Origin of the sequence: Pseudomonas pharyngis, assembly GCF_021602345.1 — a bacterium.
Taxonomy (GTDB): domain Bacteria; phylum Pseudomonadota; class Gammaproteobacteria; order Pseudomonadales; family Pseudomonadaceae; genus Aquipseudomonas; species Aquipseudomonas pharyngis.
Genome location: NZ_BQID01000015.1, coordinates 57,672 through 114,652, shown reverse-complemented (window position 1 = coordinate 114,652; position 56,981 = coordinate 57,672). Strand labels below are relative to the sequence as shown.

Below are 56,981 nucleotides of genomic sequence, written 5' to 3'. Positions count from 1 at the left end.
GGTCCCATTTTTGAGTCTGGCGCAGACGATTGCCTTGATGACGAACGACCTCACGATGTAGGTCATCTCGCTCATAACCGACCAGCTCGTGATCATCCAGTTTCAACGCAAGCAAATGCCCACTGCCGTACGTCAGCCAGCTCACCCGGTGACCATCCGGGCGGGTCGTAGCTACGCACTGATTGAGGGGGTCGTACTCGTGCCTCCAGATTGCAACGAGCGGTGCATCCAGGCTCTGATAATGCTGATGCTCTCTGATCAGATTACCGGCCAAATCATAGAACCACAGCAGCCGGCTTTGGTCATTCGTGGCCAAAACCATATTGCCATTACCGTCATACGCAAAGGATTCACTCTGAGACGTATTGCCCAAGCTGGCATGGCGTTCTACAAGCCGTCCCATGGGGTCAAACGACATCGAAATGACGCGCTCACCGCTAATGGCTCTCGCCAAACGCCCGCTCTCGGAATCGTACTGATAGCGCGTAGCAACGCCATCGAATCCTTTTTCCTCAAGCAACCTTCCGACAGGGTCATAGTGAAATTGGGTGCGCTGCTCGTTTTCGTTTTCCAGCGCTACAAGACGACCCAGCCGGTCCCAACGGTAGCGAAGCGTTTGCTCGCAGGCGTCTACGCGCTCGGCAATCAACCCGGCAGCGTTATAGCTCCATGTCGTGCAGCGATCCAGACCGTCAATATGGGCAAGAAGACGCCCTTCGGCATCACGCTCGAATCGCTCCTGGGTTTTATCTGGATGAGTAATCAGGGCGATATGTCCAGCCTTGTACTCATACTCGGTGCTTTGTCCTGCTGCATCGGTAAAACAGATCATCTGACCGCGATCGTTGTATTCCCATTCGCTGGTCTTGCCAGAGCAATCGGTATATTTCAGAAGCTGACCAGCATCGTTGTACTCAAGCGCTTTCTCGTTGCCGATTGCGTCCTTGATAGCGATCAACTGACCTGCTTTGTCGTAGGCATACTCCGTCTTGTTTCCAAGCGGATCGACCGACTCCACCAAATTGCCGGCATCATCGTAAGCTCGCTGCCATTGCCCACCTTCTGCATCACTAACCTTGATCAGTTGATTGAGATCATCGTAGGCGTAGTGAGCGACACTACCGTCGGGACTGATGTGCTCGAGCAAATTACCGCGCTCGTCATAGCTGTATCGATCGGAGGTCCCGTCTGCATGAACGTGACGAATGATGTTTTTTGCGTCATCGCGAAAGAACCACTCTGAACGTTCATCGGGATACCGAATCCGGTAGGTGTAGCCCTTGATGTCGTAGTAGTGCCAAGTCTCGTTGCCATGGGCATCGGTGACATATGTCAGGCGGATGTTTTCGTCCCATTCAAGACGAGTATCGAAACTGCCGTCATCCGCCCACTCGCGCACGGCCTTGGCGTGTGAGGTGTGGCCGTCCCACTCCAGATTCAACCCGCGGCCGGTGCGATCGGTGTATCGAGTCAGCAGATGATGCTGATAGTGATAGCTCCAGGCAGCACCGTTTTCATCCTGTGCCTGGATCAGATCGCCGTGGATGTTGTATTGATAATTACACAGTTGTCGTACAGGCGCGCCGTCACGGATTTCCCAAAGACCGGCCAACCGCCCATGATCATCAAGCAGGGTTCCGACGTGCAAATGGACCTGCGTTATATCCCCTTGATAGGTGATCAGGTCAGACAATACTAGGGCGTCTCCATGCCGATGCTCATAGTGCAGCATTAGCCCCGCGCCACTGCGCATTTTGACATCCGTCAGCCAGAAGGAACGACCACGACGGACATAGGTTTCTTTGCGCTCGAAACCGAAGCAAACCAGCAGTTGATCCTCACCGGAGCGAACCAGCGTGAGATTCTCAACGGGGTCATAGTGATAGAGGCCTACCTTGGGCAGAGGAAAATCGATACTACGACCGTCGGCTCCAAAGAAAACCAGACCATCGCCCTTGCAGTCGAATCGGGTGGTGAACTCTGTCACCCACCGAGCACCTAGTTCGCCATTGTCAAAGGCATCAAACCGGGAGCTGTAGGTACGCACCCATTCAATAGGAAATGGACCTGGGAGGCTGAAATCGGTATGGCTTAGCGACTCGGAGCCCAACGCGAAGCTAATACTGTTGCAAGTACCCGCGCATGCACCATTTTTCTGGCCATTGGCGTTAGCATTCGCAGGAGCCTGACGGCTGCTGGCTTCGAGCCGGCCTTCACCTGCTTTGCTCTGCGCCTTACTGGTGGCATTAGGTTTAACACTAGCGCTCTGTCCATGTCCTCGGCGTTTACGCCAAGTCACCACAGCACCGCTGAGCATTTGCAACAACCAACCGATGGAGTGCCGCGTTCCCGGGTCACCCAACTTACTCAGTTGGTTTTTGATTTCTGGCCCCATCGCTCTCAATGTGCCGGTGTGCGTCATCACCAGTTTTTTAGCCTGGTCCGGCAGAAGGTTTTTCGCTGCGCTATTGGCAACTCCTTTACCTACGGCTTTGTAGGCACTGAATGCAGCCCCAAAGATATTGCTGATGGCCGCCTTGGGATCGCTAAGCAATTGATTGCCGGCAGCAGTGATTTTCTGACCCGCGGCGCGCGCATCGCCTTTTGCGTCGAGCTTGCCGTTGACGACGGCTTCAAGCCCTTTCGCAATTTCGTTTACCGCGCTTGCCCCCAAGTTCCCGGCATCGGCAAGAATGCCCGAAAGTTTACCTTGGGCCTGTTTTACGAAGTCATCGATCGTGCCGACGATGGTGGCGTTCAAGTGCCCGACCAGCACTTCGATCATAGAATCGCCCAACAACATCTTGGCACTGTTACGCAGTTCCTGACGTACCAAAAACAAGGTCGGGCGCAAACTCATACGAGCAGCAGCCATGGTCGGAGGGGCTGGTAAAACACCGATCAGGTTGATACCCAGGCTGACCCAATCAAGTAACTCCCGCTGCTTGCTTTTGGTAAGCGTGACGATGTCGCCAAGCGCGTCGACCAGCGCCATGATGTTGCCTACAACCGGCAATGACCCGGCGACCCCTTTGATTCGATCGAGCGTGACCACATCACCGCTAATGGATCGCAGCCAGGCATCAAACCGAGCGGCACCACGCCCCACGTCCTGCACATCCAACGTGTTGAGCGGAACGACGGCTACCTGAGGCTCGCGCTTCTTGGCAACGGCAGCTTCAGTCATGACAGCACCTCCCCATTTAACAGGTCAGCTGCCTTAAGCGCTGGTTTGGGCAAGGACGGGGCCGGAAGGCTAGGCAGCTTGCCCGCCTTGCTTGCTGCACTAAGAATGCTCGACGCGCTCGGTGTCGCCGCACTCGCCAGTTTTGGCAAGCCAGCCACTCCGCCTTGTACAGCACCTTTAACCTGTTGCGCCGTTTCCAATGCACCTTGTGCCGTCTGTACAGCACTCATCCCTGTCTGGGCCATATCCTTGCCCTTCTCCAGCACATCCCAGCTCTTGCTCGGCAACACTTGGGCAACCATTGCTTGCACTTGGCTTGGAGCTTCGTCCGCGCCCGGCGGATTCAATGGCCACTCCGGTTTGCCGATATAGCTGCCTTCACTCCAGGTATCGGCCGGATCCTTGCCGAACAGCACGCGCGCCGGTCCCGGTGCAGCACCAGAAACGCTCGCAAAGCCCTTACCGTCGAGTTTGCCCTTGATGCTTTTGCCCAACGCATCGATGACTTCGTAATCACCTTCCTTGATGCCTTGGCGTCCGGCGTACTGGTTGAACAATTCGAGGTTGCCCTTGCCCGGTTTCGGCGGTTCCGGAAACACGCCCGCCAGGGACTTCGCCCCGGTGTAGGCGAAGTTCGCCGCATGCGCGGTGTACGGACCGCTGGTGGCGTGGGTGATGCCGCCGGCGTTGTAGGTCGTGGCGCTGCCGCCGCCCTGGATCACCAGTTCGGTCTTGGCGGTGATGGTGATGCGGTCGGCATTGGCGGTGATGTTGAGTTTGGCCAACAAGTTGATGCTGTCCTTCAGTGCCTTGACATCGATGTCGCCGGAGGCCGCCACCAGCCGCCAGCCCATGCTCTGCACGAACAGGCGCATGCCGCGACTGGCGCTGGCCAGCAGGCGTTTGCCGATGGAGAAACTGGTGTGACCGGTGCTGCTCAGCGCCAGGTGTTCGCCGGTGGCGATGTGGCTGGAGCGCGGTGTGGTCAGGGCGATGCCGGCAGGACTGGCGAGCACCAGATGCGGCTCGGTGAACTCGGGAAATTCATTGGCGGTGAGGTTCGCCGGGCCGCTGCCGAGCACGCCTTGGTGCTGCGCGTGCAAGGCCTTGGCCACGTCGTCCTGATCGCCGGCCTCTTGAGCCTGAAGCTCTTTGGCTTGTGTGGCGAAACCGTCCTGTTGATCGCTGGCCGTGGCCAGACGCTCGGCGGTTTCCGGCAGGTCCTTGTGGTGTTTCGATTCGTTCGGGCGCGGCTCGGTGGTGATCAGCAGACCGGCACCGGCACGCACGGCGCCGTGACGATCAGTTCTTAACTCAAAACCTTCACCCCGAGGCTGACCGCCGCTTGGGCGCGGGTGGGTCAGGTAACCAAGGTTGATCGCACTCGCACCGTGATCACTGCGCAGCGCGATGCTGATCTCGCTGGTGGTGTCGTCGATGCGCAGTTCGTTGGCGCGGCTGCCCTTGTATTCCTTGCTCTTGACCGTAGCGAGGGTCTTGAAGTCCGGCAGCTTGTAAGGCGGCAGATTCGCACCGTGGTACAGGCAACCGGTGATCAAGGGCTGATCGGGATCGCCTTCGAGGAAGGTGATCAAAACCTCCATGCCGACCCGCGGAATGTTGATCGCGCCAAAGGTTTCGGCGGCCCAGTTCGAGGCCACGCGCATCCAGCAACTGGTTTTGTCGTCGTGTTCGCCTTCGCGGTCCCAGAAGAACTGCACCTTCACCCGACCGTACTGGTCGCAGTAGATCTCTTCGCCCTCGGGGCCGCAGACCACGGCGCTTTGGGTGCCGAGCACTTTCGGTTTCGGGTGATCGAGCGGCGGCCGGTACGGCACGTCCCACGGAATCGCATTGAAGCGGTTGCGGTAGCCCTGGTGGAAATCGTCTTTGTTGTCGGTGGTGTCGCTGGTCACCGACTCTTCGAGCACTTGTGGCTGCTTGCCTTCGTGGAAGATTTCGGTGAGCAGCCACAGGTCGTTCCACGTCGGGTTGGCGTGGTCGGTCAGGGCCAGAAAATGCCCGGTGACCAGAATCGGCTGGTCGCTGTTGCCCTCGGCCAGGCGATAGTCGCTGCGGTGGCGTTCGAGGTTGCGGTTGGCCAGGTGCTTGCCGCGCTCACGATCCACGAAACGGCCCGGGTAGTCGTAATCTTCCAGATCCGGCTGAGCGCTGCTCTTGGCGTCGCTTTCCAGCTCGATCTTCGGTTTGACGAAGTCGTAATCACGCCGCGTGGTGCGGCTGGTGCGGGTCGCCAGACGCAGGCCGAAACGCTTGACCACCGGTTGATCGGCGACCAGCCCGGAGTCCTGTTGATAGGCCACCGGCGCCAGTTTCGGGAACACCGTCTGGTCATCGCCGAACATCAGTTTGTGGCCGCTGGAGGTGTGCTGGAAATGGTAGTGAATCCCCTCCTCCTCACACAGGCGCTGGACGAAATGCAGGTCGCTTTCGTCGTACTGCACGCAGTAGATGCGCTCCGGGTAAATCGCGCTCAACTGAAAGTGATAGTCGCTGGCGAGAATGCCGTGTTCTTCCAGCACCTTGCTGATGATCTGCTGCACGGTCATCTGCTGGAAGATGCGCTGATTGACCCGATGCGCGAGGTACGACAGCTGCGGGCGCAGGGAGATTTTGTAGCGCGTCAGGCGCTTGCCGGCCTCGCCCTGGGCGATGCTGTAGATCAGCCCGTGAATCCCCGTGCCGCTGGGCGACAGCTGCAGGAACGCGAGTTTGTGCAGCAGGCTTTCAAGGTTGATCGAGGCCTTCTCACTGACCAGTTCCAGTTCGAACTCGAAGGGGGTGTTGAGCGCCTCTTTCCCGGTGAACGACAGCACCTGGAAATCGCTGTCCGCGCCATCGATGGTCAGATTGAAATGAGGCTGATTGGCCGGTGAGAACATCCCTTGTTCCTCGCGCAATTCTGCGACGCGCAACAGCCCTCAAGGGGCTATAGGCAAAAAAATTTTTAGAGGTGAGTGCGCCCCGACCGGTCTTGCCGGCCGGAGCGGTACAACGATCAGCCGAAATTAAACGACTGGAGCACGCCAGTCATCGGAACCCGAAGTACCGGATACTTCGTGGGTCCAGGTGATTTTGCGGTAGGTGAACTGCACTTCTTCCAGGTGGGTGAAGTGGGCGTTCGATGGATCCTGGCAGTTGTGCATCTTGTTGTTGATGGCGACGATGATCGCGTCTTCCAGTTTGGTGGTGTAGTAGTGCTCTTGGGTACCTTGAGCCGAAGTGCGGTACCACTGGATAACGATTTCGCTCATGCGCTCGCCGGAGGTCAGAGCGGCTTGCAGCAGTGGCGAAGCCTTGTCGTAGACCTTGGTGATGATCACTGGCTTGTGAACGCGCTGACCGGTTGGCTGACCGGATTGCGGGTCACGCGGGATGATCACGTCGTGGCTGAACGCCTGAACCATGACCTGGTCTTCGTGACCTTCCTGGTAGGTGTTGCCAACGGAGTCGGCGGTGAAGGCGCCGGCAGTGATCAGGCCTTGTTTTTCGCCGGTAACCGACATGTACGCTGGTGTTGCCATGGGAGGTGCTCCTTGCGGATAAAGTTAGGGTGCCCGGGAGGCGAAATCGCCCGGTGGGTGCCTGACTGTTATCAAAGAGCGTGCCAGTTTTTCAGAAGCCTTGTAGATCAGGGATATGGCACGGAGAGAGCTGTTTCTTGGGCGAAAAACGCTACATTTCAGGCAAAAAGTGCGCAAGAAGTTGCGCAGTACTGCGCAACTTCTTGCGCACTTGGCTGCAGGCGTTGTGGCGTGTGGGCTGTAGCGATTTTAAAGGCAAAATATTATGACCATGTGCGCAACTTCTTGCGCACTTTCAAAAAAGGATCACTCAACACATCAATGACTGATTTTTTTCATAGCACGAAGTCAGAACAGCATTTAGATGGACAAACATTAGAAGCACACCTTTGCACAAACCATAACAAACCGTAAGCCAATGGCTATTCTCAACACTCCTCCAATTCAACGCCAAAATCATCACTTGAGACTTGGGCAATTTCATTAAGCCGCTGGCGCAATGCAGCGGTCAGCTGCCGCTCCACTTCCCATGGATCCGACAAGGCAGCGAGTTGCGGTGCCAATTGAGGCGACATACCCATCAGCGAATGATTGAGCGAACGTGCCGTTTCAAAAGCGGCCTTCTGCACGAAGCTGATCTCGACCAATTCACCCTGCGCCTTGCGAAACTCTATCTCAGCCATCCGCGCCAGGTAGTGCTCTCGATGCGCTCGTGCTTTCTGAAAGTCCGGAGTCTGCCCTTGCGCAGGGTCAACGGGCGGCGGCGCAGCCATTTTGGTCGGCTCGGATTGAGCTGCGACGTGGCTGTACACATCACGCTGAAGCCGATCCTGTTGGTGGCGAGCAGCGACGGCAGCCTTGCTCGGATCAGCGGTATCGCGGATCAATGCTTCGGTGGCCAGCACATCGACCTGCTTGCCATTGGGCGACAGCACCAACCGGCCATTCTCTTTCAGCCAGGTGATGTAGCTCGGTGATCGGCCGATGTGCGCAGCGAAGGCGCTCTTTGACAGGTACGTGACTGCGTTCATAAGCCCTCCTTTTCAGCGGCTTTTCAATGAATCCTTTCAAGATTTCAGTGGATTGAAATTTCAGTAAGCTGGCGGGCCTCCCACTAACAAGATCCCGCGGGTTTCCGACCCCGTGTCCTTCGAAAGTCCTCAGGGTCCCCGGCGACTTTTCGGTGGCCTGGGCTGCAGATCCGCTTCGCTCGACTAGCATCAGTGGACGATCCGTCAGAGGGAGAGATGTCATGGAAATGATTGCCGTGCGTTCCAGTGCGATGACCGCCGTTGGCTACGACCCAGCAACAAGACGAATGAGGATCCGCTTTGAACAGGGTCACTCTTACGATTTCTGCGGCGTCCCATCAGCCATCCACAATGGCTTGATGGCCGCGGTGTCCAAAGGCGCCTATTACAACCAGCACATCCGTGATCGTTATCAGTGCTGAGCCCCGTCTTCTACTTGGAAAGACGGACATCCCTGCGAAGGTTTCAGCTAGAGAGATTCCGCGAGTTCGATAACCCGTGTAGGGGGCGGCCCTCAGGGAGGCCCCGTTAAATCTTCGCCCCGTCCGGCTTCCCCGGCACATGCCTTCGGTTCCGCCTCGCTCAGATCGAGCCGCTTGGCTACCCAGCGTTCGTACAAGCCGATCGCGACATCCGCGCCGGCCATCGCGGTCAGGCAACCCAAGGCGCCCGCCGTCCAGATCGACAAGCCCGCGCCGAACAGCAACATCATCGCTGATACGCCGCACACGATGCAGGCACCGGACCGAAGTGCGAGGCGGCGCAACAATGCCCAGCCTCTCGCCCCGTCCTTGTCGGCGCGCCACATCTCGCCGGACACACCGCCAACCAATGACAGGGCAATCACCAACCAGATCGGCATCTCTGCCAGTGCCTGTTGCTCGTTCGTCATTGCCCTGCCCCTTAAACAAAAAGACCCGGCGCAATGGCCGGGTCAGGTGGTGGGTGGCCTGCCGCGCTTTGCGGTCGTACCCATCGAAGATGGCCCCTTTTTACAGGTCGATTCTGGTGGCAGCAAGGCCGTTTTAATGCCATCCGGTGAATGTGTGGGTGACGCCCGGTGAACGGCTGGCGAATGTCGGTGAATATCTATCCCGGCTTTCTTTTGCTGTTATGGCGTCCCATGCGTCCCACCTTCTTAAAATAAGGTGGGACGTCTGAAAGCCCCGCAGATTGGGGCTTTGCCCCACCGTCCTACTTTTATCTCTCTTTTCTCGTATATAGAGAGAATATTTAAAAACACGCGTGCGCGTGAACACGCGCATTGATGCCCGCTACGCATACACGGGCGGGAGGGATGAAAAAGGTGGGACGGTGGGACAGCCCAACAACGACGGGGCCTGCGCCCGTCCCACCACCGCAAAAAGCAGCGGGACGGAGCCAGGCCAGTGGGACGGCGTGAGTCAGAGTAATGCCCACGATCAAGCCGCTTCCCCCAGGAGGAAGTGCTCGACCACGATGTGAGCGTCATGCAGGCGCTGGTAGTAAAGGTTGCGTGTGCAGCCACTCTCAGCCAGACGCGCAGTCAGAGGCGCATCAGGCTGGAAGTAATGCACCTGCACCACCGCCATCAACTCGGGATCAAGGCGTTTCTTGACGATCCGCTCGATGTCCAGTGAGGCTTCCAGCGGTACCCTGCTCCCGCGCCTGCCGCGCACAAGCTGACCACCGCTCTCCATCATCATTGCGACCATATTGCCGCCCGAATAACCGGCAGCCACTTCATCGCTGTGCAGCTCCTGCGCCCATTGCTTGAGGGCCATATCGATTGCCTTAATCATCGAAGCAAGGCTCCTCAAACTCAGGTTGTCCCAGCGCAGGCGCCCTGCCCCAACCCTCCGGTTTCTTGTACGCCCATGGCCGCTGGCCGCTCTTGCTCAAGGCGCCCAAACGGAAACGTCGCCAGCCCAGTCGATGCAGGATTGCACCCACGCGCATCTGCTCCGGTTTGCCCCAATGACCGGGATCGAGCTTGAGCGCCTGACTCATCACCTCACTGCCGGTGGTGGTCTCGCCGATCTGCGACTCTTCGAGCCAGTTCAGAATGGGCGTTTCCCACTCGTCCACCACAAAGCGTTCGTCCTGTTCCTCGCTGAACATCAGCGCTTCCTCTCGCGTTACCCACCAGAGATCGCCGGCCTCAAAACAGAACATCGCTTCAGCCCACAGCTGGTCGCGGATCTCGCGCAGCAACGCCACGTCGACCTTGGTACAGGCCACCGGCCAATAGCGACGGTTGCCGGTAGCGTCTTTGAGGTACTCGTCCTGGTTGGTGGTACCGACGAAGACACACTGGCGTGGCACGTCCAGCGTTCTGCGGCCATAGCTTTCGCGGTAGGTGTCGGTGGACGCGGAGAAAAACTGTTTGGCCTTGGTACTCTCGGCCTTGTTGAAGCTGTCCAGTTCACCCAGCTCGACGATCCACTTACCGCGAATCGCCTGAAAGCCGTCCTTGTCGCCGAGGGCAAACGGCGTGTCCATAAACCACTCACCGCCGAGCACGCTCATGGCGGTCGACTTACCAGCGCCTTGTACGCCTTCGAGGATCATCACCGAGTCCGCCTTGCAGCCGGGTTTCATCACTCGTGCCACGGCGGAGATCATCCAGCGCTTGCCGACCTTGGACGTGTAATCGGTTGCCTTTACACCCATCACATCGGTCAACCAACGCTCCAGGCGCGGCACGCGATCCCATTCCAGCTTTTTCAGGTACTCGCGCACCGGGTGAAACGCGTGGTCGTGGGCCACGACGCTGACGGCCTCAATCACGTGCGAGGACTTCACGCGCAGGTTGTACTGCTGCGCGAGCCACTTCATAACGCGCACATCATCGATGTCGGCCCACTCGCCGGTACCACCGCCATAAGGCGCCGCACGCAGCTTGACGATCTTCGAACTGAAGGCGCAGTAACTGATCACGCCGGCCCAGCGCTCGTCGTTAGCCAGGATCAGTTCGACGTTCTGCATGTGCGCGATCAAGGCGCCGCTCTCACTGCGAGCCAGCTGATCTTTCCAGCCACCGGCAGCGGGTGGGCGGACCACAGCGAGCACTTGGCGGCGAACCGCGTCGAGGCCTTCGGCGACGTGCAGGTCGTTGAAGTCGGTCCACTTGTCGTGACGTTCAATCGAAAAGATCGGCGCGACCACCTGGGCGCCGACGATCAGGGCCGCATTACTCGCTTTCTCCTCGCCCGTGTTCCACGCATCGCCATTAGGCTTGGTGGTCTTCCAGTCGTCGTCGCGGCAGATGATCAGCGGGCAACCGGCAAAACGCTCGCGCATGACCTTGCACACGGCCAGCAGGTTGCCCGCATCGAAGGCCACCGCTACGGCAAGCGAAGTCGCCATGTGCAGGCTGGCGCCGGTGGCGTAACCCTCACACACCAGCACCGGTTCGCCCGGTACCGGATGCGGGCCAAGCAGGTGAAAAGTGCCCTCCTTCGCCATGCCGTAAGGCCAGTAGGATTTGTCGCGGCCGGTGTCTTCTTGCTTGTTGGGGAAGATCACCTGCAAGCCCATGATCTGATCACGGGCATTGTTCATCGGGACCAGCACCGCGCCGGTACGCGGCGCGTAACGCACCTTGATACCAACGATCTGCTTGCGGTCCAGGTAGTCGCTACGCCCGGTGGTCGGCATGCGCTCGAACATACCCTGCGCCCTCTTCGCGGCCCGCCGCGCAGCGTTGTTCGCGATTTCGGCGGCGCGACGCTTGGCTTCTTCCTGGCGGGCACGCATCACTTCGCGCTCTTCCGGCGACATGCGACCGGCCTTGACCTTGATCTTCTGTGTCTCCCCCGAACGCCAGTCACCGAAGGCGCCGAAGATCAGGATGTCGCCCTTCTCCGTGCGCTGCTCGTGGACCACGTACCAGCCGTTCTTTTCCTTACCCTTGTCCTGCGATGTCTTGCAGCGGGTCAGCTTGCCGAACACCAGCGGTTGCGCTGGCTCCAGACCATAATCGGCGAATTGGCCCAATACCTCATCGAGCATGCTGAATCCCCCGCTCGGACAGGGATTGGCAGCTGATGCACTGCGAGCAACCCGGTGAGGCCAGGCGACGGGCTTCCGGAATCGGATCGTCACAGGCTTCACAGAACAGCAAGGAATGGGCAGCGCTTTCGGCCTTGGCAGCGCTGCGCGCAGCCATGGCCTGATCGATGCGTTCCTGCACCAGGTCGTTGGCGAAATCGGCGATGTCAGCCACGCTCAGCACCTCGCGTCGTCTGGTTGACATAGGTGGCTCGGTTGAACAACCCGAGCAGCCCTTGGATGCCCCGGAACACTTGCAGACGAATCGCCGCGAGCTCCTGATCAGTCACCACACCGTCGCCGATGCTCTTGGCCCAGGTCTCGGCGAGATCCGCGACCTGACGGAAGTATTCGGCGATGCCGGTGGTCAGGGTCTCGGGCATGTCGTTGGTGTAGGTGTCGGCCAGCTCCTGCCAGATCGTGTCACCGACCAGCGCATGCACCGCATCGAGAATGCGGCGATCCTTGGTCAGTTCGAGGATCTCACCGAACTCCTGAACGTTGATGGAGTGGGTAGGATGGGTTGGCGACAGCTTGTGCTGCAACGTGGTCGGGTTGCGACCGGTCGTGGCAGCGATAGCAGCAGCGCCGCCTGGGTAATCGCGAGCGGCGTGGTACAGCGCTAAATCGAGCGGCAGGATTTCCCGCTGCGCCCGTTCCAGAGAACTGAGAGCAATTCGGCTCATGGCATTAATCCTAAAAGTTGCCAGTGCCGCGCGACAGAAGTTGGTGATACATTTGCCGCGTGGCTTGGTATGGCCCAAACGCCGGGAACCCTTGCAGGGGATAACCGGCACCGTGCCGGGGCGAACAATCCGTTGTTCACCCCTGGCGCAACAGCTGCCAGCTCTGTGGTAAGAACGGCAGCAACACCAAGGCTTCCGAGCCTTGGAAACGCGATGAAAGTCGGCGGCATGTGGTGTGCGCACCTACTGACATCGCGACCCGATAGCATTGTGGTGATGCTGTCGGGAGAAACTGGGCGACCCTAGGGTCGCCTTTTTTCTATGCGGCTTGGGACTCTTCCATTTCCGGAGGAAATACGTCATCAAGACTGCATGGCGCTCCTAACTTATTGAGCGCTCTGACAATGGCTCTGCACTCCGTAAGCCCTGCGATTCGACGTCCTGCTTCGTAATTGCTTATACGTGCCTGAGTCCATCCAAGAGCTACAACGAGTTCCTTTTGCTTGATCCCAGCTTTCTCTCGATGTTCAGCGATCAGATTCATGATGCCCTCCAATTAGCCGGAGCCATCTTAATCACGAATCGTAGATATTTCAACACGCAAAGTGATGATAAATAATTTCATAGCGTGGTAAAAAAAGCACATGAACACACTCGGCGAACGTATTAAGCAATACCGCAAAGCCAAGGGCATGAGCCAACAAGCCCTTGCTTTCGCTTGCGGTTGGGAATCCCAGTCTCGGATAGGCAATTACGAGAAAGGGGCTCGTCAGCCCAACCTCCACGACTTGCAAAAGATAGCGAAAGCATTGGGAGTATCTTTTCCAGACTTGGTAGCAGGAAAAAATCGCTCCGACGTTGAGTCGTACTCAGACGCCATTCAAGGTCGGATTCGGTCGGAAGACCGTCTTGTGAGGGACTACGGAAGATCGAAAGATAAAGACCAACCTGTTAGCAGCCTTGTAGGCTGGGCTAAGGATGGAAAGGTACCTGTGCTATCGAACGCGCAGCTTGGGAATGAGGGCTTCTTCGACACGGTAGAACCGCCACCAGGGCAAGGTGAAGGCTACCTAAACATACATAGCGATGACCCAGATGCCTATGGCATAAGAGTCATGGGCGATAGCCTGATGCCCCGCATAAAAAATGGCGAGTTCGTTCTTATAGAGCCGAACAAACGCTTCAGTAGCGGTGACGAGGTCATAGTTCGAACGTCCTCCGGCAAAGCGATGATCAAAGAGTTTATTTATCTCCGAGACGGAATGTACCGGCTGGATAGCGTCAATACCGATCACGAAACTCTTCACATTGCAGAACAAGAGGTGGAAGAAATTCATCTCGTAGGCGGAATATTGAAGTCATCACGATTTCTACACAGTGCCGCGCTATTTTAATCACATAATGTGTTGACACAAACAAGCACAGTGCGTGATATTTGCCTCACTCTTTACCACAGAGCGAGGCAATACCAATGCGTACCACCGCAACCTTGCATGTCCATCCGGCATGCGTCAGCAATCGCAAACTGATCGAACAGCTGCAGCTCGCCACGGGCTGTCTGGTCGTCATTCATAACAGTAAACCCAAGCTTGTTGCCAGGTCCTGCCAGTCCTCTCCTATCGATCCGAACGGTGGAGGGCACGCGGCATGACCAAGTACAAGATCGACAACCGCACCCTGCAGTTGCTCAATGCCCAGGTCAATCTGACCGAGACCTTCAACCACATCCTGCGCACAGCACCGAAGCGTGATTGCCTGGCGTTTCGCCTAAAGGCTGAGCGCGGCACAGTGGAAAGCACTTTTGTCGTCGAACTGGGTTGCGAACGCCACACGCTGACCCTGCAAAACGACAAGAAGATGCACCTCAAACTCGCCGACTTCATCGAAGAGATTGCCAACGGTCCGTTCGACGCGAGCAACTCCAGCGACCTGGTGCATCTCCCGCATGCCGATCGTCAATACGGCCGTTTTGAAGTCCAGGACAAACAGCGCGTGTTCGAACTGGTGCACACCGGCGGTGTGCTGAGTCTCGACATGGGTTTCGAGCTTCCCCTGCACGTGGCGCTGCATCGCACCCGTTCGCGCCGCGGCGCCACCGCCATCTTGAGCATCGGCAACAAGAGCCCGCATACATGTTGCTTCACCCTGTACGACCCCGATGCCGAGATCTACGCAAAGCTCATTGAGTCCATCAACCACCTTGCTGCAGCGGCCACTCCTGCTGCGCATGCTGCTTGAGGAACCGTTTATGGAACGCACCCTCGCCCAAGCAGCCGCTCAACTCGGCCTCACTCGCCCCAAACTGATCGCACTCATGCGGGAAAAAGGTTTGCTCAAGGGAAACCTGCCGGCGCACCCGAAGCGCGACAAAGCGTACCTGCGGGTCAAGGACAGTCCCTGGTATGACGAGAAACACGGAATGCAGTACAGCCAGTCAACTCGGGTGAAGCAGGCCGGTATCCGTTGGCTGGCCGAGCAGTTGGACATTGATCTTCCTGCCATCCCGGCAGATCGCCGTGACGTGGCCTAGGGAGTACGCCCGCCAGATCGTTGCTATGCGCACACGCGAGGAGCGTAACGCCGCGCTCCTCGAAGTGCCCGAACATCTGCGCGAGCTGACCAGACGCCATTGCCTGAACGCCTGGAACCACCCGGCACGACAACAACGCAAGGAGGCTCGACAAGGCCATGAGTAACGCTGCACAGAATCCGCTTCGCCTGCATCCGGCGCCCGAATCGGCCACCGTTGAACTGCTGTATCGCATCTTCGGTGATGTCCTGATCCCGCTGGAAAAAGTCCGCGAGCAGTACTTTCGCAATCTCAACGAGCAGTCGTTCGTGACGGAGATCAACAGCGGCCGAATCCAGCTTCCGATCACCACGCTGGACACCAGCCGCAAGGCGTTGAAGTACGCGCACATCCGCCACGTAGCCTCGCTGATCGACATCCGCGCCTACAAAGCGGATGAAGACATGCAACGACAGCACGACGGCCAACGCCCTGTTCCCCCCACACCACTGACGGCCGTCACCACCGGCCAACGACAATCCCAGGAGCACACCACATGATGACCCCAATACAAATCGGTGCACTCGTCACCCTGATAGTTCTGGCCGCCCTTCTGCTCTGGGGCGGTTACACCATGGGCCGCAGCGATGGCCTGGAGACAGGCCTGCGCGAGGGTGAAGACATCCAGCGCGCCGCAAGCGCCAAAACCATCCGCGAGCTCCAGGCCTCCCTGCAGTTTATCCGGGCCGATCACACTCGCTTGGCACAAACCTGCAAACGACTTGAAGCAGCCCCCCTCTTCGGCCCGGCCGACCACCATACGCTGGTCGCCATCGGCGAGCTGCTGCGGATCGCCGCCGAGACCTTCAGCGCCTTTCGTACCGGCAAGAAGCTTGAGCGTGATGCCCGCTCCCTGCGCGAACAGGTGCTAGCGATGGCTGCGCAGCTGCAGCAACCAGGAACTGAGGACAACAAGGTTGGACAACCGCTCTCCGGCGCCGCGCAAGTCACTGTGGAGGCTGCGTGAATGAGTTGGCTTTTTTCGCAGGCGCTGGTGGTGGAATACTCGGCGGAAACCTCCTCGGCTGGCGCACCGTCTGCGCCGTTGAGCGTGATGCCTACGCCGCACAAATACTGGCGCAACGACAAACCGATGGACTGCTCCCGCCTTTCCCGATTTGGTCTGACGTGTGTAGTTTTGACGGACGCCCTTGGCGAGACCTTGTTGACGTGGTTTCGGGAGGATTTCCTTGCCAAGACATCTCGGTTGCAGGCAACGGCCTGGGTATCGCCGGCTCCCGCTCCGGACTGTGGCGGCAGATGGCACGAATTATCGATGAGGTACGACCGCGCTACGTCGAACTGGAGAACTCACCACTGCTTGTGGGAAGAGGACTTGCCGTGGTGCTCGGTGACCCTGCCGAAATGGGGTATGACGCGCGATGGGGTGTTATCGGAGCGGCTGACCTCGGCGCACCTCACCAGCGGGACCGGATCTGGCTCATCGCAGAAAATACCCGTCAAACGCTGGCCAACACCGGTGGCAAGCATGGCAAAGGGATCCTCCCCTGCCGCACTGACTCGCCGATCCGGAGCCGATCGCTCGAACGATCGCCTGGATCACGCCGTGATGGCACTGGATGGTGTTCATCTGAACCCGGAATGGGCCGAGTGGCTGATGGGGTGGCCCATCGGGTGGACCGTCTTAAGGCCATTGGCAATGGACAGGTTCCACTCGTGGCAGCAAGCGTATTCGAATCGCTTTCCCGCAATCATTGATCAGGAGGTTGCATGAACACCCTTTTTCTTTTGATGGCCCAGTACAACGGGCAAGCAGTCATCCCTCTAGACCGCGTGTGTGCGGACTACATGAACCTCACGGTTGAAAAGTTTAAAAATAAACGGCTTACTGGTGAGATCGATATCCCGGTAGTTCGCCTTGGCCCAGAAAGCCAGAAGGCTGGGCTTGGCGTTCACCTGAAGGATCTTGCGGCTTATATTGATCGGCAGCACGTTAAAGCCACAACTGAACAAAATCGATTAATGGGGAGATATTAAAACCCAATAAGCCAAGAGATCGATTCAAAAAAAACATAAAAGGGCACTGTTCAGTGCCCTTTTTCAGTACGGCATCTCCCACTCAACCTTAAGCCCCTCAACACTCTCCAGAGGTGAAAGATCCTCTACACTGGAACCCGCCAAACAGAGTTTATGAAGCTTTGGCAGCTTTTTCAAAGGCGATACGTCCACAACATCCTTACAGGACAAAGTCAAAATCTCTAGATTCTTGCAACGACTCAATGGCGATACGTTTGAAACAGGCAATTCAAACAGTTGAAGATTCGTAAGATTCTTCAATGATGCAAGCGGAGTCAAATCCTCAACATTCACCTGTGACAAATAAAGTGTCTGCAGTTCTTTTAGACCCGATACAAAGTCAAGATCGGTAATAGGCAAATCAAGAACACCCAACCCCTTTAATTTTGACAAACCACTCAAGCAGGATAAAGATTCAAGCTTGCACGCAATAATGTAAATATATTCCAAACCATTCATCTTACCTACAACCTTTACATCATCTACCACTAAACTTCTTAAATCCAAGGTTTTAAGACGCTTCAACCCAATAAGAAAAGACAAGTCTTTAACTGGACAATCCGCCAACTTGAGATATTCTAAATTTTTTAAACTAGCAATCGAAGAAACATTAAGCTCAGACAACCCTTGCAATTGAAGAGTAGTCAACTGTTTAAGTTTAGCCAAAAATCCTAGATCAGTCACATTGACATTCTTAACGCTCAAGTAAAGCAGGTTCCGAAGGTTTTGGAGAGACGACAAATTCGTCACTGCAATATCGTGCAGTTCTAAAGTCTGCATCATTACAAGCCTAGAAAGCACCTCAACATCTGAGATAGCCATATCATGCAGCTCCACATGATATAAATTTCTAAACGACGACAGCGGCTTTATTTCTGTGAGAGGAAGCGAACCAAGCTGTAAAAGCCTAAGCCCCGTAAAACCTTTCAAAAAAGACGAGTCCCTTATATCGGCACCTTTGATCCTCAAATATTTCAAATTGGTAAATTTTTTGAGAATCGCAACATCAATACGCTTAGCAGTTTCAATAATCAATACGCGCACCAAGGTTGGGTCTAATACTTCACTCAGCTCGCCAACAAGCTTACTACTAATAACTTTATTAGCATCATCAATTTTTTCAGATAATACGTCATCAATTGCAACTGCATAACCGGTGTCCAGCAGAGACAACAAAACGCCAGAGTCACTATTAAACCGCTTACCTTCCCAGTCGCTCAACGCAGAAGCCCCGAGAGAAACTGCCAACTCATTCCGAATAGTGCTGCTTATCTTTATGTGCTTATTTTTTAAAAGCCTAGCCGCCAGCTCTGAAGGCTGATCAAATAGTGCTACACTATTAATTTCATCGCCAAATATTATTCCAGCTAAATTATCAACCCATTCGGAGTCGCGCTCAGCCGACAAAAGCTCAAATAAAAACACTAGAGTCTCAAGCCAATGAGACTCCTCGCTCCACCAAGCTAAACTTTCTTTTGTTACCAACGCTTTTTTTGGCAGCTTCCCCATAACAAAAGCAGGTCGAACAATACACGAATCCAAATAACACGCGCAGAAGTACTCCTGAAAACTCAAGTGCACGAATGCATAACGAGCCTCCCCTCTTGGCAGTAACAACCCGCTTCGGCGAGCAACCCAATTGAGAAAGGTTGAAGCTGCGACCTCAGGATTTTCGACCCCCGAAATTTCCATTGCATCTTTCAGCCACTGCTTGACATCATGCTCATCCACCAATATTCCAGCATCACGACTATCTCCTGCCGAACTACTCCTCATTGCTTGCATCTTAAAGCCAACATAAGCTAACCAAGCTTTACGATCTTTCCAACCATATTGTGCAAGTGTATCCCCAGGCGCGATTTTTCGCTGCTTATCGATTGTATTTATGTAAGCATTGACAATCTCCTCATATAAAAGCGCTTTACCATCTGGGAGATGCGCGCGTTCACGATGAACTATTGCCATTAAGCTCAGCAGATTAGGCGTCCTAGCTAACTTCTGTGTAACTTCAGATTTGCTCAGCGCTATTAGAAGGTCTGTTGTTTTTTGAGAGGCCTCCTGCTGTGTAGCGCAACGCTGACGGTACCAATTTTCCGCGAATACAGAAATCCGCTCTTGATCAAAAGGCATTAAATATCTTATATGCGCCCACCTTAAAGGCCCCCTAACTTCACTTCGACGAGCGCTATATGTAAAACTATTCTTATACTCCTTCAACATCGCTTCATCAACGACGCTCCCGAAGTCTACATATTTTTTTGCAGAGTAAGTCTTGGGAACAGAATGAGTGATGTTTGTTTCTAAACGATCTACGGGGCCATCCTCATAGCCAACTATTCGAGAAGTAGCTAAGACTAGGCCGCCAAACTGATATGCTTCTCTGATCCAGTTCGAAACTGCCACTCGATTATCTAGAGGAATTTCATCAATACCATCTAGAATAAGAACATATGCCCCTTGATTTACCCGCCTTACTAAAGCTTCTTTTACCGCTGGCTTTGCCGCGCCGCCCAATAATTTGTCTGCTACGGAGCAAGTTAGGTCAGCGAGTTTTACATCAATATTGAATAAGTCCGCAGGCATGTCGCGTAATACACACGGAATAGGGACTCGATTTTTAAGAGCTTCAGGCAATGGTGAGTTTAACCCTGCGGCCAACCTCCACGCGAGCCAGTTACTCAACGTCGTTTTACCTCCCCCAGGGTCGCCTAACACAACAAGCTGACGAGTATCCTGGAGCTCAAATAATAAGTTGTTTCCAACTGGCCATCCTTCCGGATCGCTATCGGCAGCTACTGGAACACTTGCAAGCAATGGAGATACAAATAGAGTTTCGATCTGAACCGGCGGCAAATCTCGCATCGAAGGTAGAGCAAGTGTCTCTACAATACCATGTCGCCGCTTGACTTCTCCTAAGTAAGGCCGTAATTCAACCTCACTCCAAAGATCTGGCAGATCGAACATAAAATAACTCATATTAATTTTCCTTTGCCAGTTGCTTACCCATAAGCAATGGCTTGAAATCTACAGGCTTTAAATAATCACCGTAAACCCGTATAAGCTCATCGATCCATAATACATCAATATCACCAGGGTTAGGGTATTGAAGTGACCAATTTGGAAGTACACCCGTATGTGGATTCAATATTCTCGTACTCAATTTTAGAGCCGACGCCCAAGGAGGAGAAATTGACTCGCCGTCAGGGCTAAAACTCCGCTCCCCATTACACCAAGCAAGAAATTCAATCCAAAAATCATGATCAAAATGCCATCGCTCCCATAGATCGCGATGAAACTGATGAATATATGCTGCAACAGTAACTCTCGCTGCCCAAATCCCCTGCTCAGTAGCAGTATCAGGAAATTTTATGCAGCCTGAGAATCTCGCCCACTGATTTGCCAATGCTTTAAGTCGTCGTGGATTTGGTGGCAAACAAATTTTGTCGCCCACGCACAAATTAAATGCATTAACATAATCCGTGCATACGGAAGCTGACAACAGCAAACTAAATAAAGCACTTGAGTCTGGGGGGAGAGGCAGCCTATAAATATCAGTACATATTTTTTCCAAGTAATGACTTGCTCGCAAGCTTAACTCGCCAAGGCTGGCATTTCCAGGGGCGGAAATCTCCTCTCTAATAGCATCAGTCAGAACACTTTCATTCATACCTAAAACAAACACACAGCTTGGGATATTGAGATAAATCTTCAACCCCTCCAACAATCTGAACGCTGCCTTGGGATTACAACGATCAAGATCATCGATAAACACTACAATTCGAGAGTTATTACCTTTGGGCAAGAGGCTTAGAATCGTCTCGTGAAGATGTTTACGTATAGAATCTGAGTTTAATATTTGTGCGTGATGCTGAAGCTCCCACTGCTCTCCAATTTTCTGTATCTTTTCTCCGCTTGGGACAGCTTCAACTCCAATGGCTTTACCTACATCACTCAAACCATCTAATGTATAACGTAACGCAATCTCTCCCAGCTTCAGAAACTTCGCTTTCACAATAGGCATAACCGATAGTTGGCGACGAATTTCTTGCAGCAGCGCCACCACAGGCGTCAATTCATTCTGATAACGCCAAGCATCAAACCAAACAGTTACTACACCTTTATTGGCTTGATGTTTTTTGAAATATTTACCTTTACACACAGAGCCATCTTCATCGAAATTCCCGCCTAATCGATGCTGCATTTGTCTCATAAAACTAGTTTTACCGCTCCCCCAGTTTCCATGAATCCCAAGCACATGCGGCGCAGAGCAATTAGCCACCCTATTGGAAATTCTTTCAAGCTCGCAATCCCAGGCCAGCTTATCATCCAAAGTAGGCAGGTCATCTAGCAGAACAGATAACTCCATGTGAAGAATAACTCCCAATCCATTAAAGCTTAAATAGAATCTTACTATATAAGTCTAGAGCAACCACTTCCAACCCAAATACTTATCCCCTAGCTTATGAAGGTGAGTGTAACGCCTCAATGAGTTCCAGTCTCTATGCCCAGAGACACTTGACACCCTAGGAATGTCCCAGTCCATCTCAAACAGACGACTCACACCTTCGTGCCTCAGATCATGGAAGTGCAGATCCTCAATCCCCAAGAGCGGGCACGCCCGCGTAAACGATGCAGATACGGACCTGGAGTTGTACGGAAAGATCTCCCGCTCGATCCTGGGCATGCTCTGCAGGATCGTCCAAGCCTCATCCGGCAAATGGCACCACACATCGTTGCCAATCTTCTGTCCGGGGTTTTTCATATCACGCACCAGGACGGCCTGCCGGGACTCGTCGAGATCATCCCAGCGGATCCGCGTGATCTCCTCCTGCCGGCGCGTCGAGAAGAGTGCAAATGCAATCATTTTCGGCATGTTGATAGACTCAGGTCGACGAACCTGCATTTCAAAAAAGTGCCCCATCAACTTGTCCAACTCGTCGAGCGTCGGCCGACGGTTACGCTCCTTGCTCTTGCTCACCATTCCCAGCTTTCGCAGCACCTTGCGCGCGTCGGGCATGGCCAGCGGATCTACCTCGTAGCCCCACGCCGGTCGCGCCACGGACAGAACCGCACCCAGATGCGAGAGATCATTACCGACCGTCTGCGCCTGAACTGCGCCACCCTCCTTACTCATCCGCCACTGAGCAAATTCCACGAGTTTCTGACTGGTCAGAGCCGAGTCGTCGAGATCCCCCAACCAGGTATCCTTGATCGCCTTCAAAGTCGCATTCTTGGTCTTGCCCAGTGGCCGGATCTTCTCGTACTCGTCGAGGTACTGCTCAATCATCTTCCTGATCGTCACACCCTTACGGTTTGCACGCTCAATTGCACCCGGCTCTGCCAGCTCCGTCTCACGCCGTTTGATCCAAGCCTGCGCAACCTGCTTTCGGTCGAAGGTTTGGCTTTCCTGATAAACTGTGCGCCCGTCCCGATTGATCCGTATCTGCGCCGTGTAGGCCGTCGAGTTGTCCTTGCGCTTGCGTGATGTGATCGTGCCCATTTCCAGTTGCTACATTGCCGAATTCGCTTGCTACATTGTAGCAAGCGACCTCAGAAAACAAGGAAAAATGGGTAAAAACCGCTGTATAAAAGATCAGTATCAATGAATTTCGAAAAACCTGAAGCGCCCGTAAACATTAGCCATACCCGTTCCGAGCCATCTCGCCGCTTCAGTGTGGCGCCGATGATGGATTGGACTGACCGTCACTGCCGGTACTTCCTACGCATCCTGTCGAAAAACGCTCTGCTCTACACCGAAATGGTCACCACCGGCGCTCTGCTCAACGGCGATCACGAGCGTTTCCTCCGTCACAACGAAGCCGAGCATCCGCTGGCGTTGCAGTTGGGCGGTAGTGTCCCGCTGGACCTGGCCGCTTGCGCGCGCATGGCGCAGGAGCATGGTTACGACGAGGTGAATCTGAACGTTGGCTGCCCGAGTGATCGGGTGCAGAACAATATGATCGGTGCGTGCCTGATGGGGCATCCGCAGTTGGTGGCGGATTGTGTGAAGGCGATGCGGGATGCGGTGTCGATTCCAGTGACGGTGAAGCATCGGATCGGGATCAATGGGCGGGACAGTTATGAGGAGCTGTGCGATTTCGTCGGCACGGTGCGCGATGCCGGGTGCACCAGTTTTACGGTGCATGCGCGGATTGCGATTCTGGAGGGGTTGTCGCCGAAGGAGAACCGTGACATTCCGCCGTTGCGTTATGACGTGGCGGCGCGGTTGAAGGCGGATTTTCCTGAGCTGGAGTTCATTCTGAACGGCGGGATCAAGACGATGGAGGCCTGCCATGAGCATTTGCAGACCTTTGACGGGGTGATGCTGGGGCGCGAGGCCTATCACAATCCTTATCTGCTGGCCGAGGTGGATCAGCAGTTGTTCGGCAGTACCGCGCCGGTGATCAGCCGGGCCGAGGCGCTGGCGCAGTTGCGGCCTTATATAGCCGAGCATTTGCTGGCCGGCGGCGCGATGCATCACATCACTAGGCATGTGCTGGGCCTGGGCACCGGGTTCCCGGGGGCGCGCAAGTTTCGTCAGTTGTTGTCGGTGGATATCCACAAGGCCAAGGATCCGCTGGCGTTGCTGGATCAGGCGGCGGAGTTGCTGGCCGGGCGTTGAGGCCCGGCCTGCGCGGCTGAGGGTCAGGCGGCTGCGGCCGCCGTCCAGTTGACCCAACCAAATTGCCAGGTGGCAAGGATCAGCAAGCCGAAGCCGATCCGATACCAGGCGAAAGTGGCGTAGCTGTGGTTCGCAATGAACTTCAGCAGGCCGCGCACGGCGATCATCGCGAAGATGAACGCTACGACGAAGCCCAGGGCGAAGACCGGCAGGTCGCTGCTCTGGAACAGTTCGCGGTACTTGTAGCCGGAATACACCGCAGCGCCGACCATGGTCGGCATCGCCAGGAAGAACGAGAACTCCGTGGCGGCCTTGCGTGACAGGCCGAACAGCAGACCGCCGATGATGGTGGAACCGGAGCGCGACGTGCCCGGAATCATCGCCAGGCACTGTACGCAACCGATCTTCAGCGCGTCGGCCCACTTCATGTCGTCCACATGGTCGACGCTCACTACATGATCGCGCTGCTCGGCCCACAACATCACGATGCCCCCCACGACCAATGCGACCGCTACGGTGATCGGGTTGAACAGGTATTCATGAATCGTGTCGGCGAATAACACGCCGAGAATGACTGCCGGGAAAAAGGCGATCAGCAGATTGCGGGTAAAACGCTGGGCATTGCTTTGGGTCGGCAGGCCTTTGACGATCTCGATGATCTTCGGGCGAAACTCCCAGACCACGGCCAGAATGGCGCCCAGTTGAATAATGATGTTGAACGCCATGGCGCGTTCACCGCCGAACTCCAGCAAGTCGGCAACGATAATCTGGTGGCCCGTACTGGAAATGGGCAGGAACTCGGTCAGGCCTTCTACCGCCCCAAGAATCAGCACCTTGAACAAGGTCAGTAAATCCATTAATCCTCCGTCAGAGCGCTCTTTGCGGGCGCCCTGTTAAATGCATTCAGGCATTGAGTATCTGAAGTAAAACAATTGGCAGATGCGCACCCATTGCCCGACTCGGGGACGGAGAATATGTCTTATCAAAAGCCACACTCAAGGCATGTTAATAAACGTCCGTGTGTGAACTTGTCGACGTTATAGCCAAAAGACAGGCCTCCCCATAAAATGTGACCCACCTCACACTGCTCTGATACGTATGCAGTTGAGTGATGGCCAAGGGACATAAAAACAGCTCGCGATAATTACAAAATAGTGGCACCATTCCATATTGCCACCATCTAACGGCCTCAATTCCGTTAGTTCACAGCCTCGAAAAAATCAACTAAAAGCTTGAATCGCTTAATTATTGTTAGAAAACTCGGGAGCCACGTCTAAAATTCGTCCAAATGTTACCAATTGTCAGTCACAGATGAGAACCGGTGCTTTAACATCCCGATGTCAGCACCTTTTCGAGTCAATGCATGATGCTCACAGGTAACTTAGCGACTAGAAGCCCGCGCCGCACAAGCGACGAACCAGGTGTTCTCACCCTGGGTCGTACCCGTGGCGTGGCTGAACACTTTAGCGCGCTAATCGCAAAGCATGTGCAGAGCGGTGTGGCTGTTGAAGCCGACGCCTACATTAGTTCATATCAGCACAACGAATATCACGGCCTGTATCGGGCGATCTTCATTATCATCGACAGCCCTCAGGCACTCGAAGATAACCTTGCGCTGGTGGAAAACCTGCGCAACGACAACTTGAAGCCGATTATTTGTGCAGTGATCACGGGTCGCGGCGCCCACAACAAGATCAAGTACTTTCTGGCCGGTGCCGACTTCTGTATCAAACTCAATACCTTGTCCGATGAAAGCGCGGAACTGCTGGGTGAGTTCTTCGACAGCGAAGAATGGCAGCGGGATATCAGCCTGGTGCTGGACCCCACCCGCATCTGCCTCTCGGACACCAGCAAGAAACTGGATATCTCCTTTGCCGAAATGAAGATCCTGCAAGCCTTTGCGCAGACCGGCAATCACATTCTCAGCCACGATGAAATCGCCAGCATCATGGGGCTGAACACCCAATTCTACGACCCTCGAGCGCTGGAAAAATCCATCAGCCGCTTGCGTGGGAAAATCAAGGACGTGTACGGTACGAACGCCATACAGAGCATTCGCGGGTATGGCTATCGTCTGATGAGGGGGTTGATCTCAACTCCTTGATTCAGGGAAAACACTCTTTTGCAGCATACGAGGGAACGTCTGATGCAACGCTTCAAACATCCGCTTTCTCATAGTTTTAACCGCGTCACATATCTAATAAAAAGCTGTCAATTGCATGAGCGCTGCAACACTTAAACATAACAATAAACCATTACTCTAACGCAGACCGAGTGGAACTTATCGAGGCCATCTTTGGGCCCAGACCCTGCCTGATCGATTAATTCCGAGGAAAACATTGCTCGCCTGCCATTATTTTTCGCCAAATTTGGTGTGTACTTTAGGAGAGAGACATGGAAACCAGCACGACCCTCCCAAGAAAATACTTTGTTGTCGTGACTAACAGCTCAGCGTCGCAACGCGAACTCGAGAGCATTCTCTCCAGTGAGCGTTTCAATTCGTTTGGCACGTCTCAGGCACAAATGTTTATTGAAGGTGTTGCTTCGCCCTCTTCCACTCCGATGCTGATGGAGTTCACTTACCCACGCGGCACAAGGAAGCATGTCGCACGTAGCATCGAACATGATACCCAGCGCATATTGGCCACCCTCGAATCGGAATGGCTGGCAGCACAATCGGCGCATTCATTCCACAATTCCACGGCCATGTCCGAAAACCCCGCTGATACTTCCCGAACGATCGAATCCGACGCGCCCTGCACCCAAGCCTGGCATCTGGACAATGATCAGGGTGCATTGACGAAAGAAGGCGTCGAAATCAGTCTCACCGGGCTTGAAACCGCACTGGTCCGCAAGATGCTGCACCATGAAGATCGCGTTGTCAGTCGCGACGATCTGATCCTCAGCATCGGCCGCGAGCCGGAGCAATACCGGGGACTGGAAATGTGCCTGAGCCGTCTTCAAGACAAATTCAAGAACGCCAGCAACGGTGAACGATTGTTTCGTGCCGTGCGCAATCGCGGTTATTGCCTGATCCAGGAAGTTGTTGCCTAAACAACATCCCTCACTACAAGACAAACAGATACAAGTGCGATTACAAAAATAAAAAAGCACTCTGTTTGGTTTCTCCCCTCCCTGGTTATACCCGCCTCCTGACCCCACCTACGATAGCAAACACAATATTGGTTATTCACCCCCTGCCTTTCGACCTTTTCTAACGTTTGCATATTGGAAATTTAAATAAGTTGGCACTGTGCCATCTTGTTAGAACTCGTCAGACAGCATCCCCGGCAATAACTTAGTCTATTGACTGACGACAGTTCCGCATTCCGGCGTTGTTACCTCAGGACACTGGCTCAAACAACAATAACAAGTCTCTTAACAACTCGGTTTTCTACTGTCGAAACCTGAATGGACGTCTTTTGGGGATATCGTATGGATCTTTCTCTTCGTATCAATCGAAACACCGGCCTCAAGGGACTGACCTTTTGGGGCCAATGGGCGCTGGCACAGAGTTTCATTGTTTCCCTGTTGTTCATATTGGCCGAACAGCACACGGGCACCGTCGAGTTCTACTATCGGATGTGCACGATCCTGGCCGTACTGGCCTCGGTGCCGGCTTATACCTTCAGCGGCGCGTATCGAAAGCGAGACAATTACCTGACCGGGCTGGGTCGACTGTTCATGGGCTGGTTCATGACCATGGCCGGGCTGGCGTTCATCGCCTTCATCTGCAAGGCCGATGCGCTGTTCTCCCGCCAGGTCATTCTTGAATGGGCGGTGTACGGTTTCCTCGGTCAGGCGCTGTTGTACGCACCGCTGCATGCGTTCTCGAAGTTCTACCAGCGGTCGCGCAAAAGCGAACACAAGACCCTGATCGTCGGCACCGGCGAACTGGCGCTGGGCCTGGCGAAGAAGTTGAGCCAGCACGAAAACCTGCCGCTGGTCGGCCTGGTCAGCAACGGCGATACCCCGTCGCTGGAAGCGGACGCCCCGCGCGTTGTCGGCGCCCAGGACGAACTGCTTGAGCTGATCCAGAACCACGACATCCGCCGGCTGTACATCACGCTGCCGCTGTCGGAAGCCGCCAAGATCGAGGCGATGTATGTGGACTTGCTGGATGCCAACGTTGACGTGGTCTGGGTGCCGGATCTGAACAGCCTGACACTGCTCAATCACTCGGTGAAAGTCGTGGACGGTCTGCCGGCGATCTACCTCAACGAAAGCCCGCTGACCAGCCGCCCGACCGCTGCGCTGAGCAAGAGCCTGGTGGAGAAAGCCGTCGCCCTGCTGGCCATCATCCTGTTGAGCCCGGTGCTGCTGGCCGTGGCCCTGGCGGTGAAACTCAACTCGCCGGGCCCGGTGTTCTTCAAACAGGATCGCCACGGCTGGAACGGCAAGGTGATCAAGGTCTGGAAATTTCGCTCGATGCGCGTTCACGATGACCGTGACGTCAAGCAGGCCAGCCGCAACGATTCGCGCATTACCGCGGTCGGTCGCTTCATCCGTCGCACTTCGCTGGATGAGCTGCCGCAACTGTTCAACGTGCTGCAAGGGCACATGGCACTGGTCGGCCCACGTCCGCACGCGGTGGCGCACAACAACTACTACTCGGGCAAGATCCTCGCCTACATGGCCCGCCACCGAATCAAACCGGGTATCACTGGCCTGGCACAGATCAGCGGTTGCCGGGGCGAGACAGACACTCTCGACAAGATGGAAAAGCGTGTTGAGATCGACCTGAAGTACATCAACAACTGGTCGCTGTGGCTGGATCTGAAAATTCTGGTGAAGACGCCGTTTACGCTGCTTTCGAAGGATATTTACTGAGACGCAGCGTTTGAGAAGGCAACACCGCAAGGGGACGAAAGTCCCCTTTTTTGTGGGCGGGATTTGGGGGTTGGCGGAGGGCTCTGCGGCCGAGGAAAGTCTGATGATTTGATGTCGGCTGAGCGGACGCCTTCGCGGGCAAGCCCGCTCCCACAGGTTTTTGGGTGATGCCGTAATCTTCAGCATTCCCCGATCCTTGTGGGAGTGGGCTTGGTCCGGGCGGCGATCCGACGAAAGCGCCGGATCATTCAACACCAGGTTTGAACCTGCCAACCACCCGCAACACACCAGCTCCCACAGCAATCACGGCTGCATCAAGATCCCCCTTCACCACAAACCAAAACGGGAGCCATCAGGCTCCCGCTTTAACTTCCCGCTCTCCCGAACCTACTCGGTAATCTTCCCGAAGTTGCGGTAGAACATGTCCCCTTCCCGACTGTCGGTCATCGAATGCAGCTGGAAGCTGCGGTTGAGCCGCGCGCCACCGTCACGGGTCAGCGGTGCCCACACCAGGTTGGCGCGGCGCATGGTCGACATGCTCATCATTTCGTCGAACGGGATCGACAGGTACAGCCCCTTGTCGAAACTACCCTCGCCATACTCGGCGCTGCCGGCGGTGGTGATGGTCGCCCAGGCGCCAAAGCGCACGCCGTTGAAGAACTCGCGGGAGATGTCCACCGTGCCGCCGAAGTCGCCGGCCAGGTAACGCCCGACACTGACCGCGGCCAGCGTGTCGAACGGCAGGTCGGTGTAGCCGGTGATGTGGCCGGTCCAGACCGAGTAATCCTGCAGGCCGAAACCCTGGTCGAACTCACGCTGACGCACGTAGTTCAGGTCCGCACCGATCGACCAGCGCTTGCCGGTCGGACGAAACAGCACCTCGCCCCCGACCCCGGCGAACATCGATTCCAGATAACCGCCGTAGACCATGCCGTACAAATCCTTGTCCAGTTGCTCGGCATGACTGACCTGGAACAGCGGCATGGTGGTGTCCGACGTGGTCAGGTACTGACGCAAGTCGGTGCGCACACGCGGCAGGCCGCTGGGCGCGTCGTAGGTGAACTTGTCGAAGTTGTTGATCAGGTTCTGACTCAGCAGACCGTTCCACCAGGTGTTGCGGTTGAAGCGGTACTCGGCGTCCAGATCCGCCGTGAACTGATAGAGCAAACCATCGGGGCCGCCGACGTTCTGTTTGAAGCCCAGGCCGACGCCGTAATTGAAGTGCTGCGGCGCTTCGGTGTAGAGGGTTTTCTCGTTGCGCGGCATTGCCGGGTTGATCTCGGTGGTGCGGTGCAGCGATTCCAGCGGCTCTTCGTTGTTGATCACTTCGCGGAAGGTCTGCCGCGGCACGCTGGTTTCTTCCAGCGGCAGGTCGTAGCGTTTGTTGACCACGGTGAACCAGTCGATGTCGTCGTTGACGCTGTTGTCGAGAATCCGGCTCGCACGGCCAACCGCCTTGGGCGAATGGAAATAGCGCTGCTGCTCGCCGTACACGATCAGTTCGGAATCGCGCTGGGTGATGCGCTCGACCTTGTAGCCGGCGTTCTGCTGCAAACGGCGCGACACGTCGGCCCAGTTGACCTCTTCCATGGTCGCGGTTGGCGCCTTCGCCGGCAGCGGTTCGGCCGGTGGGTCGAAGGTCTTGGCCGGGGCCTTGCGACTGACGAAATTGGTGTGGAACGTGACGCCGAACATCGCCGTGTTGCCGCGCTCCCAGGCCGCACTCAGATCGACGGAATCGGTCACCTTGAACACCGCACCGAGGTTGATCGGCGAGTCCTGCTTGATGATGTTGTCCTTGGGCTCGTGCTTGTAGTCGTTGCCTTCGTATTCGAGTTTCAGGCTGAGGCGGTCCCAGGGCGTCTGGTAACTCACGCCGCCGAAAAACGACGGCTTGCCGCGAAAGTACGAGCCGGCGTTGACGTCACCGGTGCCTTCCAGATCAGGGCGGGTGTTGAAGCGGTCACTGATCGAACCCAACGGGTTGTCGACATCGCCGCGATTACCGATGTAACCCCAGGCGATGCCGGCGCTGAAATCGAAATTGTCATAGCGCTTGTTGGCGACGAAGAATTCACTGGCAAACAAACCGGTACCGCCGATGTCTCGAAAGCCCAGCGCCACTTCCGGCGCCCAGTGGCTTTCCTGCCACAGCCGGACCTTGGCGTCGACCGCCTTGTCCTTATAGCTCTGGCTGCCGCTCAGCGCTTCTGAACCGTACGGACGGTTGGTGATGGCGGTGTAGCGAAACGAACCTTCCAGCCAGTCGAGCGGCTGCAACGAAACGCTGTATCGGCTGTACGGCTCGGTACGGTTGGCGTTGACGCTCAACTCACCGGCGGGCGACATGCGCGCGGTCGGGGTCTGCAACAGACCGACGCCGCCAAAATCATTCTGGGTAATCCGAGGCTCGGCATGCACCAGGCCACACGGCAATAACAACACAGCTGCAAAACGCAAATTCAACGAACCACCTCAGCCAACTGCGTGGCAATCAATTCGGCCAACTGCTGATTCAGTTCAGGGACAGGCGGATCCAGATCATCGTTTTTCACCGGCACCAGAATCTTGCTGCCGGCCACGGGCATCTGCCCGCTCTCGCGGTTCCAGTGGGCGATGCCGACCCGCCGCGATTCGCCGTTGGGCTGGATCAGCCACAGGTAATCGGCATCGGCGTCGGCCTCCAGCAACGTGCAGCCCTGCAGGTATTCGCGGGCCTCCTGCAACGGCTGATAAGGCAAGCGGCACGGCTCGGCGACCGCGCCCAGCACTTCGACCTCATCGACCCGTTTCGGGTAGATCAGTTGATCGCCATCGTCGAGGCGGATGTTGCGGGCGAAGCCGACTTCCACCGCCACCGGATCGAGATCGGCGATCTGCCGCCCGGTCACCGGCATCTGCCGGACCTGCTCGGCCAGGCGCTGGGCGAGCGCCGCACGACTCGGCTTGTCAAACAGCATGGCCATGCGCTGCAGCACGTCCAGATCGAACAGCACGCCGACCTTCAGCCGCGTCTGTTCTTCCAGCAATGACTGACGCAACAGGACGCCCGCCAGCCAGTAGCCTTCGGCATTCGGCACGGCCTCGCCGATCACATCGCGCAAACGTCCGCCCGCCGGCAATTCGATCGGGCCCGGGTTGGCGACATCACCGCTGACGATGACCGCGGCCTCGCTGGCACCGGCAAGCAACATCAGGCACGCCGAGAGCGCTCTTAGCCGCTTCACGGGACATGCCTGCGGTCAGGGGTCAGCTGCACGATCCTGACCCGCAACTGCGAGGTCAGTTGCTGTTCACTCTGCACAATGAAACCGTCCACCGGATCGACCCAGTAACGGTTGGTCGCGCGCAGGCCGATGGCCGGCGCGTCAATCTGCTCATCGACGCGCAGCACGGAGTATTCCTTGTCGAGAATGTCGAGGGTTTCCAGGGATTTTCGGGAGAAGCGGCTGTTTACGATGATCCCGACTTCCTGGCCCTTGTAGAGGTCGATCCAGCGGCGGCTGGTGTAGCCGTCGGTGATGCGATGCAGGCCCTGTTTGAACGGCGAGTCATCGGACAGACGCGTGCCGTCCAGATCACCCTCCACGCCCAGGCCCACAGTGCGCATGGCCAGGCCGTCGCGCATCAGCAGCACCTGCTTGCCGGAGGCGACCCAGAACTGCAGGTCCTCGCGCTCGCGCACCAGCGCCAACACCCCGGAACCGGACGGCGTGGTCAGTTTGAGTTGGGGATACTTGACCCCCGCGACCTGCTCCGCCGACACGTCCAGTTCATCCGGCCCGATGACGGCGGACTTGAGGTTGTTCAACGAAGCGCTCATCAGCGGATTGCAGCCACTCAACAAAACGGCCGCCATCAGGCACACGCCCACTTTCAACGTTTTCACAGTCGGCGGCCTTATTTGCTGTTGTTACTGTATTCGCTCCAGTTCTTCGCAGCGGAAGCCCCCGTCCCGACAATCGATGCCGACGGCACCAACTGGCTGATCAGGCGATTCCAGCGAGTCACGTTGGCAGGCCCGACATAGACCACGTCCTGAGGCCGCACTTCGAAGTGCGAGGCGAGCGCCATGGCGGTCGGCGATTCGGCTTCAAGCTGATAGATTTTCGCCGGCTCCACGTCGAGGTTTTCCACCCCGCGAATCACGTACACAGCGTTGCCGTTGGAGGTGGTCTGGCTCAAACCGCCGACCGAGCCGAGCACGTCGGACAGGTTCATGGTGGCGGTCTTGAAGCTCAGCGCACGGGGCTGGTTGACCTCGCCCATCACGTAGATGCGCTTGTTGTCGTTGTACGGCAAATACAGCTGATCGCCTCCCTTGAGGTAGACGTTCTGCAATTCGGAATCCTGCTGATTCAGCGCGTCGAGATTGAGCGGATAAACCCGCCCGTTGCGCGTCAGCATCAGCCCCGACAAGTCGGCATTGTTGGTATCGACACCGGCCGAACCGAGGGCCTCGACCACGCTCAGCGGGTTGGTCGAAATCGCCTGGGGGCCGGCCTTGGTGACGGCGCCCGAGACCACGACTTTCTGACTGGCGAAACGCAGCACCGCGACATCCACTTGCGGCTCGGCAATGAACGCCGAGAGACGTTGCTCGATGTCCGAGCGCAGTTGCTGGATGGTTTTGCCGGCGGCCTGGACTTCCTTGATGTACGGGTAATACAAGGTGCCGTCGGAACGCACCAGACGGCCGTTGGCGTCGATCTGCTGTTGCGCACCCGAAGGGGCGGTCAGCTCGGGGTGATCCCAGACCGTGATGTACAGCACATCGTTGCTGCCGATGCGGTATTCGGCCGGGGTCGCCAACAACTCCGCCGGCACCGACTCACGCTTGTACGTGGCGCGGTTCATGGCAATGAGCTTGGGGGTGATCGGAATGAGCTCGACCCGGCTGCTTTCGCTGGCGCCCTGGCGCGTGATGCTACTGGTGCTCAGGTACTGGCCGGGGGAGAACATGCAACCTTGCAAAGCGATACTTGCCAACAATAAAAGAGAAAAACGACGGGTCATAATGGCACTACGCTATTCAAGGGCGAATCCAAAAACAAAGTCACCCGACTTTCGTCGGGCGACCCTGTACTGCACCAACAGATACTTCAGTTAGTTGTGCGTGCCGGTTGTACCCGTGGTACCGGTGGTACCCGTTGTACCGCCGTTGGCACTTCCACCACTGTTGGACGCCGCTACAGCACTGGCGACCATGGCAGTACTGGCAGCAGGCGCTGTAGAAGCCGCGACACTGCCAGATACATTGGTCACTGCTGTAAGCGGCGCTTCAGCTGCGGAGGCCCAGTTGCTCAACATCGTCAACAGGGCGATCGCCATCACTTTCTTCATATCAACTCCTTTCTAACATCGCACCTGAACATCGGGTGTTGGTTAGAGGTGGTAGAGTTCAAGTCGCAAAAAGCGCGAACAAGATCCGTTGTTCTTTCACAGTCTTACGCAACTGATAAAAGTCGAACGGCAGGTTTATATCTACGGACTTGCAAAAGGCATTGCCAGTCTAATTTCCCGACGATATCTAACAACCTGACTGAAACTAACATTGCACTAAAACGCCATCATCCCTGATAACCCCGGGGATGATTCGATTGCCAGCGCCAGGTGTCGGTGACCATGTCCTGCAAGTTGCGTGTGGCTTTCCAGCCGAGTTCCTTGGCTGCCTTGGAGGCGTCGGCCCAGCTCTCGGCAATGTCCCCGGAACGCCGTGGCATCACCCGGTAAGGCACTGGCTGCCCGCAGGCCTGTTCGAAAGCCCGCAGCACCTGCAACACGCTGTAGCCGTCGCCGGTGCCGAGGTTCCAGGTATGAATGCCAGTGCGGTCGGCGATGGTTTGCAGGGCTTTCAAGTGCCCGTCCGCCAGGTCGACGACGTGGATGTAATCACGCACGCCGGTGCCGTCGACCGTCGGGTAGTCGTCGCCGAAGATCGACAACTCCTTGAGGCTGCCGACCGCCACCTGGCTGATGTAAGGCACCAGATTGTTAGGAATGCCGTTGGGGTCTTCGCCCATCTGCCCGCTGTGATGCGCGCCGATCGGGTTGAAGTAGCGCAGCAGCGCGATGCTCCAGCGCGGTTCGGACTGGCACAGGTCGCGCAGCACGTTCTCGACGATCAGCTTGGACTGGCCGTAGGGATTGGTCGGAGTGCCGGTCGGGAAATCCTCGCGGATCGGCATCTGCGCCGGCTCGCCGTACACCGTGGCGGACGAGCTGAACACCAGCCGAAACACCCCCGCCGCTGCCATTGCCTGGCACAGCGTGATGCTGCCGCTGACGTTGGTTTCGTAGTATTCGAGCGGCTTGCGCACGCTCTCGCCGACAGCCTTGAGCCCGGCGAAGTGCAGCACGGCGTCGATAGCGTGCTGCTGGAAAATCCGGTCCAGCAAGGCCCGGTCACAGACATCCCCGCGAATCATCAGCGCACTTTTGCCGCAAATGGCTTCCACCGCGTGCAAGGCGGCGTCGCTGCTGTTGCAAAGATTATCCAGAACTACAACTTCATAACCTGCTTCAAGTAGTGCAAGTGTGGTGTGCGAGCCGATATAGCCGGCGCCACCCGTTACCAGAATCTTCATAGCGCGGTCCATAAGTGGGAAAAGTGCCAACTCGCGTGTCAAGCGCTGTTTGTTTAATGTGTGTCTTGATTCACACAAACAGCGCGACAACAACCAGAAACAAAAACAGTTCAATCACTGGCTATAAATATTTTTACAAGCCAAACTGTATTGCCTGGTACTTATTAGCACTCCCGCGCATTCATCACTATCAACGGATGCCGACTAAAAATAACCAATAACTGTCAAACCGACATCTCATAACATTGTCGTGTTTTACACTCATTGCTATTTGCCACTCATCTCCCGAGTCAGGTATTAAAGTACAGCTTCAATAACTTGCAACCTTTCGTTATTGCAATAAACGATGGCAGTGCGCCATGAATGACCAGGAAACTTTTATGATCCGTAAATGTTTGTTCCCCGCTGCCGGTTATGGCACGCGTTTCTTGCCGGCCACCAAAGCGATGCCCAAGGAAATGCTGCCGATCGTCAACAAGCCGTTGATCGAATACGCCGTTGAAGAAGCACGGGACGCCGGCCTGCAACACATGGCCATCGTCACCGGACGGGGCAAGCGCGCACTGGAAGACCACTTCGACATCAGCTACGAACTCGAACACCAGATTCGCGGCACCGAGAAAGAGAAGTTTCTGGCCGGCACCCGCGAGCTGATCGACACCTGCACGTTCTCCTACACCCGTCAGGTGGAAATGAAAGGCCTGGGCCACGCGATTCTCAGCGGCCGCCCGTTGATCGGCGACGAGCCTTTCGCCGTGGTACTGGCGGACGACCTGTGCCTGAACCTCGAAGGCGACGGCGTGCTCACGCAGATGATCGAGCTGTACAAGAAATTCCGCTGCTCGATCGTCGCCATCCAGGAAGTCCCGCGCGACCAGACCCACAAGTACGGCGTGATCGCCGGCGAGGCGATTTCCGAGGGCATCTACCGGGTCAACCACATGGTGGAAAAACCGGCCCCGCAAGACGCACCGTCGAACCTGGCGATCATCGGCCGCTACATCCTCACGCCCGACATCTTCGACCTGATCGCCGACACCGAGCCGGGCAAGGGCGGCGAAATCCAGATCACCGACGCCCTGATGAAACAGGCGCAGAACGGTTGCGTGCTGGCCTACAAATTCAAGGGTCTGCGCTTCGACTGCGGCGACGCCGAGGGTTATCTGCAGGCAACCAACTTCTGCTACGACAACGTCTACCTGAAGGGCCGCTGAGCGGCCCCCACTGATTCATTGCGGCACGCACATCCAACGAGGCAACCATGAACATTGCACAACATTCCGCAGAGATTGAACGTGAGGTGGACAACCTCGGGGTGATGAGCTGGTTATCCCGCCATCAGCCATTGCCCAGCGCCAATGGCCCGTGGCTGGGCACCCTGCTGCTGGTCGACCGCCTCGGCGTGTTTCCCTCCTCCGGGGACATACGCCGACCGATCCGCGATCCCTATCCCCTGCTCGCCCATCTGAAACGGATCTACGGCGAACAGGCGCTGGAGGTCGATGACCGCGACGGCCTGAAGATGATCTTCAGCGACTGGCGTTTTCGGGTGCGGATCTGCTGCAACGACCCGGCGATCATCGTCAACGTGGAAACCCGTTGCGTGACGCAGTTAATGCCGCAGAAAACCGCAGAGCTGCTGAGCCATCTGGATCTGTTCGACAACTGACGGCTACTTCAAAGTCTCGCCACAGTTGTCCTGTGGCGAGACTTTTTGTTGCCCGCCCACGACCCAACGATAGAAGTAATCGGCAATCACCCGCCCGCCCGTGGCCGGCAGCGGATGAATCTTGTCCGGTCCGATCATGGCCGCCGCGTAGCGTTTGACGTCGGTGCCAAACGCACATTGCAGGTTGGCATAACCCAGACGCTGCTCACGGGCCCAGGGCTCGATGACCTGCGCATAAGCCGACATCGGATACGCACTGGAGCGGGTGGTGTCCTGACGCAGGATCAGATTGATGCTTGCCGCCGGTTGAATCTCGCGGAGCATGCCGACCAGCCCCTGAACGTTATGCAGATACTGCTCGGGCTTCACGCCAAAACCCTGATCGTTGCCACCGAGCATGATCAGGTAAATGTCTGCGGGAATCTTCGATACCACAGCTTTCCACTGCGCCTGCCAGCGGGCATCGTCGTGGTAGAAATCAGCGGATGCCGCACCGGACGCCGCCAGTTTCGAGACCCGAACCCCGTTCTGATCGTTGCTCAGCCACAGACCGAACAGGGTCGGTGCGCCTTTCACCACTTCCAGCCTGAAGGCCCAATCGGTCGCGGCCGACGTACCGGGCAGCGGGACTTCCTGTACGCCCTCGCCCGCGAGTTTCAACGGCTGCCAGTCGGCGGAGGGTGACCAGCGATAACGCAACTCACTGGACTCGCCGTTGCCGAGGTAGAGCAGTTTCGCCTGAGTGACTGCGGTGTTGATGGCAGGCGTCGGGCTGGCCTCGACTTGCAGCCAGGCGCCGGGGTGGCCGGTCACCGTGCGGCTGTCGGGGCTGGCCTGGCCGAGGCCGGAGACCTGCCAGTCGCCGCCGAAGTATTTTTCGCTGCTGCGGGTGTACTTGAAATGCGTGCCGCCGAGCGCTGCGCCATGGTTGAACCCGACATACCCCGGCCCGGCAAACCCGACCTCCCCGGCCACGCGCTGCACCAGTTTGTTCAGGTAGAAATTCTGCCCGGCGCTGTAGCTGTCGCCGATCACCGAGATCGACAACACCTTGCCGGCCTTGCCTTCGCGCCACTGGCCAAACCGCTCGCGAGCGTCGCCGACCTGCACCACCGACGCCGCCACCGGCGGCACCTCATCAACAGCCAGCATGAATCGCTTCCTTCATCGAATCTGCGCCACCGGGGCGATGGTCGCCGCCGGTTTCTTTTTCGTCGCCGCACGTTCGCCGAGAAACAGCACGGAAGTGAAGTTGAACCGACTGAAAATCATCGACAACACCACCGGCCCGAGCAAACCACACGTCAAACCGCAGAACACCAGCACGCTTTCGTCTTTCACACCCAGGCGGCCGAGGATCGAACGCGACGTAGCGGCGAACAATACGTGAAAGAGGAAAATCGCGTAGGAGTAACCGCCAAGCCAGGTCAGCGTCTTCGAGCGCATGTCACTCGACAGTAACGCGATGCAGGATACGCAGCCCACCGTCAGGCCGATCAGGCTGCGGCGGTCGACAATCAGCTCGCGATCCACCGCCGCCACGTACAGCAGCGTCAGCGAGATCAGCACAAACACCAGCGGGCCGATCACCTTGAACGTCTGCTTCAGCTCGCTGACCTTCTCCTGGCCGATCATGCCCGCCACAAAGAACGGCAGCAGATAAATCGCCCCGTTGATGCCGAACGCGTCCACGGGAAACGGCGGCAACAGGAACACCGCCGCCGCGAAGGCGAACAACAGGTACAGGCGCGTCGGTGTACGCAACAAACCGCGCCACTCCAGCAGGCCGACGAACATGAAAATGATGAACACCGCCTGCAGAAACCAGAAGTGGTTGATCGGCACGTAGAACGACAACAGCGCATCCATCACGCTGACGTCCTTGTTCACGCCCGGCCCCACCGCCTGCAACACCGAGAACGGCACACCGACGCAAAACAGCGGCACGATCAGGCGCCGCACCTTGCCGCTGAAGAACGCGGAAAAGTCATTGCCGCGAATCTTGTAGAGGGAATAGATGTAGCCGGAGATGAAGGTGAACAGCGGCATCCGCACGTACACCATCGAATCGGCGATCACCCGGAACGGCGAGCCGATGTCGATTTTCAAACCACCGCCCAACGGCCCGATCACGTGATAGAGCACCAGCAACAAGCACGCCAGGCCGCGCAGGGTTTCGATCTCCAGGGACTTTTTCTTGCTCGACATAAAGCACCCGCCTCAATTCAGAATTCTTGATTCAACCTTCGCCGGTTTGTTCGCCCGCAGCATCAACCCCAGGCCCACGAACAGCACCGGCACCACCATCGAAAAGTGCCGGGCGAACGAACCGAAGTCCGGCTCGAACAAGCCCTGAACCAGCAGAAACGCCAGCGGAATCGCGATCAGTTCCTTGGGTTTGGTCTGGATCGGCGCGCCCTTGTAATCGGTCGAGGTGATGACTTTGAACAGCAGCAGCGCGGTCATGATCATCAACGCCACGAAGATCACCTGGCCCGGCCCCGACAGCAGGATCAGCTCAACGGGAAACGACAAGCGGAAGAAAATGATCATCGAGTCCAGGGCCTGCGAGACGAAGTCGCTGCCGCTGAGCCACGAGACGATCAGCGATTTGGACCCCTCTTCGCCCGCCGTGCGCAGTTCGTTGTTGCTGGCACGAATCGACGACACCGGAAAGCCCAGCGCCAATTGGATCGCCATTGCAACTGCGAGATAGAACAGGAACAGCATCAGGAAGAAGGTGGTGCGCGAGACGTATTTCTTCATCACGCAGACGCCGACCCAGGACAGCGAAAACAAAATCCAGTAGGGCCGGATCAGCACGCCGTAGATCACCGCCGAAAGGAAAAATCCGCCGCGATATTTGCGCGTCAGCGAGCTGAACAGAATGCTCAGCACCGCCACCGACACGATGATTTCCTTGGTCAGGTTTTCCAGGAAAAACGAACGCACGATGCCCCACAGGCACAGGGTTCCGAAGATGGTCAGCGGCATGCGCCGGAACACCACCACGGGAATCGCCGTGAGGAAAAAGTTGCAGAACATCCCGTAGGCCCAGGCGTTGGTCAGGTTGATCCCGGTGGGCCGCAGCAGGAACGCCGAACACTCGTAGGACGAGCGATCCGGCGAGAACGGGTTCCAGAAATTACAGTTGTCGGCCCGGGCATAGGACGACCACAGGGTCATCGCGTCCGGGCCCGGATCGCGCGGCACCAAGAGCGGCATCGCCACCGACAGAAACAGCCCGGTGAACAGGATCAGGAACGACAGCGACGAATCGAGACGGCGACCACGAAACTCGATGCACGGCAGTTTCAGGCCCATGACACGACAGCCTTTTTCGCGCGCGTGGCACGGGTCAGCAGCGCGATCACGGCAAGCTGCACGATGATCGCGAAGACGTTGCCCCAGGCCGCGCCGTAGATCGAATAATGCTTGATCAGCAGGTAACTGACCGGCACTGAAACCAACAGGCAAATGGCCGCGCTGGCGAGGGACACCCGACTGTTTTTCGAGGCGATCAAGCCGCCCCAGACGATGTCGCCAATGGCGCGCAGGGCGAAGGAGAAAATCAGCACGCCGAGGATGCCGTTCTCCGGACGCGGAACGCTGGTGGCGACGTAATCGAGCACCACGTTGAAAAACAGGTAAATGCCCACCGCGACCGCCGCCGACACCACCAGCGAACGCGCGACCCACTTGTTCACGAACAACTGCCGAACCGTGAACGGTTGCTGATCGGCCTGATAACGCTTGGCGAGCAGCGGAATGCCGACCACCGCCACCACCGCGTAGGACAGCGCCTGCAAGGTGTTGGCCGCCGACCACGCGTACACGTATTTACCGAGGCTGGCGTAGGGTTCGAGGTCGATGATCAGAAAGCGTTCGGCGTACTGACTCAATGCGATAAGGCCGGTGCCCAGATAAAACGGCAACCCGGCTTTCCACACGGCCGCCGTTGCCAGGGTTCCCTCTTCCCGCCCGCGATGAACATTCACCACGATCAGGTAACCGGCGACAATCACCAGCACGTTGGCGATGACCCACAGCCACAGCACGCTGCCGATTGCGGACACCCAACCGAGCGCCATCCCGCCCACGGCCAGCAGCGCCCAGAGCCCGGTCTTGATGAAGAACAGCAGCGCACCCGCCGTGGCTTTCTGCGCGGAGAACACGAACGAGTTGATCTCGAACGACAGGTGTTCGGTGAGCAGCACCAGCGTCACGCAGGCGATCAGCGCAGCCGTCGCTTCCACCGACTGGAACAGCGAATAAATCACCACCGTCAGCACCGACAACGCCAGACCCACGGCCAGGTACAGCAGCAGCACCTTGTCCACGACCCGGCGCGAACTGCCGCCCACGCTGATCAGCCGGTTGATCTCGGAACTGAAACCGACGCTGTAGAACTTCGACGCGATCAACGACGCCGCGACCACCACGCCGTAAAAACCCAGCGCCTCGTAACCGAGGTAATGGGTGATGGCGAGCACCAGCAAGAACTTCGCGCCCAGTGCCCCGCCCCGCAGCAACAGCCGGAATATCATCGAATGACGCCCTTGATGATGTCGTCCATGGCCACGGTTTTCGCCTCGATCTCACGGCAGGTGTCGGTCAGGCGTTTGCCGAAATTCGACAGCGCGTCAGGCGCGTAAACCGTGTCGATGATGGTGTCGACATTGATGTCGCCGCCGTTGATGACCCAGTCCTCGACGCCCATGTCCTGATACGCGCCGAAGCCTTTGCGTTCGTAGCTGATGTGGTACGCCGGGACACCCGAGAGCAGTGATTCGATCGCGCCGTGCAGGCGTACGGAAATCACCAGGTCCGGTTGGTATTTGGCCAGCGTTGCCTTCAGCGGCAGCAGGTCTTCGGTGATGCCCAGTTCGCGATAGAACGCGCCGTCATCGTTACCACGCACGGCGCTCTGTACGGCGCAGACCACTTTGCTTTTGTTCTTCAAGCGCTGCAGCAGCACCTTCAGGTTGGCCACGTAGGCGAGCTTCTTTTCCTTGCTCCATGCCGGCGGTTTACGCAGCACCACGCACACCGTGGCCGGCGTCGAAGCGCAGCGGGTGAACTTGGGTTGCTGGAGGATCTTGCCGGCCAGGGCCTGCACCGCGAGGTCCGGCGCGCGGTAGACATTTTCACAGGCATCGAACAATGCCGAGGAGCGGTTATCGCGCACGAACACCGCGTCGGCGCTGGCGTAGTGGCCGACGATCTTGTCGCTGTCGCCGTGGAACGGCCCGATGCTTTGCGGCAGGTACACCGACGGCACTTTGCTGAGGATCGCGGTTTCCAGCTGCTTGGCGTGGCCGAGTTTCAGCTTGATGTGCTCGAAGGCGCTCTTCGAACGCATGTAGCCGCCGCCGACGCCGACGATCAGATCGGTTTTCTTCAACAGATCCGCCAGCCCCGCGTAGGACTGATTGAGGAACACCGCCTCTTTGACCCGACCCAGGCCCTTGGCCGCCATGACTGGCGCATCGAAGCGCGGGTGCGGCAGGTACTTGAAAGAGTCCGGGTCGGAAGCCACCACACTGATCGCGGTGTCTTCGCCAAAGTTGCGCTGCACCAGCGCAATGGCCAGATCGACCAGCAGACCATCGCCGGAGTTGGAGGCACTGTAGCCATGCAAAATCGTTACGTTCATGAGCGGAGTTCTACTTAATAAGAGGGAGCGGAATACACGTCGTAGGTCTGGCGGATCATCAACGCGGCGCTGAAACGCTCGCGGACGATGCGCCGACCTTCGATGCCGAGGGCCGACAACGCAGGCTTCTGGATTTTCTTCAGCCGATCGGCCAGCGCCTGGTGATCACCGGCAGGGAACACGTAACCGGACACACCATGGGTGACCAGTTCGGGCAACGACGTGCAGTCGCTGGCGATCACCGGCAGACCCAGCGCCATGCCTTCCAGCGGCACCATGGCAAAACCTTCCCAGCGGCTCGGGACGATCAGCGCATCGGCTTTCTGATACAGCGCGTGCACTTCGGTGGGCGTCACCCAAGGCAGGTATTCCACCCCGTCCAGCGGCGGACATTCGACCACGTCCTCGTTCACCGCACTGCCCACCACCGTCAGTTTCAGGTCGCTGCGCTTTGCTTCGCTGTAAGCCTTGAGCAATACGTCGAAGCCTTTCTGGTAGTCGAGGCGACCGACGAACAGCAGATGAATCGGTGCCGGATCGTTGGCCTTGCGTTCTTCATGCTTGTGATCGATGCCGTTGTAGATCAGCGTCATGCGCTTGCGCTCGATGCCAAATTTCGCGGCTTTCTCCAGCTCGAACTGGCTGACGCAGATGATCGTGTCCGTGACTTTCTGCAGCACCCGCTCGATCCCCGCATAGACTTTCTGCTTGATCGGCGAGCTTTCCATCAGGAACGAAAACGCATGGGGGCAGTAGACGATTTTCGGCTTGCGCCACGGCCGCAGGAGCACGCACACGCAACGGCCGATCACCCCGGAAAAGGTGCTGTGCAAATGCACCACGTCGGGTTTTTCCTTGAGCAGGACCCGCGCCAGTTGCCAGGCAAAGCGCAGCAGCGACGGCACGTTCCGCCCGCTTCGGGCGAAGGTGCGGATCTGCTGTGGATCGATGCCGTGCAGCTCTTTCTTCTGGTCGAGCGGGACCAGATACACCAGCTCATAGCGCCCGTCTTCGGGAGCCGCCGAAATTGTGCGGATGACCGTCGCCACCCCACCTTTGATCGTTTCCGCCACGTGCAGTATTTTTTTCACAACTCACCCACTTTCATGCCTGTAAGGACCGTCGCTGAGATTCAGGACTGGTCGGACGCGTATTCGTAGTTGTAATAGCTGCCGTTGCCGTAATAGCTGGCCGCGCGCTTCTCGACGCCGTTGAACACCGCGCCTTTCAACTCGATACCGTTCTGGGCGAAACGCCGGATCGTCATCTCGATTTCCTTGGCCGGGTTCACCCCGAACCGCGCGACGATCAGACTGATGCCGGCCTCGCGACCGACAATCGCCGCATCGGTCACGGCCAGCAGCGGTGGCGTGTCGATGATCACCACGTCATAGCGCTCGCTGAGTTGCGCCAGCAGGTCGCGGAAATTGGCGTGCATCAACAGCTCGGAAGGGTTGGGCGGGACCTGGCCACGGCTGATGAAGTGCAGGTTGTCGACTTCGACCTTGTTGATCGCCTGTTCGAGGGTGCAGCGCTTGACCAGCAGATCGGACAAGCCGTTGGTGATCGGCGTGTTCAGCGTTTTATGCAGATGCCCCTTGCGCATGTCGGCGTCGATCAGCACCACGCGCTGCCCGCTCTGGGCCATGACCGCCGCGAGGTTGGAAGAGACGAAGGTCTTGCCGACCTGCGGGCTCGGGCCGGAAATCATGATGCGGTTGTTGGTCGAATCCAGTGCGGCGAAGTGCAGGCAGGTGCGCAGGCTGCGGATCGATTCGATGGACAGGTCCGTCGGGTTGCGCAGGGCCAGCAGATACGCCGGCGTGTCCGCCGCGACTTTGGCCCGGACTTTTTTGCTGTCCTCTTCCTGTTGCAGAGCGCTGTAGGGAATCGACGCGTAGACCGGCAAGCCGAGCTGCTCGATGCCTTCCGGCCCTTCCAGGCCCTTGCTCAGGGATTTGCGCAACAGCACCAGCGCCACGCCGACGAAGGCGCCGAGGAAGGTGGCGATCAACACGATCAGGGCTTTTTTCGGTTTGACCGGGCTGGTCAGGTCGACATCCGCCGTATCCACCAGACGCACGTTACCCACAGCGCCCGCGCGAACGATGTCCAGCTCCTGGGATTTGTTCAGCAACTGGGTGTAGATCTGCGAGGCGACTTCGACATCGCGAGTCAGGTTGAGCAGTTCCTGCTGCGTGGCTGGCAGGTCCTGAACCTTGCCTTCCAGCGAGCGTTGTTGCTGGGTCAGTTCACCGATCTGGGTCATCAGCGCGCGGTAGGCCGGGTGCTGTTTGGTGAATTTGCGGTCCATCTCCGCCTGTTGCAGCTTCAGCTCGGAAATCCGCGTTTCGAGCGCCACGGACTGGCCGAGCACCGATTGGGTTTCCATGGAGATGTTCACGGTCTTGCCGTGGGTCTGGTAGGCGTTGAGCGCATCGCTCGCCTTGGCCAGATCACGCTTGACCTGCGGCAACTGGCTTTGCAGGAAGGCCAGGCTTTGCGCCGCTTCGGCGGAAGTGCGGCGCACGTTCTGATCGACGTACAGCGCGGCGATCTTGTTGAGGATCTTCACCGCTTCGGCGGCGTCGCTGCTGGCCAGGGCCAGACGGATGATGCCGGACTCCTTGCCTTGCTCGGAGATGTCCAGCGCGTCCTGATAACCCTGGATGGTCACGATTCGTGGGTTGCGCACCACTTCGAAACGGGTTCCGGGATTGGCCAACAGTTGCGCGACCTGCCCTTCTACGCCGTCCTGCGCGAAGGCTTCGCCCGCCACGCCGTCGACCAGCAGGTTGTCGTTGTCGTCCAACAGCTGAAAGCGATGTTGTTCGCCGGCAATCAGGGTGAGTTTCTTGCCCAGCAGTTCCTTGGGCAGATTGAGCTTCGCAAACTCCAGGCGTTCACCGCCCCAGGCGTAGCTGCTCAGACCGAAACGCGGCGGCGCGACGCTGAGTTCGGTCTCACCGCGATAGCGCCGGGAAAGAAAGCCGCCGATCAGCGGGAAGGTGTTGGGGGTGACGTCGATGTCCAGGCGCAGATCGTCGACCGTTTTGCCGATCACCGCGCGGGATTTGATGATGCCGATTTCGGTCACCGATGGCGATTGCCCGCCGAGCATGCTGTTGAGGTCGGAAAAACCGAGCATGTCGTTCTTTTTCGGTTCGACCTGCACCAGCGCGTTGGCCAGATACACCGGCGTGGCCAAAATCGCATAGGCCACACCGGTCATCATGAACGCGCCGGTGAACGCACCGATCAACCATTTCTGATCGATCAGGCTGCCGAAGATGCCGAGAAGATCAATACTGTCTTGATCGTTGTCGCGGGTGCCTATTACTGACGGTAACTGCATAAGTCTTTCTTACCATTCACTGAACTGAAGAATATTCATCAACGCGCCAGGCGTTGCGCCCATGAGCTAACAGCATCTTCAATCAATGCATGGGCATGAATAAAAGCGGCTTGCCCCTGACGATACGGGTCCTGTATTTCTCGTTCGCTCTGCCACTTGCCCAGCAGAAACACTTTGCCCCTGGCGTGAGAGGCAATCTTCAGTACTTGATTAACATGTTGTTTTTCCATCACCAGAATCAGGTCTGATTCATTGACGATGTCCGCTGTCAGTTGCCGCGCCTTGAACCCTTCGGCACTGTGTCCGCGGTCTTCCAGCACCCGGCGTGCGGTCGACTCCATGCCTTCGCCGACCCGTGCAGACAGGCCTGCGGAGGTCACGCTGATCGCCGAGGGTGTCAGTGCATTGCGCAACAGAAGTTCCGCTGTCGGACTTCGGCAGATATTGCCTACGCAAACGACAAGAATCTTTTTGAACAAGGTTTACTTTCCCGTGTAATGTCAATCGGCCAACATGCCTTGCAAATTCGAATGAACCCGCAAGACCTTCCTTCACTCGGAAATAGATTCACCCTTAATACCGATGCATTAAGTAACACGGTCTCTAAAAGTCCCCCAACCAGAATTACCGGACTAAAAATAACTGTGATTTTCAGGCGAAAGTTTTCCGACAAAAAATAACATTCATGCACTAAAGCCTATTTATCGCTCTCGAAACCTGTGTAACGAGATAACCCTTTCGCTAGATGTCATTCTCATCAGGAGAGCAGACATGAAATCAGCACATCTCAAACATCTTGGTGCCACCCTGTTGATGCTCAGTGCTACCGCGCAGGTTCACGCCAGTACGCTGTTCCCGTCATTGCCCACCCGAACCATTGGCGTTCAGGTCAAGATCCAGAACTTCACCCCGGCGGACGCCGAGCAGATCAAAGCGGCAGGATTCAGCTTTGTGCGCTTCGGCGTCTGGAGCGACAGCCTCGGCGGCAAGACCTATCAGAAACAGATCAGCGATGCGTTTGCGACGGCGCGGTCCGCCGGGTTGCCGGTCTTGATGACCATTCGCGCCACCAAACCCTTGACCGGTGACCTGACCACCGCCGGTGAAGCCTTTGCCAACGCGGTGAGCGGGCTTGAGCAAGCCTGGAGCGCGCAACTGGTGGGAATCGAGATCTGGAATGAGCCGGATCTCGACACCTACTGGCCCACTGGAGACTTCAAGAACACCTTCGTGCCGTTCATGACGGCCATGTGCAAGACGCTGCAGGGCAAACCGCAAACGACGCCTTTGGTGGGCTTCGGTTTTGCCCGTCCGCCGACGGCCGGCTCCGCCTCGACCGTGGCCCTCAACAGCATCCTCGGCACTTATCCTGAGTGCCTGGACGCCATTTCCTATCACCCCTACGGCATGACCGCGACGCAGATCAGTAACGCGCAGACCTTCATCCAGCAAAACTTCCATCTGCCGGGCGTCATCAGTGAATGGGGCGTCTCGGCGCTCGCCTCCAACGGCGGGCCGGAAGGGCAAGCCACTAAAATCTCTGCGTTCATCGCCGATGTTAAAAAACTCAACATTCCGCTGACGTCGATTTACGAATGGAAGAACAGCGAGTCGGGCAGCAACGACCGGGAGAAGAATTTCGGCCTGCTGACCTCCGACGGCCAGCCGAAACCGGCACAGACGGCGGTCTCGACGCATTTGAACGCCGATTAAGCCGTACAGCGGGTCAGTTGCTTTGAACCTGTGGTCCTTTTTGGCATCGTATTGATCGATACGCGCCCCGCCTTTCAAACAGCCGTTTTCAGGTTGTTGCCGCCGGGGCGCTCGATACGCCGACATGCCCTTGAGTGGCTGTCGACGCTCGGGTAATGTCACCAGACCCATAGGACAGAGCACGCTCATGACTTCCAAGCTGGAACAACTCAAACAGTTCACCACCGTTGTGGCCGACACCGGCGACTTCGAAGCGATTGCCCGGGTCAAACCGGTCGACGCCACCACCAACCCTTCCCTGCTGCTCAAGGCAGCGGCTATTCCGGCTTACGCTGAACTGCTGAACGCCAGCGTCGGCGACTGCAAGGGCGATGTCGGCCTGGCCAGCGACCGTTTCGGCGTCGCGGTCGGTCAGGAAATCCTCAAAGTGATCCCGGGCCGTATTTCCACTGAAGTGGATGCACGCCTGTCGTTCGACAAGGACGCAGTGCTCAAACGGGCCCACCGCCTGATCGAGCTGTACGACAAGGCCGGCGTTGGCCGTGACCGCGTACTGATCAAGATCGCCTCGACCTGGGAAGGCATCCGCGCTGCCGAGATCCTCGAGAAGGAAGGCATCCAGACCAACCTCACCCTGCTGTTCTCCTTCGCTCAGGCCGCTGCCTGCGCCGATGCCGGCGTGTTCCTGATCTCGCCGTTCGTGGGCCGCATCTACGACTGGTACAAGAAGGCCAACGGCAACGACTACACCGGTGCCGACGATCCGGGCGTGCAGTCCGTGACGCGCATCTACAACTACTACAAGGCCAATGACTACAAGACCGTGGTCATGGGCGCGAGCTTCCGCAATCTGAGTCAGATCGAGCAACTGGCCGGCTGCGACCGCCTCACCATCAGCCCGGACCTGATCGAGAAACTGGCGGCCGACACCGGCAAGCTGGAACGCAAACTCGCTCCGGGCCATGCTGGCGAAGCGCGCCTGAGCCTCAACGAAGCGCAATTCCGCTGGTTGTCCAACGAAGACGCGATGGCCACCGAGAAACTGGCCGAAGGCATCCGTCAGTTTGCCCGCGACCAGGAAAAACTCGAGGCGCTGCTGCAAGCCAAGCTGTAATCAGCCGAGCGCAAACGCAAAAAGGGCGAACCCTCACAGGTTCGCCCTTTTTTGTGCCTTGCGGTCTGGCTGATCAGTGCCGTTCGAGGGCATTCACCAGGTCATGGAAGGCTTCGCGGTTGGAGTCGTTCAGGCCCATGAGGATCTTGTGCGCTTCGAGCACCTTGATCCGCACCACCTCTTCCGACTGATCCTGATCCGGCAGGTCATCAAGGCATTCCGGGCACGGCACGGGATGGTTGACGATATTGAACACCTGCTCGAAACCCATCGACTGCAGCAGACGGGTGATGTCCTCGTGGGTGGTGACCACGGTCGGCAGCAGGCCGACCTTCTGCCGCGACAGGATCGACAGCTTGGCCAGCAGGCCCAGGGTGGTGCTGTCGATGCTGCGGGTTTCGGTCAAATCGATCACGATCGCGTTGAAATTCAGCGCGGTGAAGATTTTTTCAATAGTCGCATCCAACGCCGAACACAGGGTCAGGCGAACTTCACCGACGAACTTCAGGACGAAGGTGCCGTCCTGCTCGGCGAACTGGATTCTACCGGTACTCATCAAAGATTCCTGCTCAACACCAACAGGGCGATATCATCCGGCATCTCCCCTAGCGTGGCCAATCCAAAAACCTGCCGCAGACCATCCAGGCTGCCGCCCGCCGACTTCACCTTTTGCGGTAAAGCGGCTTCTTTCTCTTTGAGTGTGGGCTCTGGCAAAAGATCCAGAATGCCATCAGACATCAGCGTCAGGCTGAACGTCGGTGGCAGCTCGAGCACGTGGTCTTCGTAGGTGGCTTCGTTGAAAAGCCCCACCGGCAGACCGCGCCCCTCGAGGTAGCGAACACTGTCAGGCGTGTACAACACAGGCAACGGCAGATGGCCGCCGATGCTATAGGTCAACAAACCGGTCTCCTCGTCGATGACTCCACCGACCATTGTGACGTGTTTACCCAGCTTACAACTGATCAGCCCCCGGTTGATATGACCGAGGACTTCCGAAGGCTTGAATTCCGGCAGCGTGCCGTTGCGCTTGGATTCGAACAGCAGGCGCGTGGTCATGAACTTCAGCAGCACGGTGACGAACGCCGAAGAGGCGCCATGACCGGACACGTCCGCCAGGTAGAACGCCACCCGGCGCTCGTCGACCCGGAAGTAGTCGACAAAATCACCCGACAAGTACAGCGACGGGATGATCTGGTGCGCAAACCTGAATTCGTCGATGGCCCACGGACTTTCCGGCAGCATGTTCATCTGCACCTGGCGACCGGCGTTCTGGTCTTCCTGGAGCAGGTTCAGGCTGGCTTCGAGTTCGCGGTTGGCCTTTTCCAGTTTCTCGCGGTAGCGCTGGTTTTCCAGCAGCAGACGCGCACGATCCAGGGCCCGGCGCACGGAGTGCTCGAGCACAGCCAGATCTTCGAGAGGCTTGATCAGATAATCCGCCGCGCCCAGGCGCAGGGCCTCGACCGCATCGTTCATCACGCCGGCGCCCGAGACCACGATCACCGGTGTCTGCGGCGACCGCTCAGTGACCTGACGGATGAGTTCGAGACCGCCCATCTGCGGCATGCGCAGATCGCAGATGACCAAGTCGGGCGTGTCTTGCTCGAATACCTGAAGACCCTGCTGGCCGTTACTGGCCTGCAAGACGCTGAAACCACTGTCTTCCAAATAGGCCGCGAGGCTCGCGCGCACTACTTCGTCATCATCGATTATCAGCAGCGTGGCACTGGTTTTTGGCATGTGGGCAAACGGCGCCAGAATTAGGTTGGCGTAGCAGGCGGGGCAACGGCCCGGCGCAGACTACTGGATTCGCTTTCTAGCCTCTCTGCTGCACCGCTTCGGAGCATTCGCGCCGCACACGGTTGCACCAGAGGTGCCCTTCTAAGGCGCAGACGGTACTCCCATCCTTCGAGCGTTTCAAGCATGCGCCGATGGTCGCTTGGAGACTTTGTTTGTCAAATCACTCGCAGTTATAAGAACGGCTTCAACCGTAACCCAATCATTGGACGCGCCCACAAAAAAGGCGACCTCGCGGTCGCCCTTTCATACCGATCAATCGAGATCAGAAATCGTCTTCAACCTGCCCGTCCTTGACCTTGAACTCGCGGTTCTGCAGGTAGGCGTTGCGGATGAAAGTGTACTTGTCGCCGCTGATCAGCTTCTCGCTGGACAACAGGCTGGCGCGGGTGTCGACGATGTTCAGGCCGAAAATCGAGTTACGCACTGGCACGTCGTTGATGTAGCGATACGGGCCGGTGAAGCTGTCGACGTACTTGGACGGCGCGTCACGCAGTGTGCTCGGGCCCATCAGCGGCAGCATCACGTAAGGACCGCTGCCGACGCCCCAGTAGCCGAGGGTCTGGCCGAAGTCTTCGTCGCTGCGGTTCAGGCCCATTTTGGTGCCGACATCGAAGAATCCGAGCAGGCCGAACGTGGTGTTGAAGATCAGGCGCGCGGTGTCGACGCCCGCCGCAGCCGGTTTAGCCTGAAGAATATTGTTCGCCAGGTTGGTGACATCACCGACGTTGCGGAACATGTTGTGGATGCCGTCTTCCAGGAATTGCGGAGTAACAAATTCATAGCCCTGCGCCAGAGGCTTCAGCGCATAGGTATCAACGAAATCGTTGAACTGGAAAATCGGACGGTTGACGCTTTCCCAAGGATCTTCTTCCGTTGCGGCCTGAGCGGCGAACGGCACCAGCATTACGCTGGCACATACACAAAGCTGAGCAAGAGGATGGCTCCAGCGCATAGAAAACTCCTTGGATAGTACGGACGCAGCACCTGGGCCGCGGCGATTAGTGCGTCAGTATAAGACGGAAACGGCGCTTTAGGCAGTTCCCCCGGTGAAACCCTCTGTAGGACGCTTCGTCACTGGCCTGTCATGCAACTGTCACCGATGTTGCCTAGCCTGTTCGCTATTTCAGGGACGTTTTTCCATGCCTCAAGCCGAAGCCTTGCCCCTCGCGGCACCGACGCTGACCGCCGTGCTGTTCGGACTCAGTGGTTGTCTGGTGGACTTCGGCGCGCGTGCCCGCCATCAGACGAGCATCGGCCCGGAACACGCCGACGTGACACCCGGCGCCCTCGACGGCCTGCGCAGCCTGCAGCGCCAGCAAATTCCCTGCGCCTGGCTGGATGAGTTGTCCATCGCGAGCACTCAGGTACTGGCATCGGCGCTGCCAGACTGGATCAAACCATCGCAATATTCGGCAACAATCAATCCTTGGCCGGCGCCCAACGCCTGCTGGCAAGCGTTGATGGGATTGAATGTCGATCGCCTCGACGGTTGCGTACTGGTCAGCGGCGAACCGCGCCTGCTGCAATCGGGCCTCAATGCCGGGTTGTGGACCATTGGCCTGGCGTCCTGCGGTTCACTGTGCGGCCTGGCGCCGAGTGAATGGCAGGCCCTGAGCCAGAAGGAGCGCGAACAACTGCGCGGCAAGGCGACGGTGCAGCTGTTCGGCCTCGGCGTGCACTCGGTGATCGATCATCTGGGCGAGCTCGACACTTGCCTCGCGGACATCAACCTGCGTCGCCTCAAAGGCGAAAAGCCCTGACCGGGATCATGCAGGTTGGCCAAGAGTGGATTAGTCTTAAGGAGAGCCATAGACCTTTGGCGCACGGCTGCGGTCTATGCCAGTGCCTCTCGATAAAAGGAAACAACCATGCCCGCTCAAGAACTGCAGAAACAGCTCAATGCCCTGCGCGAGCAACTGGATCAAAATCCTCCGCTGACCGAAGCCGAGCGCGCTGATCTACATGCCCTGATGGAACAGATCGAACTGGAACTTGAACTGGAAACCAAAACCAAGGACTCCAACATTGCCGATGGCGTGAACCTGGCCGTTGAGCGTTTTGAAGTTGATCACCCCACCATCGCCGGCACACTGCGCAACATCATGAATTCCCTGGTCAGCATGGGCATCTGAGACCCCGCGAATGCAAAAAAGCCCTGCCATCATTGGCAGGGCTTTTTCATGTCTGCGATACGGGTTACTGACGAACCAGACGATGGTTCGGCAGTTGCACGCTTTCAGTGCTGCGGTACGGATTGATGTCCAGCCCGCCCCGGCGCACATAACGCGCAAACACCGTGAGTTTTTCCGGTTTCAGCAGGCGCTGCAGGTCAAGGAAGATCCGCTCCACGCACTGCTCGTGGAAGTCCGAGTGCTGGCGGAAGCTGACGATGTATTCCAGCAGGCTGGCGTGATCCAGCGCCGCGCCACGGTATTCCACCACCACGCTGCCCCAGTCCGGCTGGCTCGTCACCGGGCAGTTGGATTTGAGCAGATGACTGTGCACGCTCTCCTCCACCACGCGCGAATCGTCGCAGCGCAGCAGTTCAGGACGCGGGTGTTCGTAGTTGCTGACGCTGATATCCACATCGTCGATGCACACGCCCGGCAGCGCGACAACGCCTTCGGCTTCGACGTCTTTCAGGCTGCGGACCCGCACGCCCACCGGTTTGCCGGCAGCAGCGGACAAGTCCTTGACCAGCGTTGCTTCGAGACTCGCGATGTCGGCAAACGGCGTCTGGTTCAGCGAGTTCAGGTACAGCTTGAACGACTTGGATTCGATGATGTTCGGCGAATCCGCCGGAATGCTGAATTCACCGATCGCCACCACCGGTTTGCCCGACGGCAGCAGCCACGACAGCTCGAAGCAGTTCCAGAAATCCACGCCTTTATACGGCAGGGTTTCGGCGGTCAGGCCCAGCTCGGCCCATTTCGCAGTGCGCGGAATCGGGAACAGCAGGGATGGCGTGTACGTGGCGATGTATTCGCTGGATTTGCCCAGCGGCGAATGTTCGGCTGCGGGATGCATGGCGGAAACCTGACTGAAGAATCAGCGGATTCTACCAGCCTTTGCTCCCGCCTTTGAGTGCTTACTGACTGACAGTCAGTTTGCCGACCATTCCCGCCTGATAATGCCCGGGAATGTTGCAGGCAAATTCCAGGTTCACCGCTTTGCTGAAGGTCCAGGTCAGTTCGGCGGTCTTGCCCGGCTCCACCAGCACGCTGTTGGGGTCGTCGTGCTTCATGCCATGCCCCATCGAGCCGTGATCCATGCCCGCCATGTCGTGGGACATTTCCTTCATGCCGGTCGGCGTGAGCATGCCGCTTTGCTGCATCTGTAACATTTCCTGCTGATGTTTTGCATGCATCGCCGCGTCGCCAAGGTTGAATTCATGCAGCAACCGGCCTTTATTCACCAGCACAAAACGAACGGTCTCACCGGCCTTGATCTCGATCGCCTTCGGATCGAAGCTCATGTCGCCCATCACCACTTCAATGCTGCGGGTGGCCTTGGACGCCGGGGCCGGCTGGCCGAAGTCATAGGTGTGCGCCGGCGATGCCCACAGCGGCGAACTGAGCGCCATCAGACACGCGGCAAGGGCCAGACGGTTGCGCAAAAACATAGTCGTACTCCAACAAATCAAGGTTCAGCCTGTGGGAAACTCTAGCCCGCCTGCGCTGGCAGCGACCTGACAGGCAGATTACAACTTTGTCAGGTTGGCGCTCACCGCGTTTGCCCACGGTATAACGTCCTCGTTCCCGCTACCCGAGTCGCCCATGAAACTGCTGATCGTCGAAGACCAACCGAAAACCGGCCAGTACCTGCGCCAGGGCCTGACCGAGGCCGGTTTCAACACCGAACTGGTGGCCGACGGCTCCACCGGCCAGCAATTGGCGTTGAGCGGCGATTATGCGCTGCTGATCCTCGACGTGATGCTGCCCGGACGCAATGGCTGGCAAATCCTGCAAGCGGTGCGCAGCGCCGGTCTGGAAACGCCGATCCTGTTTTTGACCGCAAAGGACACCGTTGAAGACCGTGTGCATGGTCTCGAACTGGGCGCCGACGATTATCTGGTCAAACCGTTCGCCTTCTCCGAATTACTGGCCCGGGTGCGCAGCCTGTTGCGCCGCGGCAGTTCCACACCTCAGGAAACCAGCCTGCGCCTGGCCGATTTGAGCCTGGACCTGATCCGCCGCCGGGTCGAACGCAGCGGCCAACGCATCGACCTCACCGCCAAGGAGTTTGCCCTGCTGGAAATGCTCCTGCGCCGCCAGGGCGAAGTACTGCCCAAATCGCTGATCGCCTCACAGGTCTGGGACATGAACTTCGACAGCGACACCAACGTCATCGAAGTAGCGATTCGCCGACTGCGCCTGAAGATCGACGACGACTTCCCCAACAAGCTGATTCACACCGTTCGCGGCATGGGTTACGTCCTTGAAGAGCGTACCGACTGATGCGCCGACTGTCCTTGAGCGGCCGGCTGGCGCTGTTGTTTGCAGGCTGCACCGCAGTGGTTTCGCTAGTCGCCGGGGTGGTTTTCAATCGAGCCAGCGAGGGCCACTTCGTCGAGCTCGACCAGCAACTGCTCGAAGGAAAACTGCTCGGCGTACGTCAGACGCTGCTGAGTGGCAGCGACGCCGCGCACATCACCGATGAGTTGAGCCAACAGGGCGATATCACGTTGCGCGTCAGCGGCCCTGAGGGGCAGCGCTGGTTCGGTCGCTCGTTGCATGCCCCGGCAAACCTGCCGCAGCAACCCGGTCTGGCCACCATCAACGACAACGGCACCGACTATCGCCTGCTCAACGCCGCGCTTGAACCGGGAAAACCCGACTCACCGCAGTTGACCTTGCTGCTGGACATCACCCACCACCAGCACTTCCTGCAACGCATGCAGCATCTGATCTGGCTGACCGTCGGCCTCTCGGCGCTAGCCACCGCGCTGCTCGGTGCTTGGGCTGCCCGCAGCGGTCTTCGTCCGCTACGCCGCATGAGTGCCGTGGCCCGTGGGATTTCGGCGCAATCGCTGAATGCCCGACTGCCGGAAGCGCGGATGCCTGCAGAGCTCGCGGAATTGGCCCACAGCTTCAACGCCATGCTCGGACGCCTCGATGACTCTTTTCAGCGGCTGTCAGCGTTCTCCGCCGACATCGCCCATGAGCTACGCACACCACTTTCCAATCTGCTGACCCACACCCAGGTCACCCTGACCCGCCCTCGCCCCCTCGAAGACTATCGCGAGGCATTGCACAGCAACCTTGAAGAGCTGCAATGGATGGCGCAACTGGTCAACGACATGCTTTATCTGGCCAAGGCTGACCACGGTTTGCTGGTGCCCAAGCGTGAACCGCTGGAGCTGGCGGAAGAAGCCGATGCGTTGCTGGAGTTTTTTGCGCCGCTGGCTGAAGACGCTCAGGTCAGCCTGAGCCGTGACGGTGCGGGGCAGCTCGAGGGGGATCGCCCGATGTTGCGCCGGGCGCTATCGAATCTGCTGGATAACGCGTTGCGCTTTACCCCTGCAAACGGCGAGGTGCGCATTCGGGTCACCGAGCAGGCTAAATCCTTGAGGGTGACCGTGGAGAACAGTGGCGAAGGGATTTCTGCGGACTTGTTGCCGCGTTTGTTTGACCGTTTCTACCGTGCGGACCCGGCGCGCCAGGAAGGCAGCAGCGAGCATGCGGGATTGGGGCTGGCGATTACTCAGTCGATCATCCGCGCTCATGGCGGGCAGATTCATTGCGAATCGGCTCAGGGCTGGACGCGGTTTGTGATTGAGTTGCCGAAAAACGATTGAGGCCGGCAATGCCGGCCTCAATGGGGGAACTTACGAATAGCGCAACGCGTGCGCCGGTTCGATCTTTGCCGCCCGCCAGGCCGGGTAAACGGTGGCCAGGAAGCTGAGGATGAAGCCCGCCGAGCAGATCAGCAGCACGTCGCCGCCCTGCAATTCCGATGGCAGGTTGCTGACGAAATACACGTCCGAACTGAAGATGTGCTGCCCGGTCACCCGCTCGACCCAGCCCACCATCTCACTGACGTTCAGCGCCGCAATCACGCCCAGCACGCCACCAATGATGGTGCCGACGATGCCGATCACGGTGCCCTGCACCATGAAGATCGCCATGATCTGCCGTGGCGTGGCGCCGATGGTGCGCAGGATCGCGATGTCCGCGCCCTTGTCGTTCACCACCATGATCAGGGTCGCAATGATGTTGAACGCTGCCACCGCGACGATCATCAGCAGCAACAGGCCGATCATGGTTTTTTCCATCTTCATCGCGCTGAACAGACTGCCCTGGGTATGGGTCCAGTCGTCAGCCTTGAAGTCGGTGCCGAGGCCGGTGGCAATGTCCGAGGAAACCTTCGGCGCGGCGTACAGATCCTTCACCGCCAGACGCACGCTCTGCACCTGATTCGGCTCCCAGTGCTGCATGGTCGCGGCGTCGGAGACGTGGATCAGGCCCATGGAACCGTCGAGTTCGGCACCGACCTTGAACACGCCGACCACGTTCAAGCGCTGCATGCGCGGAGTGATGCCGCCCGGTGCG

General features: G+C 57.6%; 55 protein-coding genes (2 of these 55 cut by a window edge). 21 read left to right on the top strand and 34 right to left on the bottom strand.

All coding sequences use genetic code 11. From position 1 onward, the window contains the following. From L6D74_RS25015 to L6D74_RS25000, 4 genes are all read right to left on the bottom strand, one after another. Window positions 1–3,187, bottom strand: partial view of an RHS repeat-associated core domain-containing protein gene (locus L6D74_RS25015; RefSeq protein ID WP_236190876.1) — the 5' portion only. 1,499 nt of this gene lie to the left of the window's left edge; the window shows 3,187 of its 4,686 coding nt (coding positions 1–3,187); its start codon is at window positions 3,185–3,187; its stop codon lies off the left edge, out of view. Next, window positions 3,184–6,090: a type VI secretion system Vgr family protein gene (locus L6D74_RS25010; RefSeq protein WP_236190875.1), complete on the bottom strand. Its 2,907-nt coding sequence runs from the start codon at window positions 6,088–6,090 to the stop codon at window positions 3,184–3,186. Before L6D74_RS25010 ends, L6D74_RS25015 begins: the two co-directional genes overlap by 4 nt. A gap of 126 nt (window positions 6,091–6,216) precedes the next feature. Next, a complete protein-coding gene (locus L6D74_RS25005; RefSeq protein ID WP_039767797.1) occupies window positions 6,217–6,732 on the bottom strand; it encodes an Hcp family type VI secretion system effector in 516 nt (171 codons plus the stop codon). A 428-nt stretch (window positions 6,733–7,160) separates the two neighbouring features. Further along, on the bottom strand, window positions 7,161–7,763 hold the full coding sequence (locus L6D74_RS25000; RefSeq protein WP_236190874.1) for a terminase small subunit: 603 nt from the start codon (window positions 7,761–7,763) through the stop codon (window positions 7,161–7,163). 221 nt (window positions 7,764–7,984) lie between these two features. Between L6D74_RS25000 and L6D74_RS24995 the strand changes: the two genes are divergently transcribed. Then, window positions 7,985–8,185: a KTSC domain-containing protein gene (locus L6D74_RS24995; protein ID WP_056785498.1), complete on the top strand. Its 201-nt coding sequence runs from the start codon at window positions 7,985–7,987 to the stop codon at window positions 8,183–8,185. Between the two features lie 92 nt (window positions 8,186–8,277). On the opposite strand, the gene L6D74_RS24990 is transcribed toward L6D74_RS24995, so the two are convergent. The 6 genes from L6D74_RS24990 to L6D74_RS24965 form a co-directional block, all read right to left on the bottom strand. Further along, window positions 8,278–8,655, bottom strand: coding sequence for a phage holin family protein (locus tag L6D74_RS24990; RefSeq protein ID WP_236190873.1), 378 nt, complete (start codon window positions 8,653–8,655; stop codon window positions 8,278–8,280). Window positions 8,656–9,184: 529 nt separating this feature from the next. Further along, window positions 9,185–9,544, bottom strand: a complete 360-nt coding sequence (locus tag L6D74_RS24985; protein WP_236190872.1) for a PA0613 family protein — start codon at window positions 9,542–9,544, stop codon at window positions 9,185–9,187. Then, window positions 9,537–11,756, bottom strand: a complete 2,220-nt coding sequence (locus tag L6D74_RS24980) for a VapE domain-containing protein (protein ID WP_236190871.1) — start codon at window positions 11,754–11,756, stop codon at window positions 9,537–9,539. Before L6D74_RS24980 ends, L6D74_RS24985 begins: the two co-directional genes overlap by 8 nt. Beyond that, window positions 11,746–11,970, bottom strand: coding sequence for a TraR/DksA family transcriptional regulator (locus L6D74_RS24975; RefSeq protein ID WP_116254822.1), 225 nt, complete (start codon window positions 11,968–11,970; stop codon window positions 11,746–11,748). The genes L6D74_RS24980 and L6D74_RS24975 overlap by 11 nt, the downstream gene beginning before the upstream one ends. Then, on the bottom strand, window positions 11,963–12,481 hold the full coding sequence (locus tag L6D74_RS24970; protein ID WP_236190870.1) for a phage regulatory CII family protein: 519 nt from the start codon (window positions 12,479–12,481) through the stop codon (window positions 11,963–11,965). The genes L6D74_RS24975 and L6D74_RS24970 overlap by 8 nt, the downstream gene beginning before the upstream one ends. A gap of 319 nt (window positions 12,482–12,800) precedes the next feature. After that, window positions 12,801–13,025, bottom strand: coding sequence for a helix-turn-helix transcriptional regulator (locus L6D74_RS24965; RefSeq protein WP_045123078.1), 225 nt, complete (start codon window positions 13,023–13,025; stop codon window positions 12,801–12,803). 100 nt (window positions 13,026–13,125) lie between these two features. Between L6D74_RS24965 and L6D74_RS24960 the strand changes: the two genes are divergently transcribed. From L6D74_RS24960 to L6D74_RS24925, 8 genes are all read left to right on the top strand, one after another. Further along, entirely contained in the window at window positions 13,126–13,875 is a 750-nt protein-coding gene (locus tag L6D74_RS24960) for an XRE family transcriptional regulator (RefSeq protein ID WP_236190869.1), read from the top strand. A gap of 253 nt (window positions 13,876–14,128) precedes the next feature. Next, a complete protein-coding gene (locus L6D74_RS24955) occupies window positions 14,129–14,719 on the top strand; it encodes a hypothetical protein (protein WP_236190867.1) in 591 nt (196 codons plus the stop codon). A 10-nt stretch (window positions 14,720–14,729) separates the two neighbouring features. After that, window positions 14,730–15,011 carry a phage antirepressor KilAC domain-containing protein gene (locus L6D74_RS24950; RefSeq protein ID WP_236190865.1) on the top strand — a complete coding sequence of 94 codons (282 nt, stop codon included), beginning with the start codon at window positions 14,730–14,732 and terminating at the stop codon, window positions 15,009–15,011. 25 nt (window positions 15,012–15,036) lie between these two features. Beyond that, window positions 15,037–15,177: a hypothetical protein gene (locus tag L6D74_RS24945; RefSeq protein WP_164486587.1), complete on the top strand. Its 141-nt coding sequence runs from the start codon at window positions 15,037–15,039 to the stop codon at window positions 15,175–15,177. Continuing rightward, window positions 15,170–15,550 (top strand): pyocin activator PrtN family protein, encoded by a 381-nt coding sequence (locus tag L6D74_RS24940; protein WP_236190864.1) that lies wholly within the window; start codon window positions 15,170–15,172, stop codon window positions 15,548–15,550. Before L6D74_RS24945 ends, L6D74_RS24940 begins: the two co-directional genes overlap by 8 nt. Beyond that, window positions 15,547–16,017: a hypothetical protein gene (locus L6D74_RS24935; protein ID WP_236190863.1), complete on the top strand. Its 471-nt coding sequence runs from the start codon at window positions 15,547–15,549 to the stop codon at window positions 16,015–16,017. Before L6D74_RS24940 ends, L6D74_RS24935 begins: the two co-directional genes overlap by 4 nt. Then, complete coding sequence (locus L6D74_RS24930) at window positions 16,014–16,769, top strand: DNA cytosine methyltransferase (RefSeq protein WP_236190862.1); 756 nt, start codon at window positions 16,014–16,016, stop codon at window positions 16,767–16,769. Before L6D74_RS24935 ends, L6D74_RS24930 begins: the two co-directional genes overlap by 4 nt. A 12-nt stretch (window positions 16,770–16,781) precedes the next feature. Continuing rightward, entirely contained in the window at window positions 16,782–17,048 is a 267-nt protein-coding gene (locus tag L6D74_RS24925) for a pyocin activator PrtN family protein (RefSeq protein ID WP_236190861.1), read from the top strand. A gap of 63 nt (window positions 17,049–17,111) precedes the next feature. Here the strand turns inward: L6D74_RS24925 and L6D74_RS24920 are convergent, their stop codons facing one another. Genes L6D74_RS24920 through L6D74_RS24910 form a run of 3 tightly spaced genes read right to left on the bottom strand, consistent with a single transcriptional unit; the run spans window position 17,112 to window position 22,587 of the window. Continuing rightward, a complete protein-coding gene (locus tag L6D74_RS24920; protein ID WP_236190860.1) occupies window positions 17,112–20,063 on the bottom strand; it encodes an NACHT domain-containing protein in 2,952 nt (983 codons plus the stop codon). A 1-nt stretch (window position 20,064) separates the two neighbouring features. Continuing rightward, window positions 20,065–21,453 (bottom strand): KAP family P-loop NTPase fold protein, encoded by a 1,389-nt coding sequence (locus L6D74_RS24915; protein WP_236190859.1) that lies wholly within the window; start codon window positions 21,451–21,453, stop codon window positions 20,065–20,067. 54 nt (window positions 21,454–21,507) lie between these two features. Continuing rightward, window positions 21,508–22,587: a site-specific integrase gene (locus tag L6D74_RS24910; RefSeq protein WP_236190858.1), complete on the bottom strand. Its 1,080-nt coding sequence runs from the start codon at window positions 22,585–22,587 to the stop codon at window positions 21,508–21,510. 102 nt (window positions 22,588–22,689) lie between these two features. On the opposite strand from L6D74_RS24910, the gene dusA reads away from it, so the two are divergent. Further along, window positions 22,690–23,709 carry a tRNA dihydrouridine(20/20a) synthase DusA gene (gene dusA, locus L6D74_RS24905; protein ID WP_236190856.1) on the top strand — a complete coding sequence of 340 codons (1,020 nt, stop codon included), beginning with the start codon at window positions 22,690–22,692 and terminating at the stop codon, window positions 23,707–23,709. Between the two features lie 23 nt (window positions 23,710–23,732). On the opposite strand, the gene L6D74_RS24900 is transcribed toward dusA, so the two are convergent. After that, a complete protein-coding gene (locus L6D74_RS24900) occupies window positions 23,733–24,566 on the bottom strand; it encodes an undecaprenyl-diphosphate phosphatase (RefSeq protein ID WP_236190855.1) in 834 nt (277 codons plus the stop codon). A gap of 506 nt (window positions 24,567–25,072) precedes the next feature. Here L6D74_RS24900 and L6D74_RS24895 point away from each other — a divergent pair. From L6D74_RS24895 to L6D74_RS24885, 3 genes are all read left to right on the top strand, one after another. After that, a complete protein-coding gene (locus L6D74_RS24895; RefSeq protein WP_039772760.1) occupies window positions 25,073–25,813 on the top strand; it encodes a winged helix-turn-helix domain-containing protein in 741 nt (246 codons plus the stop codon). A gap of 290 nt (window positions 25,814–26,103) precedes the next feature. Further along, window positions 26,104–26,763, top strand: a complete 660-nt coding sequence (locus L6D74_RS24890; RefSeq protein ID WP_039772761.1) for a winged helix-turn-helix domain-containing protein — start codon at window positions 26,104–26,106, stop codon at window positions 26,761–26,763. 381 nt (window positions 26,764–27,144) lie between these two features. Further along, window positions 27,145–28,539: an undecaprenyl-phosphate glucose phosphotransferase gene (locus L6D74_RS24885; protein ID WP_064598067.1), complete on the top strand. Its 1,395-nt coding sequence runs from the start codon at window positions 27,145–27,147 to the stop codon at window positions 28,537–28,539. Window positions 28,540–28,926: 387 nt separating this feature from the next. On the opposite strand, the gene L6D74_RS24880 is transcribed toward L6D74_RS24885, so the two are convergent. From L6D74_RS24880 to galE, 6 genes are all read right to left on the bottom strand, one after another. Then, the gene (locus L6D74_RS24880) at window positions 28,927–31,005 is read right to left on the bottom strand and encodes a YjbH domain-containing protein (RefSeq protein ID WP_236190854.1); all 2,079 of its coding nucleotides are present in this window, start codon (window positions 31,003–31,005) and stop codon (window positions 28,927–28,929) included. Continuing rightward, window positions 31,002–31,766, bottom strand: a complete 765-nt coding sequence (locus tag L6D74_RS24875) for a capsule biosynthesis GfcC family protein (protein ID WP_041475371.1) — start codon at window positions 31,764–31,766, stop codon at window positions 31,002–31,004. Before L6D74_RS24875 ends, L6D74_RS24880 begins: the two co-directional genes overlap by 4 nt. Then, window positions 31,763–32,428, bottom strand: a complete 666-nt coding sequence (locus L6D74_RS24870) for a YjbF family lipoprotein (protein ID WP_080770671.1) — start codon at window positions 32,426–32,428, stop codon at window positions 31,763–31,765. The genes L6D74_RS24875 and L6D74_RS24870 overlap by 4 nt, the downstream gene beginning before the upstream one ends. Window positions 32,429–32,439: 11 nt before the next feature. After that, window positions 32,440–33,555, bottom strand: a complete 1,116-nt coding sequence (locus L6D74_RS24865) for a polysaccharide biosynthesis/export family protein (protein WP_172829496.1) — start codon at window positions 33,553–33,555, stop codon at window positions 32,440–32,442. Between the two features lie 90 nt (window positions 33,556–33,645). Further along, a complete protein-coding gene (locus L6D74_RS24860) occupies window positions 33,646–33,882 on the bottom strand; it encodes a hypothetical protein (protein ID WP_003226528.1) in 237 nt (78 codons plus the stop codon). 227 nt (window positions 33,883–34,109) lie between these two features. After that, on the bottom strand, window positions 34,110–35,126 hold the full coding sequence (gene galE / locus L6D74_RS24855; RefSeq protein ID WP_039772766.1) for a UDP-glucose 4-epimerase GalE: 1,017 nt from the start codon (window positions 35,124–35,126) through the stop codon (window positions 34,110–34,112). 380 nt (window positions 35,127–35,506) lie between these two features. Here galE and galU point away from each other — a divergent pair, with 380 nt between their 5' ends. Together galU and L6D74_RS24845 are read left to right on the top strand one after the other, a co-directional pair. Then, window positions 35,507–36,340 (top strand): UTP--glucose-1-phosphate uridylyltransferase GalU, encoded by an 834-nt coding sequence (gene galU / locus L6D74_RS24850; protein ID WP_007951629.1) that lies wholly within the window; start codon window positions 35,507–35,509, stop codon window positions 36,338–36,340. A 47-nt stretch (window positions 36,341–36,387) separates the two neighbouring features. Further along, a complete protein-coding gene (locus tag L6D74_RS24845) occupies window positions 36,388–36,795 on the top strand; it encodes a phosphohexomutase domain-containing protein (RefSeq protein ID WP_236190853.1) in 408 nt (135 codons plus the stop codon). Window positions 36,796–36,798: 3 nt separating this feature from the next. Here L6D74_RS24845 and L6D74_RS24840 read toward each other — a convergent pair whose 3' ends face one another. The 8 genes from L6D74_RS24840 to L6D74_RS24805 are packed head-to-tail and all read right to left on the bottom strand — an operon-like array spanning window position 36,799 to window position 46,285. Next, entirely contained in the window at window positions 36,799–37,947 is a 1,149-nt protein-coding gene (locus L6D74_RS24840; protein WP_236190851.1) for an SGNH/GDSL hydrolase family protein, read from the bottom strand. Between the two features lie 12 nt (window positions 37,948–37,959). Continuing rightward, entirely contained in the window at window positions 37,960–39,003 is a 1,044-nt protein-coding gene (locus L6D74_RS24835; protein ID WP_074689227.1) for an acyltransferase family protein, read from the bottom strand. Between the two features lie 12 nt (window positions 39,004–39,015). After that, complete coding sequence (locus L6D74_RS24830) at window positions 39,016–40,119, bottom strand: hypothetical protein (protein WP_039772770.1); 1,104 nt, start codon at window positions 40,117–40,119, stop codon at window positions 39,016–39,018. After that, window positions 40,110–41,342, bottom strand: a complete 1,233-nt coding sequence (locus L6D74_RS24825) for an MATE family efflux transporter (RefSeq protein WP_236190849.1) — start codon at window positions 41,340–41,342, stop codon at window positions 40,110–40,112. Before L6D74_RS24825 ends, L6D74_RS24830 begins: the two co-directional genes overlap by 10 nt. Then, a complete protein-coding gene (locus tag L6D74_RS24820; protein WP_007951622.1) occupies window positions 41,339–42,451 on the bottom strand; it encodes a polysaccharide pyruvyl transferase family protein in 1,113 nt (370 codons plus the stop codon). The genes L6D74_RS24825 and L6D74_RS24820 overlap by 4 nt, the downstream gene beginning before the upstream one ends. 14 nt (window positions 42,452–42,465) lie before the next feature. Next, complete coding sequence (locus L6D74_RS24815; RefSeq protein WP_236190847.1) at window positions 42,466–43,542, bottom strand: glycosyltransferase; 1,077 nt, start codon at window positions 43,540–43,542, stop codon at window positions 42,466–42,468. A 41-nt stretch (window positions 43,543–43,583) separates the two neighbouring features. Beyond that, window positions 43,584–45,806 carry a polysaccharide biosynthesis tyrosine autokinase gene (locus L6D74_RS24810; RefSeq protein ID WP_064598092.1) on the bottom strand — a complete coding sequence of 741 codons (2,223 nt, stop codon included), beginning with the start codon at window positions 45,804–45,806 and terminating at the stop codon, window positions 43,584–43,586. A 38-nt stretch (window positions 45,807–45,844) separates the two neighbouring features. Next, complete coding sequence (locus tag L6D74_RS24805) at window positions 45,845–46,285, bottom strand: low molecular weight protein-tyrosine-phosphatase (protein WP_064598094.1); 441 nt, start codon at window positions 46,283–46,285, stop codon at window positions 45,845–45,847. 292 nt (window positions 46,286–46,577) lie between these two features. On the opposite strand from L6D74_RS24805, the gene L6D74_RS24800 reads away from it, so the two are divergent. Together L6D74_RS24800 and tal are read left to right on the top strand one after the other, a co-directional pair. Then, a complete protein-coding gene (locus L6D74_RS24800) occupies window positions 46,578–47,519 on the top strand; it encodes a glycosyl hydrolase family 5 (RefSeq protein WP_236190846.1) in 942 nt (313 codons plus the stop codon). A 187-nt stretch (window positions 47,520–47,706) separates the two neighbouring features. Beyond that, window positions 47,707–48,633 (top strand): transaldolase, encoded by a 927-nt coding sequence (tal, locus tag L6D74_RS24795; protein ID WP_039772777.1) that lies wholly within the window; start codon window positions 47,707–47,709, stop codon window positions 48,631–48,633. A 73-nt stretch (window positions 48,634–48,706) separates the two neighbouring features. Here tal and rssC read toward each other — a convergent pair whose 3' ends face one another. The 3 genes from rssC to L6D74_RS24780 form a co-directional block, all read right to left on the bottom strand. Beyond that, window positions 48,707–49,189 (bottom strand): anti-sigma factor antagonist RssC, encoded by a 483-nt coding sequence (gene rssC / locus L6D74_RS24790; RefSeq protein ID WP_003226553.1) that lies wholly within the window; start codon window positions 49,187–49,189, stop codon window positions 48,707–48,709. Then, window positions 49,189–50,370: a two-component system response regulator RssB gene (gene rssB / locus L6D74_RS24785; protein WP_041475374.1), complete on the bottom strand. Its 1,182-nt coding sequence runs from the start codon at window positions 50,368–50,370 to the stop codon at window positions 49,189–49,191. The genes rssC and rssB overlap by 1 nt, the downstream gene beginning before the upstream one ends. Window positions 50,371–50,692: 322 nt before the next feature. Continuing rightward, complete coding sequence (locus tag L6D74_RS24780) at window positions 50,693–51,382, bottom strand: MlaA family lipoprotein (RefSeq protein ID WP_011335174.1); 690 nt, start codon at window positions 51,380–51,382, stop codon at window positions 50,693–50,695. A gap of 187 nt (window positions 51,383–51,569) precedes the next feature. Between L6D74_RS24780 and L6D74_RS24775 the strand changes: the two genes are divergently transcribed. Together L6D74_RS24775 and L6D74_RS24770 are read left to right on the top strand one after the other, a co-directional pair. Continuing rightward, on the top strand, window positions 51,570–52,190 hold the full coding sequence (locus L6D74_RS24775; protein ID WP_236190844.1) for an HAD superfamily inactivated hydrolase PcrP: 621 nt from the start codon (window positions 51,570–51,572) through the stop codon (window positions 52,188–52,190). Window positions 52,191–52,298: 108 nt separating this feature from the next. Next, entirely contained in the window at window positions 52,299–52,562 is a 264-nt protein-coding gene (locus tag L6D74_RS24770) for a DUF4404 family protein (protein WP_039772780.1), read from the top strand. Window positions 52,563–52,626: 64 nt separating this feature from the next. Here L6D74_RS24770 and queF read toward each other — a convergent pair whose 3' ends face one another. Beyond that, a complete protein-coding gene (queF, locus tag L6D74_RS24765) occupies window positions 52,627–53,457 on the bottom strand; it encodes an NADPH-dependent 7-cyano-7-deazaguanine reductase QueF (protein WP_236190842.1) in 831 nt (276 codons plus the stop codon). Window positions 53,458–53,518: 61 nt separating this feature from the next. Then, on the bottom strand, window positions 53,519–54,052 hold the full coding sequence (copI, locus tag L6D74_RS24760; protein WP_445009183.1) for a copper-resistant cuproprotein CopI: 534 nt from the start codon (window positions 54,050–54,052) through the stop codon (window positions 53,519–53,521). Between the two features lie 154 nt (window positions 54,053–54,206). Here copI and L6D74_RS24755 point away from each other — a divergent pair, with 154 nt between their 5' ends. Both L6D74_RS24755 and L6D74_RS24750 read left to right on the top strand, forming a co-directional pair. Continuing rightward, entirely contained in the window at window positions 54,207–54,887 is a 681-nt protein-coding gene (locus L6D74_RS24755; protein WP_236190840.1) for a heavy metal response regulator transcription factor, read from the top strand. Continuing rightward, window positions 54,887–56,227: a heavy metal sensor histidine kinase gene (locus L6D74_RS24750; protein ID WP_236190838.1), complete on the top strand. Its 1,341-nt coding sequence runs from the start codon at window positions 54,887–54,889 to the stop codon at window positions 56,225–56,227. Before L6D74_RS24755 ends, L6D74_RS24750 begins: the two co-directional genes overlap by 1 nt. 30 nt (window positions 56,228–56,257) lie before the next feature. Here L6D74_RS24750 and L6D74_RS24745 read toward each other — a convergent pair whose 3' ends face one another. Next, window positions 56,258–56,981, bottom strand: the 3' portion of a protein-coding gene (locus tag L6D74_RS24745; RefSeq protein WP_064598104.1) for a lipoprotein-releasing ABC transporter permease subunit. 521 nt of this gene lie beyond the right edge of the window; 724 of the gene's 1,245 nt are visible here — the last part of the coding sequence; the start codon falls outside the window, past its right edge; its stop codon occupies window positions 56,258–56,260.

What these genes read in the sequence shown, in the direction of transcription:
- L6D74_RS25010 (WP_236190875.1), bottom strand. Translation starts at nt 6,090, where the DNA reads ATGTTCTCACCGGCCAATCAGCCTCATTTCAATCTGACCATCGATGGC.
- L6D74_RS25005 (WP_039767797.1), bottom strand. Translation starts at nt 6,732, where the DNA reads ATGGCAACACCAGCGTACATGTCGGTTACCGGCGAAAAACAAGGCCTG.
- L6D74_RS25000 (WP_236190874.1), bottom strand. Translation starts at nt 7,763, where the DNA reads ATGAACGCAGTCACGTACCTGTCAAAGAGCGCCTTCGCTGCGCACATC.
- L6D74_RS24995 (WP_056785498.1), top strand. Translation starts at nt 7,985, where the DNA reads ATGGAAATGATTGCCGTGCGTTCCAGTGCGATGACCGCCGTTGGCTAC.
- L6D74_RS24990 (WP_236190873.1), bottom strand. Translation starts at nt 8,655, where the DNA reads ATGACGAACGAGCAACAGGCACTGGCAGAGATGCCGATCTGGTTGGTG.
- L6D74_RS24985 (WP_236190872.1), bottom strand. Translation starts at nt 9,544, where the DNA reads ATGATTAAGGCAATCGATATGGCCCTCAAGCAATGGGCGCAGGAGCTG.
- L6D74_RS24980 (WP_236190871.1), bottom strand. Translation starts at nt 11,756, where the DNA reads ATGCTCGATGAGGTATTGGGCCAATTCGCCGATTATGGTCTGGAGCCA.
- L6D74_RS24970 (WP_236190870.1), bottom strand. Translation starts at nt 12,481, where the DNA reads ATGAGCCGAATTGCTCTCAGTTCTCTGGAACGGGCGCAGCGGGAAATC.
- L6D74_RS24965 (WP_045123078.1), bottom strand. Translation starts at nt 13,025, where the DNA reads ATGAATCTGATCGCTGAACATCGAGAGAAAGCTGGGATCAAGCAAAAG.
- L6D74_RS24960 (WP_236190869.1), top strand. Translation starts at nt 13,126, where the DNA reads ATGAACACACTCGGCGAACGTATTAAGCAATACCGCAAAGCCAAGGGC.
- L6D74_RS24955 (WP_236190867.1), top strand. Translation starts at nt 14,129, where the DNA reads ATGACCAAGTACAAGATCGACAACCGCACCCTGCAGTTGCTCAATGCC.
- L6D74_RS24950 (WP_236190865.1), top strand. Translation starts at nt 14,730, where the DNA reads ATGGAACGCACCCTCGCCCAAGCAGCCGCTCAACTCGGCCTCACTCGC.
- L6D74_RS24945 (WP_164486587.1), top strand. Translation starts at nt 15,037, where the DNA reads ATGCGCACACGCGAGGAGCGTAACGCCGCGCTCCTCGAAGTGCCCGAA.
- L6D74_RS24940 (WP_236190864.1), top strand. Translation starts at nt 15,170, where the DNA reads ATGAGTAACGCTGCACAGAATCCGCTTCGCCTGCATCCGGCGCCCGAA.
- L6D74_RS24935 (WP_236190863.1), top strand. Translation starts at nt 15,547, where the DNA reads ATGATGACCCCAATACAAATCGGTGCACTCGTCACCCTGATAGTTCTG.
- L6D74_RS24925 (WP_236190861.1), top strand. Translation starts at nt 16,782, where the DNA reads ATGAACACCCTTTTTCTTTTGATGGCCCAGTACAACGGGCAAGCAGTC.
- L6D74_RS24920 (WP_236190860.1), bottom strand. Translation starts at nt 20,063, where the DNA reads ATGAGTTATTTTATGTTCGATCTGCCAGATCTTTGGAGTGAGGTTGAA.
- L6D74_RS24915 (WP_236190859.1), bottom strand. Translation starts at nt 21,453, where the DNA reads ATGGAGTTATCTGTTCTGCTAGATGACCTGCCTACTTTGGATGATAAG.
- L6D74_RS24910 (WP_236190858.1), bottom strand. Translation starts at nt 22,587, where the DNA reads ATGGGCACGATCACATCACGCAAGCGCAAGGACAACTCGACGGCCTAC.
- dusA (WP_236190856.1), top strand. Translation starts at nt 22,690, where the DNA reads ATGAATTTCGAAAAACCTGAAGCGCCCGTAAACATTAGCCATACCCGT.
- L6D74_RS24900 (WP_236190855.1), bottom strand. Translation starts at nt 24,566, where the DNA reads ATGGATTTACTGACCTTGTTCAAGGTGCTGATTCTTGGGGCGGTAGAA.
- L6D74_RS24895 (WP_039772760.1), top strand. Translation starts at nt 25,073, where the DNA reads ATGATGCTCACAGGTAACTTAGCGACTAGAAGCCCGCGCCGCACAAGC.
- L6D74_RS24890 (WP_039772761.1), top strand. Translation starts at nt 26,104, where the DNA reads ATGGAAACCAGCACGACCCTCCCAAGAAAATACTTTGTTGTCGTGACT.
- L6D74_RS24885 (WP_064598067.1), top strand. Translation starts at nt 27,145, where the DNA reads ATGGATCTTTCTCTTCGTATCAATCGAAACACCGGCCTCAAGGGACTG.
- L6D74_RS24865 (WP_172829496.1), bottom strand. Translation starts at nt 33,555, where the DNA reads ATGACCCGTCGTTTTTCTCTTTTATTGTTGGCAAGTATCGCTTTGCAA.
- L6D74_RS24860 (WP_003226528.1), bottom strand. Translation starts at nt 33,882, where the DNA reads ATGAAGAAAGTGATGGCGATCGCCCTGTTGACGATGTTGAGCAACTGG.
- galE (WP_039772766.1), bottom strand. Translation starts at nt 35,126, where the DNA reads ATGAAGATTCTGGTAACGGGTGGCGCCGGCTATATCGGCTCGCACACC.
- galU (WP_007951629.1), top strand. Translation starts at nt 35,507, where the DNA reads ATGATCCGTAAATGTTTGTTCCCCGCTGCCGGTTATGGCACGCGTTTC.
- L6D74_RS24845 (WP_236190853.1), top strand. Translation starts at nt 36,388, where the DNA reads ATGAACATTGCACAACATTCCGCAGAGATTGAACGTGAGGTGGACAAC.
- L6D74_RS24840 (WP_236190851.1), bottom strand. Translation starts at nt 37,947, where the DNA reads ATGCTGGCTGTTGATGAGGTGCCGCCGGTGGCGGCGTCGGTGGTGCAG.
- L6D74_RS24835 (WP_074689227.1), bottom strand. Translation starts at nt 39,003, where the DNA reads ATGTCGAGCAAGAAAAAGTCCCTGGAGATCGAAACCCTGCGCGGCCTG.
- L6D74_RS24830 (WP_039772770.1), bottom strand. Translation starts at nt 40,119, where the DNA reads ATGGGCCTGAAACTGCCGTGCATCGAGTTTCGTGGTCGCCGTCTCGAT.
- L6D74_RS24825 (WP_236190849.1), bottom strand. Translation starts at nt 41,342, where the DNA reads ATGATATTCCGGCTGTTGCTGCGGGGCGGGGCACTGGGCGCGAAGTTC.
- L6D74_RS24820 (WP_007951622.1), bottom strand. Translation starts at nt 42,451, where the DNA reads ATGAACGTAACGATTTTGCATGGCTACAGTGCCTCCAACTCCGGCGAT.
- L6D74_RS24810 (WP_064598092.1), bottom strand. Translation starts at nt 45,806, where the DNA reads ATGCAGTTACCGTCAGTAATAGGCACCCGCGACAACGATCAAGACAGT.
- L6D74_RS24800 (WP_236190846.1), top strand. Translation starts at nt 46,578, where the DNA reads ATGAAATCAGCACATCTCAAACATCTTGGTGCCACCCTGTTGATGCTC.
- tal (WP_039772777.1), top strand. Translation starts at nt 47,707, where the DNA reads ATGACTTCCAAGCTGGAACAACTCAAACAGTTCACCACCGTTGTGGCC.
- rssC (WP_003226553.1), bottom strand. Translation starts at nt 49,189, where the DNA reads ATGAGTACCGGTAGAATCCAGTTCGCCGAGCAGGACGGCACCTTCGTC.
- rssB (WP_041475374.1), bottom strand. Translation starts at nt 50,370, where the DNA reads ATGCCAAAAACCAGTGCCACGCTGCTGATAATCGATGATGACGAAGTA.
- L6D74_RS24780 (WP_011335174.1), bottom strand. Translation starts at nt 51,382, where the DNA reads ATGCGCTGGAGCCATCCTCTTGCTCAGCTTTGTGTATGTGCCAGCGTA.
- L6D74_RS24775 (WP_236190844.1), top strand. Translation starts at nt 51,570, where the DNA reads ATGCCTCAAGCCGAAGCCTTGCCCCTCGCGGCACCGACGCTGACCGCC.
- L6D74_RS24770 (WP_039772780.1), top strand. Translation starts at nt 52,299, where the DNA reads ATGCCCGCTCAAGAACTGCAGAAACAGCTCAATGCCCTGCGCGAGCAA.
- queF (WP_236190842.1), bottom strand. Translation starts at nt 53,457, where the DNA reads ATGCATCCCGCAGCCGAACATTCGCCGCTGGGCAAATCCAGCGAATAC.
- copI (WP_445009183.1), bottom strand. Translation starts at nt 54,052, where the DNA reads ATGTTTTTGCGCAACCGTCTGGCCCTTGCCGCGTGTCTGATGGCGCTC.
- L6D74_RS24755 (WP_236190840.1), top strand. Translation starts at nt 54,207, where the DNA reads ATGAAACTGCTGATCGTCGAAGACCAACCGAAAACCGGCCAGTACCTG.
- L6D74_RS24750 (WP_236190838.1), top strand. Translation starts at nt 54,887, where the DNA reads ATGCGCCGACTGTCCTTGAGCGGCCGGCTGGCGCTGTTGTTTGCAGGC.